This is a genomic window from Lacinutrix chionoecetis, from assembly GCF_053604665.1.
Genome location: NZ_JBSHNQ010000087.1, coordinates 1 through 57,671, shown reverse-complemented (window position 1 = coordinate 57,671; position 57,671 = coordinate 1). Strand labels below are relative to the sequence as shown.

Annotated in this window: 53 protein-coding genes and 1 tRNA gene (1 of these 54 running past the window's edge); 31 read left to right on the top strand and 23 right to left on the bottom strand. The window is 33.6% G+C overall.

Annotated features, from left to right (window positions below; all coding sequences use genetic code 11):
- The 11 genes from ACVC43_RS15135 to ACVC43_RS15085 form a co-directional block, all read left to right on the top strand.
- Nucleotides 1-598, top strand: partial view of an NAD(P)/FAD-dependent oxidoreductase gene (locus ACVC43_RS15135; protein ID WP_452225383.1) — the 3' portion only. 518 nt of this gene lie to the left of the window's left edge; only the last 598 of its 1,116 coding nucleotides appear in the window; the start codon falls outside the window, past its left edge; the stop codon is at nt 596-598.
- A gap of 3 nt (nt 599-601) precedes the next feature.
- On the top strand, nt 602-1,285 hold the full coding sequence (gene mtgA, locus ACVC43_RS15130) for a monofunctional biosynthetic peptidoglycan transglycosylase (protein ID WP_452225382.1): 684 nt from the start codon (nt 602-604) through the stop codon (nt 1,283-1,285).
- The gene (locus tag ACVC43_RS15125; RefSeq protein ID WP_452225381.1) at nt 1,282-1,731 is read left to right on the top strand and encodes a 3-oxoacyl-ACP synthase; all 450 of its coding nucleotides are present in this window, start codon (nt 1,282-1,284) and stop codon (nt 1,729-1,731) included. The genes mtgA and ACVC43_RS15125 overlap by 4 nt, the downstream gene beginning before the upstream one ends.
- A 56-nt stretch (nt 1,732-1,787) precedes the next feature.
- On the top strand, nt 1,788-2,921 hold the full coding sequence (locus tag ACVC43_RS15120) for an NAD(P)/FAD-dependent oxidoreductase (protein ID WP_452225380.1): 1,134 nt from the start codon (nt 1,788-1,790) through the stop codon (nt 2,919-2,921).
- On the top strand, nt 2,918-3,634 hold the full coding sequence (locus tag ACVC43_RS15115; RefSeq protein WP_452225379.1) for a methyltransferase domain-containing protein: 717 nt from the start codon (nt 2,918-2,920) through the stop codon (nt 3,632-3,634). The genes ACVC43_RS15120 and ACVC43_RS15115 overlap by 4 nt, the downstream gene beginning before the upstream one ends.
- Nucleotides 3,635-3,676: 42 nt before the next feature.
- Nucleotides 3,677-4,729 (top strand): type III polyketide synthase, encoded by a 1,053-nt coding sequence (locus ACVC43_RS15110; protein WP_452225378.1) that lies wholly within the window; start codon nt 3,677-3,679, stop codon nt 4,727-4,729.
- A 150-nt stretch (nt 4,730-4,879) separates the two neighbouring features.
- Entirely contained in the window at nt 4,880-5,674 is a 795-nt protein-coding gene (locus tag ACVC43_RS15105) for an SDR family oxidoreductase (RefSeq protein WP_452225377.1), read from the top strand.
- Nucleotides 5,675-5,732: 58 nt separating this feature from the next.
- Nucleotides 5,733-6,173 carry a 3-hydroxyacyl-ACP dehydratase FabZ family protein gene (locus ACVC43_RS15100; protein ID WP_452225376.1) on the top strand — a complete coding sequence of 147 codons (441 nt, stop codon included), beginning with the start codon at nt 5,733-5,735 and terminating at the stop codon, nt 6,171-6,173.
- A gap of 68 nt (nt 6,174-6,241) precedes the next feature.
- Complete coding sequence (locus ACVC43_RS15095) at nt 6,242-7,516, top strand: beta-ketoacyl-[acyl-carrier-protein] synthase family protein (RefSeq protein ID WP_452225375.1); 1,275 nt, start codon at nt 6,242-6,244, stop codon at nt 7,514-7,516.
- 163 nt (nt 7,517-7,679) lie between these two features.
- The gene (locus ACVC43_RS15090) at nt 7,680-7,934 is read left to right on the top strand and encodes an acyl carrier protein (RefSeq protein ID WP_452225374.1); all 255 of its coding nucleotides are present in this window, start codon (nt 7,680-7,682) and stop codon (nt 7,932-7,934) included.
- Nucleotides 7,931-8,503, top strand: coding sequence for a 4'-phosphopantetheinyl transferase family protein (locus ACVC43_RS15085; protein WP_452225373.1), 573 nt, complete (start codon nt 7,931-7,933; stop codon nt 8,501-8,503). The genes ACVC43_RS15090 and ACVC43_RS15085 overlap by 4 nt, the downstream gene beginning before the upstream one ends.
- Nucleotides 8,504-8,555: 52 nt before the next feature.
- On the opposite strand, the gene ACVC43_RS15080 is transcribed toward ACVC43_RS15085, so the two are convergent.
- The 6 genes from ACVC43_RS15080 to ACVC43_RS15055 all read right to left on the bottom strand — a co-directional run bounded on the left by ACVC43_RS15080 (nt 8,556) and on the right by ACVC43_RS15055 (nt 15,339).
- Nucleotides 8,556-9,467 carry an ABC transporter ATP-binding protein gene (locus tag ACVC43_RS15080; protein ID WP_452225372.1) on the bottom strand — a complete coding sequence of 304 codons (912 nt, stop codon included), beginning with the start codon at nt 9,465-9,467 and terminating at the stop codon, nt 8,556-8,558.
- Nucleotides 9,468-9,537: 70 nt separating this feature from the next.
- Complete coding sequence (locus tag ACVC43_RS15075; RefSeq protein WP_452225371.1) at nt 9,538-11,703, bottom strand: prolyl oligopeptidase family serine peptidase; 2,166 nt, start codon at nt 11,701-11,703, stop codon at nt 9,538-9,540.
- A gap of 262 nt (nt 11,704-11,965) precedes the next feature.
- A complete protein-coding gene (locus tag ACVC43_RS15070; protein ID WP_452225370.1) occupies nt 11,966-12,955 on the bottom strand; it encodes an aspartate-semialdehyde dehydrogenase in 990 nt (329 codons plus the stop codon).
- A 142-nt stretch (nt 12,956-13,097) separates the two neighbouring features.
- Nucleotides 13,098-13,499, bottom strand: coding sequence for a large conductance mechanosensitive channel protein MscL (gene mscL / locus ACVC43_RS15065; RefSeq protein WP_452225369.1), 402 nt, complete (start codon nt 13,497-13,499; stop codon nt 13,098-13,100).
- 99 nt (nt 13,500-13,598) lie between these two features.
- Nucleotides 13,599-14,705: an alanine racemase gene (gene alr / locus ACVC43_RS15060; RefSeq protein WP_452225368.1), complete on the bottom strand. Its 1,107-nt coding sequence runs from the start codon at nt 14,703-14,705 to the stop codon at nt 13,599-13,601.
- Nucleotides 14,698-15,339: a thymidine kinase gene (locus ACVC43_RS15055; RefSeq protein WP_452225367.1), complete on the bottom strand. Its 642-nt coding sequence runs from the start codon at nt 15,337-15,339 to the stop codon at nt 14,698-14,700. Before ACVC43_RS15055 ends, alr begins: the two co-directional genes overlap by 8 nt.
- Nucleotides 15,340-15,457: 118 nt before the next feature.
- Between ACVC43_RS15055 and ACVC43_RS15050 the strand changes: the two genes are divergently transcribed.
- Complete coding sequence (locus ACVC43_RS15050; protein WP_452225366.1) at nt 15,458-16,186, top strand: hypothetical protein; 729 nt, start codon at nt 15,458-15,460, stop codon at nt 16,184-16,186.
- A gap of 9 nt (nt 16,187-16,195) precedes the next feature.
- Nucleotides 16,196-16,561: a DoxX family protein gene (locus ACVC43_RS15045; protein WP_452225365.1), complete on the top strand. Its 366-nt coding sequence runs from the start codon at nt 16,196-16,198 to the stop codon at nt 16,559-16,561.
- Here ACVC43_RS15045 and ACVC43_RS15040 read toward each other — a convergent pair.
- A complete protein-coding gene (locus tag ACVC43_RS15040) occupies nt 16,551-19,961 on the bottom strand; it encodes a DUF7933 domain-containing protein (protein WP_452225364.1) in 3,411 nt (1,136 codons plus the stop codon). The genes ACVC43_RS15045 and ACVC43_RS15040 overlap by 11 nt on opposite strands.
- A 92-nt stretch (nt 19,962-20,053) precedes the next feature.
- Between ACVC43_RS15040 and rsmI the strand changes: the two genes are divergently transcribed.
- The 3 genes from rsmI to ACVC43_RS15025 all read left to right on the top strand — a co-directional run bounded on the left by rsmI (nt 20,054) and on the right by ACVC43_RS15025 (nt 22,772).
- Nucleotides 20,054-20,725 carry a 16S rRNA (cytidine(1402)-2'-O)-methyltransferase gene (gene rsmI, locus ACVC43_RS15035; protein ID WP_452225363.1) on the top strand — a complete coding sequence of 224 codons (672 nt, stop codon included), beginning with the start codon at nt 20,054-20,056 and terminating at the stop codon, nt 20,723-20,725.
- A 112-nt stretch (nt 20,726-20,837) separates the two neighbouring features.
- Nucleotides 20,838-22,199 (top strand): dihydrolipoyl dehydrogenase family protein, encoded by a 1,362-nt coding sequence (locus ACVC43_RS15030; RefSeq protein WP_452225362.1) that lies wholly within the window; start codon nt 20,838-20,840, stop codon nt 22,197-22,199.
- A 3-nt stretch (nt 22,200-22,202) separates the two neighbouring features.
- Nucleotides 22,203-22,772 carry a uracil-DNA glycosylase family protein gene (locus ACVC43_RS15025; protein WP_452225361.1) on the top strand — a complete coding sequence of 190 codons (570 nt, stop codon included), beginning with the start codon at nt 22,203-22,205 and terminating at the stop codon, nt 22,770-22,772.
- A gap of 36 nt (nt 22,773-22,808) precedes the next feature.
- On the opposite strand, the gene ACVC43_RS15020 is transcribed toward ACVC43_RS15025, so the two are convergent.
- Entirely contained in the window at nt 22,809-23,399 is a 591-nt protein-coding gene (locus ACVC43_RS15020) for a carboxymuconolactone decarboxylase family protein (RefSeq protein ID WP_452225360.1), read from the bottom strand.
- A gap of 124 nt (nt 23,400-23,523) precedes the next feature.
- On the opposite strand from ACVC43_RS15020, the gene ACVC43_RS15015 reads away from it, so the two are divergent.
- From ACVC43_RS15015 to ACVC43_RS15000, 4 genes are all read left to right on the top strand, one after another.
- Nucleotides 23,524-23,946 (top strand): OsmC family protein, encoded by a 423-nt coding sequence (locus ACVC43_RS15015; protein WP_452225359.1) that lies wholly within the window; start codon nt 23,524-23,526, stop codon nt 23,944-23,946.
- A gap of 52 nt (nt 23,947-23,998) precedes the next feature.
- A complete protein-coding gene (gene recJ, locus ACVC43_RS15010; protein ID WP_452225358.1) occupies nt 23,999-25,690 on the top strand; it encodes a single-stranded-DNA-specific exonuclease RecJ in 1,692 nt (563 codons plus the stop codon).
- 19 nt (nt 25,691-25,709) lie between these two features.
- Entirely contained in the window at nt 25,710-26,975 is a 1,266-nt protein-coding gene (locus ACVC43_RS15005) for an MFS transporter (RefSeq protein ID WP_452225357.1), read from the top strand.
- Between the two features lie 62 nt (nt 26,976-27,037).
- The gene (locus ACVC43_RS15000; RefSeq protein ID WP_452225356.1) at nt 27,038-27,697 is read left to right on the top strand and encodes a peptidoglycan-binding domain-containing protein; all 660 of its coding nucleotides are present in this window, start codon (nt 27,038-27,040) and stop codon (nt 27,695-27,697) included.
- Here the strand turns inward: ACVC43_RS15000 and ACVC43_RS14995 are convergent.
- The 3 genes from ACVC43_RS14995 to ACVC43_RS14985 all read right to left on the bottom strand — a co-directional run bounded on the left by ACVC43_RS14995 (nt 27,694) and on the right by ACVC43_RS14985 (nt 30,658).
- A complete protein-coding gene (locus ACVC43_RS14995; RefSeq protein ID WP_452225355.1) occupies nt 27,694-28,446 on the bottom strand; it encodes a UDP-2,3-diacylglucosamine diphosphatase in 753 nt (250 codons plus the stop codon). The genes ACVC43_RS15000 and ACVC43_RS14995 overlap by 4 nt on opposite strands.
- Nucleotides 28,447-28,596: 150 nt before the next feature.
- The gene (locus ACVC43_RS14990) at nt 28,597-29,049 is read right to left on the bottom strand and encodes a 6-pyruvoyl trahydropterin synthase family protein (protein WP_452225354.1); all 453 of its coding nucleotides are present in this window, start codon (nt 29,047-29,049) and stop codon (nt 28,597-28,599) included.
- Nucleotides 29,050-29,323: 274 nt separating this feature from the next.
- Nucleotides 29,324-30,658, bottom strand: a complete 1,335-nt coding sequence (locus tag ACVC43_RS14985; protein WP_452225353.1) for an MATE family efflux transporter — start codon at nt 30,656-30,658, stop codon at nt 29,324-29,326.
- A 90-nt stretch (nt 30,659-30,748) separates the two neighbouring features.
- Here ACVC43_RS14985 and ACVC43_RS14980 point away from each other — a divergent pair, with 90 nt between their 5' ends.
- The 3 genes from ACVC43_RS14980 to ACVC43_RS14970 all read left to right on the top strand — a co-directional run bounded on the left by ACVC43_RS14980 (nt 30,749) and on the right by ACVC43_RS14970 (nt 34,141).
- Complete coding sequence (locus tag ACVC43_RS14980; protein ID WP_452225352.1) at nt 30,749-31,546, top strand: universal stress protein; 798 nt, start codon at nt 30,749-30,751, stop codon at nt 31,544-31,546.
- A gap of 3 nt (nt 31,547-31,549) precedes the next feature.
- Nucleotides 31,550-31,623, top strand: a tRNA-Ala gene (locus ACVC43_RS14975).
- A 151-nt stretch (nt 31,624-31,774) separates the two neighbouring features.
- Nucleotides 31,775-34,141, top strand: coding sequence for a 7TM diverse intracellular signaling domain-containing protein (locus ACVC43_RS14970; RefSeq protein ID WP_452225351.1), 2,367 nt, complete (start codon nt 31,775-31,777; stop codon nt 34,139-34,141).
- Here ACVC43_RS14970 and ACVC43_RS14965 read toward each other — a convergent pair.
- From ACVC43_RS14965 to ACVC43_RS14945, 5 genes are all read right to left on the bottom strand, one after another.
- A complete protein-coding gene (locus ACVC43_RS14965; protein WP_452225350.1) occupies nt 34,138-34,980 on the bottom strand; it encodes an alpha/beta hydrolase family protein in 843 nt (280 codons plus the stop codon). The genes ACVC43_RS14970 and ACVC43_RS14965 overlap by 4 nt on opposite strands.
- On the bottom strand, nt 34,980-37,739 hold the full coding sequence (locus ACVC43_RS14960; RefSeq protein WP_452225349.1) for a PD-(D/E)XK nuclease family protein: 2,760 nt from the start codon (nt 37,737-37,739) through the stop codon (nt 34,980-34,982). Before ACVC43_RS14960 ends, ACVC43_RS14965 begins: the two co-directional genes overlap by 1 nt.
- A 73-nt stretch (nt 37,740-37,812) precedes the next feature.
- Nucleotides 37,813-39,219, bottom strand: a complete 1,407-nt coding sequence (locus tag ACVC43_RS14955; RefSeq protein ID WP_452225348.1) for an OmpA family protein — start codon at nt 39,217-39,219, stop codon at nt 37,813-37,815.
- A 121-nt stretch (nt 39,220-39,340) separates the two neighbouring features.
- Complete coding sequence (kbl, locus tag ACVC43_RS14950; protein WP_452225347.1) at nt 39,341-40,537, bottom strand: glycine C-acetyltransferase; 1,197 nt, start codon at nt 40,535-40,537, stop codon at nt 39,341-39,343.
- A gap of 34 nt (nt 40,538-40,571) precedes the next feature.
- Complete coding sequence (locus ACVC43_RS14945) at nt 40,572-43,730, bottom strand: UvrD-helicase domain-containing protein (RefSeq protein ID WP_452225346.1); 3,159 nt, start codon at nt 43,728-43,730, stop codon at nt 40,572-40,574.
- 202 nt (nt 43,731-43,932) lie between these two features.
- On the opposite strand from ACVC43_RS14945, the gene ACVC43_RS14940 reads away from it, so the two are divergent.
- Nucleotides 43,933-44,541 carry a superoxide dismutase gene (locus ACVC43_RS14940; protein WP_452225345.1) on the top strand — a complete coding sequence of 203 codons (609 nt, stop codon included), beginning with the start codon at nt 43,933-43,935 and terminating at the stop codon, nt 44,539-44,541.
- A 484-nt stretch (nt 44,542-45,025) separates the two neighbouring features.
- Here the strand turns inward: ACVC43_RS14940 and ACVC43_RS14935 are convergent, their stop codons facing one another.
- The 4 genes from ACVC43_RS14935 to purN all read right to left on the bottom strand — a co-directional run bounded on the left by ACVC43_RS14935 (nt 45,026) and on the right by purN (nt 49,312).
- Nucleotides 45,026-46,924 (bottom strand): amidophosphoribosyltransferase, encoded by a 1,899-nt coding sequence (locus tag ACVC43_RS14935; RefSeq protein ID WP_452225344.1) that lies wholly within the window; start codon nt 46,922-46,924, stop codon nt 45,026-45,028.
- 110 nt (nt 46,925-47,034) lie between these two features.
- Complete coding sequence (locus ACVC43_RS14930) at nt 47,035-47,961, bottom strand: PfkB family carbohydrate kinase (RefSeq protein WP_452225343.1); 927 nt, start codon at nt 47,959-47,961, stop codon at nt 47,035-47,037.
- A gap of 66 nt (nt 47,962-48,027) precedes the next feature.
- Nucleotides 48,028-48,669 carry a ribonuclease H1 domain-containing protein gene (locus ACVC43_RS14925; protein WP_452225342.1) on the bottom strand — a complete coding sequence of 214 codons (642 nt, stop codon included), beginning with the start codon at nt 48,667-48,669 and terminating at the stop codon, nt 48,028-48,030.
- A 76-nt stretch (nt 48,670-48,745) separates the two neighbouring features.
- Entirely contained in the window at nt 48,746-49,312 is a 567-nt protein-coding gene (purN, locus tag ACVC43_RS14920; RefSeq protein ID WP_452225341.1) for a phosphoribosylglycinamide formyltransferase, read from the bottom strand.
- Between the two features lie 183 nt (nt 49,313-49,495).
- Between purN and ACVC43_RS14915 the strand changes: the two genes are divergently transcribed.
- The 5 genes from ACVC43_RS14915 to pyk all read left to right on the top strand — a co-directional run bounded on the left by ACVC43_RS14915 (nt 49,496) and on the right by pyk (nt 53,888).
- Nucleotides 49,496-49,729, top strand: coding sequence for an acyl carrier protein (locus ACVC43_RS14915; RefSeq protein ID WP_013869581.1), 234 nt, complete (start codon nt 49,496-49,498; stop codon nt 49,727-49,729).
- A 12-nt stretch (nt 49,730-49,741) separates the two neighbouring features.
- A complete protein-coding gene (fabF, locus tag ACVC43_RS14910) occupies nt 49,742-50,992 on the top strand; it encodes a beta-ketoacyl-ACP synthase II (RefSeq protein ID WP_452225340.1) in 1,251 nt (416 codons plus the stop codon).
- A gap of 97 nt (nt 50,993-51,089) precedes the next feature.
- Nucleotides 51,090-51,833 (top strand): ribonuclease III, encoded by a 744-nt coding sequence (rnc, locus tag ACVC43_RS14905; protein ID WP_452225339.1) that lies wholly within the window; start codon nt 51,090-51,092, stop codon nt 51,831-51,833.
- Nucleotides 51,834-51,972: 139 nt separating this feature from the next.
- Nucleotides 51,973-52,461: an IPExxxVDY family protein gene (locus ACVC43_RS14900; protein WP_452225338.1), complete on the top strand. Its 489-nt coding sequence runs from the start codon at nt 51,973-51,975 to the stop codon at nt 52,459-52,461.
- A complete protein-coding gene (pyk, locus tag ACVC43_RS14895; RefSeq protein WP_452225337.1) occupies nt 52,461-53,888 on the top strand; it encodes a pyruvate kinase in 1,428 nt (475 codons plus the stop codon). Before ACVC43_RS14900 ends, pyk begins: the two co-directional genes overlap by 1 nt.
- A 253-nt stretch (nt 53,889-54,141) precedes the next feature.
- Here the strand turns inward: pyk and ACVC43_RS14890 are convergent, their stop codons facing one another.
- Both ACVC43_RS14890 and dinB read right to left on the bottom strand, forming a co-directional pair.
- Nucleotides 54,142-54,927: a hypothetical protein gene (locus tag ACVC43_RS14890; RefSeq protein ID WP_452225336.1), complete on the bottom strand. Its 786-nt coding sequence runs from the start codon at nt 54,925-54,927 to the stop codon at nt 54,142-54,144.
- Nucleotides 54,928-55,025: 98 nt separating this feature from the next.
- Nucleotides 55,026-56,126: a DNA polymerase IV gene (gene dinB / locus ACVC43_RS14885; RefSeq protein ID WP_452225335.1), complete on the bottom strand. Its 1,101-nt coding sequence runs from the start codon at nt 56,124-56,126 to the stop codon at nt 55,026-55,028.
- A 95-nt stretch (nt 56,127-56,221) separates the two neighbouring features.
- Here dinB and ACVC43_RS14880 point away from each other — a divergent pair, with 95 nt between their 5' ends.
- Nucleotides 56,222-56,689, top strand: coding sequence for a CYTH domain-containing protein (locus ACVC43_RS14880; protein WP_452225334.1), 468 nt, complete (start codon nt 56,222-56,224; stop codon nt 56,687-56,689).
- A gap of 12 nt (nt 56,690-56,701) precedes the next feature.
- Nucleotides 56,702-57,214, top strand: a complete 513-nt coding sequence (locus tag ACVC43_RS14875; RefSeq protein WP_452225333.1) for a YciI family protein — start codon at nt 56,702-56,704, stop codon at nt 57,212-57,214.
- Nucleotides 57,215-57,289: 75 nt separating this feature from the next.
- On the opposite strand, the gene ACVC43_RS14870 is transcribed toward ACVC43_RS14875, so the two are convergent.
- The coding region (locus tag ACVC43_RS14870) for an OmpA family protein (protein WP_452225332.1) at nt 57,290-57,671 on the bottom strand (382 nt) is incomplete at its 5' end.

Below are 57,671 nucleotides of genomic sequence, written 5' to 3'. Positions count from 1 at the left end.
TACAGGGAAAATGATGGAAGCCTTGCTACAAAAAGCACAACAAAACCATATTAAAATCTTAAATACTATTACAGTTGAGGCATTCCAAGAATTAAATTCTTCGGTTAAAATTAAAACAAATACTTTCGAATTTTCGTCTTCTAAATTATTTATTGCCACTAATGGCTTTGCTAAACTATTAATAAATGAAAAAGTAAAGCCTGCAAGAGCTCAAGTATTAATAACAAAACCAATTGAAAATTTACAAATTAAAGGCACATTTCATTTAGATAAAGGCTATTATTATTTTAGAAACATAGACAATCGTATTTTATTAGGAGGTGGTAGAAACCTTGATTTTAAAGCCGAAGAAACTACAGAAATGGCTCAAACAGATCTCATTCAAAATAAATTAGAAGAGTTACTAAAAACAACCATTTTACCCACTATACCATTTGAAATAGAACAACGTTGGAGCGGTATTATGGGTGTTGGAGAGAAAAAGAAACCCATAGTAAAACAATTGAGTACTAACGTCTTTTGCGGTGTAAGACTTGGAGGTATGGGTGTGGCGATAGGGAGTAATATAGGAAAACAATTAGCAGATTTATTAAAATAGCCTATGAAAAAAGTATTTAGATTTTTTTTAAAGTTGTTTTTTTGGAGCTTGGTATTTTCGGTAGGCATGGTTGTGTTATTTAAATTTGTACCCGTTCCAATAACGCCATTAATGGTTTTGCGCCATTTTGAAAACGCAAATAAAACAAAGAAATGGGAACACAAATGGGTACCTATCGAACAGATGTCTAAAAACGCACAACTAGCAGTCATTTGTAGTGAAGACCAGAAGTTTGCAAATCATAATGGTTTTGATATTGAAGCAATCGAGAAAGCTTACGAGCATAACAAAAAGGGAAAACGTATAAAAGGAGGCAGCTCCATTAGCCAGCAAACAGCAAAAAATGTTTTTTTATGGCCAAAACGAACTTGGTTACGCAAAGGTTTAGAAACCTATTTTACTTTTTTAATTGAAAAAATTTGGGGTAAAGAGCGCATACTCGAGGTATATTTAAACAGTATAGAAATGGGAAATGGTATTTATGGTATAGAGGCAGCTGCACAACATTGGTTTAAAAAACCAGCATCAAAATTAAATACCTACGAAGCAGCCGCAATAGCATCAATATTGCCCAACCCAAGAAAGTATAGAGCAAATCCGGCTTCTGTATATATACAAAATAGAAAGCAATGGATTGTTAATCAAATGCAATTCTTTGGTACTTTAGAACTAAATAAGCAAGAATGAAAGTAAAAGAAAAACTATATAATTTATGTTTGGAATTTATTGACAACCGAATGGTAACCGTCAAACAAACGATGGAAGAGATTCAGGAATCTTTGCTTTCAGAAACTAAAAGCAGTGCTGGAGACAAGCATGAAACAGGTCGCGCTATGCTACAATTAGAACGTGAAAAAGCGGGTAATCAATTAGCAGAAATTATTAAAATTAAAACTCAACTCTCTAAGGTAAATATCGAGGTTGTTTCTTCAAAAATTGGATTAGGAAGTCTTGTTTACACGACTCAGGCTAATTATTTCATAGCCATTAGCGCAGGTATAGCAGAAATGAATAACACGTCATTTTATGCCATTTCTCCATTAACTCCAATAGCAAAACTGCTAATAGGTAAAACAATTGGAGATATAATAATTTTTAGAGACCAAAATTTTATGATTACAGATGTTATGTAATTTTCATCACAACAAAATTCATCTTACCTTTAGTAAAAATGAATTACTATTAAAAGTTGAAAAATCCCTCAAATGTTGATGTCATAATTATTGGTGGTGGATTAGCTGGTCTGTCCAGTGCAATCCATTTGTCAAAAAAAAATTTAAATGTTTTGGTTATTGAAAAAAACGAGTACCCGAAACACAAGGTATGTGGCGAATATATTTCTAACGAAGTTTTGCCATATCTGGAATTTTTAGGTGTTGATGTTTTTAAATTAGGAGCTAAAAAAATTAATCGTTTTGAGCTTTCTACACCCAAAAATAAAGTGGTAAAAGCCAACTTACCATTAGGTGGATTTGGGATTAGTCGCTATTGTTTAGATCACGAATTAGCAAAAAAGGCTACAGAAAATAATACCACAATTGTTCAAGATACAGTTGAAGACATTCAGTTTTCAAACGATAGTTTCTCAGTTAAAACAAAATTAGGAGTGTACAACTCTAAAATAGTAATTGGCGCTTACGGTAAACGTTCTAATTTAGATATAAAACTAAACAGAGATTTTATTAAGAAGAAATCACCTTTTTTAGCCGTAAAAACACATGCAAAAGGGGATTTTCCGGATGATTTAGTAGCATTGCATAATTTTAAAGGTGGTTATTGCGGACTTTCAAAAGTAGAAAATGACAGTATTAATATATGTTATATCACAGATTTTGAAGCTTTTAAAAAGTATAAAGATATTAATGAGTTTCAGCAGAAAGTAGTTTTTAAAAACAAAGCATTAAAAGCTGTTTTTGAAAACTCAAAACCTATATTTGATGCGCCTTTAACCATTAGTCAAATTTCATTCGAAACCAAAAACCCAATTGAAAACCACATGCTTATGTGTGGTGATACAGCAGGCATGATTCATCCTTTATGCGGTAACGGCATGAGTATGGCCATTCGTAGCGCGCAAATGGCATCGCTTCTAATTATTAAGTTTTTTTATGGCGAAATAAAGGACAGGCAAGCATTAGAAAAGCAGTATCTTAGAGCATGGAATGCTGAGTTTAAATCACGTTTAAGAACAGGACATATGGTAGCAGATTTATTCAGCAGAAATCAATTAGCAGAAACCTTAATTAGAATTGTAAAATCCGTACCAAGCATTTTACCTCATATAATTAAACGTACTCACGGGAAAACAATGCAAGTTAAATGAGTTTGTTAGTCAGTACAAAATACAGAAGCGAAGCAGAAGAAATTATGGACGATTTGAATTATAATGGTCCAATTTTACATGATGCGTTAGATAAATTAGCGAAGATAAATCAATGGTTAGGTGGTAATCAAGTAACCATTAACGGATTAAAAAAAGCATTAAAAAATCACCCAAAATCTAAACCAATTACCATTATAGATTTAGGTTGTGGAAGTGGAGACATTTTAAGAAAAGTGTCACGATTTGGAGAGAAAAATAATTACCATTTTAATTTAATTGGAATTGATGCTAATCCACACACAGTTAATTATGCAAATCGTTTATCGCAAAATTACGATAATGTGTTATTTAAAACTATTGATATTTTTTCAGAAGAATTTAAAAGCTTAAAATACGATTTAGTTTTAACCACATTGTTCTTGCACCATTTTAAAGAAGAGCAATTAGTTTCTTTTTTAAAACCAGTTTTAAAAAAAGCAACATTAGGATTAGTCGTTAACGATTTACACAGGCATAAATTAGCCTATTATTTATTTAAATTGTTAAGCACAACAATTAAAAATAAAACGATTGTTGAAGACGGATTAACTTCAGTTTTAAGAGGATTTAAACGTGAAGAATTAGTAGAAATATCAAAACAATTAAATGTAAACTATCAAATACAATGGAAATGGGCTTTTCGTTTTCAGTGGATTTTGAAAAAGAAAAAATGAGTAATTAATTAAAAGAGATTCCCACTTTCGTGGGAAGTAAACATGAGCGTAAAAATAACAGCAGTAGCAAAACAATTACCAAAATACACCAGAGAAACTAAGGATATTATTCCATATTTAAAACTTTGGATGAGTGGTCAAGAGGAACGTTTTCAACGAAAAGTCATAAAGCTTTTTGAAAACGCTGGAGTCGATAGACGCTACTCTATTATGGATGCGGAGGAAGTATTTAACAACACCTCTTTTGAAGAGAAAAACGATATTTATTCGCGCGAGGTCGTCAAATTGGCTGAGCAATCTTTGGTAAAAGCATTAGATAAAGCAAAACTAAAACCAACAGATATAGATTATATTATTACCGTTAGTTGCACAGGAATTATGATTCCGTCAATGGATGCCTATTTAATTAATAATCTTAAAATGAACCAAGATATTGTACGCTTACCTGTTACCGAAATGGGTTGTGCCGCAGGCGTTTCGGGTATTATTTATGCAAAGAATTTTTTAAAAGCAAACCCAAACAAACGAGCAGCAGTTATTGCGGTAGAGTCACCAACAGCAACCTTTCAGTTAGATGATTTTTCTATGGTAAATATCGTGAGTGCTGCTATTTTTGGAGATGGTGCAGCAAGCGTAATTTTATCGTCTTACGAAGATGAACAAGGACCTAAAATAATAGACGAAGCCATGTATCATTTTTATGATGCCGAAGCCATGATGGGTTTTAAACTCGTTAATACAGGCTTACAAATGATTTTAGATAAGGCAGTGCCAGAAACCATTTCAGAGCATTTTCCTAAAATTGTACATCCTTTTTTAGAGCGAAATAATTTAACAATCGAAGACATCGATCATCTTATTTTTCATCCAGGAGGAAAAAAAATAGTACAAACCGTAGAAGATTTATTTGGCTCTTTAGGTAAGAATATAGACGATACAAAAGAAGTTTTAAGATTGTACGGAAACATGAGCAGTGCTACAGTTTTATACGTTTTAGAGCGTTTTATGGATAAACAATTACCAAAAGGAGATAGAGGTTTAATGCTAAGTTTCGGACCAGGTTTTTCAGCGCAGCGTATACTATTAGAATGGTAGTCTTCGACAAGCTCAGACTGACAAAAAATATAAATTATGTTTTAGATTTAATGAAATAAATTTTACAACTTTAGACAAAATAGAAGCCAATTGTCATGCTCAGCCTGTCGAAGCATCGAAGTGTTTTTGAATAGAATATTTTAATAAACAATGAAAGACTTTCAACATAAAAACTATTGGGCACTCATTCTTGGAGGCTCCAGCGGATTGGGTTTGGCAACAGCAAAGAAGCTTGCCAAACACGGTATGAATATTTGCATTATTCATAGAGATTCCAGAGCGCAAGAAGAAGAAATAGCTTCAGAATTTAAACTCATTAAAGCGGAAGGTATTCAGTTTAAATCCTTTAATGTCGATGCGTTTAAAGCTGAAAAACGAGAACAAATCATTTCAGAATTAAAAGACATATTAGGCTCTAATGGACAAATTAGAACCTTAGTACATAGTGTCGCCAAAGGCAATTTAAAACCAATGATTTCTGAAGATAAACCAATGTTAAAAAATGACGATTTCAATCTTACAATTAATGCCATGGCAATTAGTTTGTACGATTGGACAAAATCCATTTTTGAAGCTAAATTATTTGCTGAAGATTCAAGAATCATCAGTTTTACCAGTGAAGGAAATACCAAAGCGTGGCAGAATTATGCAGCAGTTTCGGCTGCAAAAGTCACTTTAGAAGCCATTACCAGAAACATCGCATTGGAGTTTGCTCCTTTCGGAGTTAGAGCCAATTGTATTCAAGCAGGCGTTACAGATACCGCATCGTTGCGAATGATTCCTGGCAGCGATAAAATAAAAGAACACAGTTTACGTCGTAATCCATTTAAACGATTAACACAACCAGAAGATGTGGCCAACGCAGTATATTTATTATGTAAAGATGAAGCCAATTGGATTAATGGTTGTGTAATTCCTGTGGATGGAGGCGAGCATATATCCTAATTTAAATTAGAAACTTAATGTCACCTTGAGCGCAGTCGAAAGGTCTTTTTAAACAAAAATGAATATCAAAAACATCATAAAACGTCTACCATATCAAGCACCATTCTTATTCGTGGATGAATTAACCGACATTTCTTCTGAAGGAATAACAGGAAATTACACCTTTAAAAAAGACGAATATTTTTACAAAGGACATTTTAAAAACAACCCAATCACACCAGGTGTAATTTTAACCGAATGCATGGCACAAATAGGCGTGGTGTGTTTAGGTATTTATTTGCTAAAAGATGACACTTTAGAAAAAAGCAAACCACAAATAGCCTTAACATCGAGTCAGGTAGATTTCTTTTTACCAGTATTTCCTGGAGAAATAGTAACTGTCGTTTCAGAGAAAGATGTTTTCAGATTTAATAAATTGAAATGTAAAGTGAAAATGATAAATGAAAAGGGAGAACTGGTTTGTCGCGGACAAATTTCGGGAATGATAAAAACCGAATAATGCCAATTGTTATCGATATGTCACACTGAGCTTGTCGAAGTGTTTATAAAGTTAAGAAAAATAAAAAATTGAAAAAGAACAGAGTAGTCATAACAGGTTTAGGCGTCGTTGCACCAAATGGTGTTGGCATCGACGCATTTACAAAAGCGATTAAAAATGGCGAATCTGGTATCACGTTTCACCAGCAATTAGCAGACCTTAATTTTTCATGTTGCATTGGTGGTATTCCTCAAATTTCCGAAGAAAAAAAATTAGAATATCTCACACCTTTACAGTTACGAGGCTTTAATAGTTCAGGTATTTTGTACGGATGTATGGCAGGAATAGATGCTTGGAAAGATGCAGGTTTTACAATAGATCAACAAAGTGATTTAGACTTTGATAGCGGAACCGTTTTTGGCACAGGAACCTCTGGAGTAGAAAAATTTAGAGAAGCCATATATAAATTAGATGAAGGCGAAGTAAAACGTTTAGGAAGCACAGTTGTGGTACAAACCATGGCAAGCGGTATTAGCGCTTTTTTAGGAGGCATTTTAGGTTTTGGCAATCAAGTGACTACAAATTCATCGGCTTGTACTACAGGAACCGAAGCCATTTTAATGGGTTATGAGCGTATTAAAAGCGGACAAGCAAAACGTATGTTGGTTGGTAGTTGTAGTGACGACGGACCATATATTTGGGGTGGATTTGATGCCATGCGCGTCATGACATATAAACATAATGAGTCACCAGAAGAGGGCTCAAGACCTATGAGTGCAACAGCATCTGGTTTTGTGCCAGGCGCAGGCGCAGGCGCTTTAGTTTTAGAATCTTTAGAAAGTGCTTTAGAAAGAAACGCTATTATTTATGCTGAAGTTTTAGGCGGAAATATAAACTCTGGAGGACAACGCAGTGGTGGCACAATGACTGCTCCAAATGCTGAAGCTGTGCAACGTTGTATAACAAATGCCATTAAAAATTCAGGAATTTCTGCTGAAGATATTGACACCATAAATGGCCATTTAACCGCAACATCAAAAGACAGTTTAGAAATAGAAAATTGGACCAAAGCACTAAACAGAAACGGAACAGATTTCCCATACATTAACTCTTTAAAATCTATGGTAGGCCATTGCTTGGCTGCTGCTGGAAGCATTGAAAGTGTGGCAACTATATTGCAATTAAAAGAGCAATTTTTATTTCCTAATATTAATTGTGAGGATGTACATCCAGAAATCTCAGCATTAATTTCAGAAGAAAAAATCACTAAAACCGTTATTAATAAAGCAATAAATATCGCTGTAAAAGCCAGTTTTGGTTTTGGTGATGTTAATGCTTGTGTTATCTTTAAGAAGTATAGTTAATAGAGTCTTGGATGCTTCGACTACGCTCAACACAGGCTGACTCAGACTGACATTTAGTTTCTGTTTTGTCTTGATAACTACATTGCCAATAATAAGTTCTAATGTCACACTGAGCTTGTCGAAGTGCTAAAAAAAAGTGATATTTAAAAAAGAAAAATAGTATATGAATAAAGACCAATTAATTACCAAACTAAAAACCATCGTACAACCTTACATTCAAGATGAAGAAGCGTTTAAAAATCTTAATGAGCAAACCGATTTTATCAATGATTTAAAAATAAACTCGGCGAACTTAGTCGATGTTATTTTAGATGTGGAAGATGAATTTGATATTAGAATTGAAAACGACGATATGGAAAAAATGACTTCTGTGAAAGCAGCAATGGACATTGTAAACGAAAAATTAGCTGCAAAATGATAGGCAATGATATTGTCGATTTAAAACAAGCAGCCAAAGACTCTAATTGGCAAAGACCTGGTTTTTTAAATAAAGTTTTTACTGAAAAAGAACAAGAATATATTAGCACCTCAAACAACCAACACCAAATGGTTTGGTTACTTTGGAGCATGAAAGAAGCTGCTTATAAAGTAAATGTGCAACAGTTTGGAAAGCGATTTTTTAACCCAAAACGAATAGCGTGCGAGCTTAGAACCTTAGAAAAAGGCATCGTTTCGATTGGTAATGAAACCTATTTTACAACTTCTAAAATTACTGAAGATTTTGTTTATACGGTTGCTACTTTAGAGGCTTCAAAAGATTTTAAAAGTGAGTGTTTTGAGGTTGAAAATTCAAATTATACTTTTCAAAGTAATCATTTAAAAATTAGGTTTTTAGAGATGATTTCTGAATTAAAAATGGTTTCAATTAAAAGGTTAGCGATTAAAAAGAAGGAAGCAGGAGTCCCTATGTTATCTCTCGATGGTCGACACTTAAATCATTTTTTTTCTTTAACGCATCACGGACAATTTTGCGCTTGGGTGTATTAAATAAAGAAAAACCTGTGAGGTCTGAAAAATTAAAACTGCAGAAAGAAAAGACTTATGATTGAATTGTTAAAGAAACCTCTTGATTTAATTGAAGTTCTGTTTTATTTTCAAAAAAAACGTTTTCACCATCGAAATCAGCTTCAATTAAAAAATAATGCCCTTTAAAATAAGATTGTTTTACAGTAACTACTATATCTGAATATTCTACCACTTGTAATTGATGCGCATAAATAATCTCATCATTAATAATATTAAACTCCCCAAAAAAAGAAGCTATTAATGGTGTTTTAGGGTTTTTGTACAAATTTTCCGGGCTATGGTTAGCAGCAATTTTATTCTCGTCTAAAACAATCATTCTATCTGCAAAACCCAACACATCTTCTTTGTCATGTGTGGCAACAATACAAGTAATATTATGCTCTTTTAAATACTTAAAAACGCTTCGGCGTAACGATTGCTTTTTAAAATTATCGATGTGGCTAAAAGGCTCGTCTAATAAAATTATTTCGGGCTGTTTTGCCAGTGCTCTTGCGAGGGCAACACGTTGTTTTTGTCCACCACTTAGTAGCTTCACTTTTGTGTTTGTAAAAGCTGTGAGTTCTACGACTTCCAGTAACTCTTCAACACGTTTCTTTTTTTCAGTTTTAAAAAAATTTGAAAGGTGCTCGCCAATATTTTCTGCAACTGTAATAAAAGGTTCTAATTCGAATTCTTGTGCGACATACTTCATGAAATCGTAGCCAACAACCAGATTGTGTTTTGGTCCAAGAATGGCGTTATCTTTCCAAAAAACAACACCCTTATTCAAGTCGTATTCACCACGAAGTAGTTTTAACAAGGTGCTTTTTCCAGAACCACTTTCACCAATAATTGCCATATATTCTCCAGTTTTTACTTTAAAAGTAATGTCTTTTAGAATCGGTTCTTTGTTATAGGAAAAATGGAGACTCTTAACGTTTAGCATTTTTTAAAAAATAAGACCTACAAGGTTTTCAAACTTTGCAGGCCCAAATATAAATATATGTGGTTTAAGTTTAGTCTTTAAACTCGTCTTTCATTTTACTTGGTAGCACTTCAAAACCCATGTTATATAAAGTAAACCCAAAAATATCTGCCGTTTGCTCTATCGTTTTACTTATAGGTGTTCCAGCACCATGTCCTGCATCTGTTTCTATGCGAATGAGTGTTGGGTTATTTCCAGTTTGCTTACTTTGTAATTGTGCTACAAACTTGAAACTATGGGCAGGTACAACTCTATCGTCATGATCACCAGTAGTTACTAAAGTTGCAGGATATTCTACACCAGACTTTACGTTATGTACAGGCGAATATCCTTTTAAGTATTCGAACATTTGTTTATTGTCTTCAGCAGTGCCATAATCGTAAGCCCAACCAGCGCCTGCAGTAAAAGTATGGTACCTTAACATATCTAAAACACCAACTCCTGGTAACGCCACAGCCATTAAATCTGGTCTTTGCGTCATTGTTGCTCCCACAAGTAGTCCACCATTAGATCTTCCTGATATAGCTAGTTTATCTGGAGAAGTGTATTTGTTTTCTATTAAATATTCTGCTGCAGCTATAAAATCGTCGAATACATTCTGTTTCTCCATTTTGGTCCCAGCATCATGCCAAGCTCTGCCATATTCTCCACCTCCACGAAGATTGGGAACAGCATAAATACCGCCTTGTTCCATCCAAACGGCATTTGTTATACTAAAACTTGGTGTTATGCTAATATTAAAACCACCATAACCATAAAGAATGGTTGGGTTTTTTCCGTTAAGTTTTAACCCTTTTTTATGGGTTATAATCATAGGTATTTTTGTACCATCTTTTGAAGTATAAAACACCTGCTTACTTTCGTAATCTTGAGAATTAAAATCTATTTCTGGTTTTCTATACAACTCAGACGTTCCATTTTCAATATCATATTTATAAATACTTCCTGGTGTAACGTAGTTTGTAAACGAGTAATAAAGTTCTTTTTCTTCTTTTTTAGCTCCAAAGCCACCTGCACTTCCAACTCCTGGCAGTTCTACTTCACGAACTAATTTACCGTTATAATTATATTGATAGACTTTAGAAACTGCATCGACCATATACTCTGTAAAGAAATAGCCTCCAGCCGTTGAAGGGCTTAAAACATTTTTAGTTTCAGGGATAAAATCTACCCAATTTTCTGGCGAGGGATTTGAAGCATCTACCGTTACAATTTTTTTATTTGGTGCATCTAAATTGGTTACTAAAAACAATTTAGAGCCTACGTTTTCTATAACATAGGTGTCGTTATCTGTGGTGCCAATTATTTCAATTAATGGTGCATTATTTTTAGTTAAATCTTTAATATAAAGTTTGTTGCCCGATGTTGATGTTCGTGGTGAAATGATTAAATAACGATTATCTTCTGTTACGCTACCATAGATATATCTGTGTTTTTCCTCTGGTTTTTCACCATAAATAACTTTATCCTCTTTTTGAGAGGTTCCCAATTTATGGTAGAATACTTTATGCTGATCTGTTTTTGCTGAGAGCTCGCTACCTTTAGGTTTACTGTAACTTGAATAATAGAAACCTTCGTTTTTGTACCAAGACATTCCGCTGAATTTTACATCTACAATAGTGTCCTCTACTATTTCCTTGGTTTCGGTTTTCATCACTAATATTTTTCTCCAATCGCTTCCTCCTTCAGAAATGGAATAGGCTAAAATACTTCCATCCTTAGAAAAATTTGTACCTCCTAAAGAGGTTGTACCATCCTCGCTAAATGTGTTTGGGTCTAAAAAAACAGTAGCTGTTTTTGGGTCGGCTCCTGTTTTGTATCTGTAAATAACATACTGGTTTTGGAGTCCATTATTTTTATAAAAATAAGTATAGTCTCCTTCTTTAAATGGCGCTCCTATTTTCTCGTAGTTCCATAATTTAGTTAACCTATCCTTTAATTCATTTCTAAAAGGGATATTTTCTAAGTAGCCATAAGTGGTTTTGTTTTGCTCTTTAACCCAACCCATAGTTGCTTCACTCATGTCGTCTTCAAGCCATCGGTATGGGTCCTTAACGTCAACACCAAAATAGTTGTCCACGGTATCTACAGTAGCTGTTTCTGGATAGTTTATTGTGATTTCTTTTTGTTGGCTTTTTTCTTCTTTACAAGACATTATAACGGAAAGTGTTAGTAAACAAAGTACTAATGTTTTCATGGTTGGCTGTTTTATTAGTTGGTTAAAAATAAGCAAAAAAGTGCTGACTTTATTATATAAAGATTCTTATAGATATATACAAATTAATTGTTTATTTCTAACTATAGAAAAACTTTAATCCTTGAATATATAATTTCTTCTTTTAAATTTAAAAGAATATCTACAGTATTTCTAACCGCACCTTTTAAATCTTGGTTTCTTTTCTTTTTTTAAGCCGAAAAAAATATCAAGAATAGAAATTTAAGCGCTTAAATACTTAAAATTAAAGCAAACCATTCTCAACCAAATATTCTGCAATTTGCACAGTATTTGTGGCAGCCCCTTTTCTAAGATTATCACTTACAATCCAAAGATTTAAAGAGTTGGGTTGCGAACCATCCCTACGAATACGTCCTACAAAAACGTCATCTTTTCCGTTAGCATATAATGGCATTGGATACACATTAACATCCAGGTTATCCTGAATCGTTATGCCATCAGTTTGGTTTAATAACTGTCTAACTTCCGTGAGGTCAAAATCATTTTCGAACTCTACATTTACAGCTTCACTATGACCGCCAGCTGTTGGAATTCTAACTGCTGTTGCTGTTACTGCAATGGTTTTGTCGTCTAAAATTTTCTGAGTTTCACGAACCAGCTTCATTTCTTCTTTGGTATACCCATTCTCTTCAAAAACGTCGCAATGCGGAATGGCATTTTGATGTATAGGATAATGGTAAGCCATTTCACCTTTTATACCTGCCATTTCATTTTCTAACTGTTGTACAGCTTTTACACCTGTTCCAGAAATAGATTGGTAAGTTGAAACAACAATACGTTTAATTTTATACTTTTTATGAAGCGGTGCTAAAGCCATCACCATCTGGATGGTAGAGCAATTTGGATTAGCAATTATTTTATCTTCTTTTGATAGTTGATTGGCATTGATTTCTGGAACAATTAATTTTTTTGAATGATCCATTCGCCAAGCCGAAGAATTATCGATTACCGTCGTACCAACTTCTGCAAATTTTGGAGCCCAAGCTAAAGAGGTATCACCACCTGCCGAAAATAATGCGACATCTGGTTTAAGTGCAACAGCACTATCAAGGCTTACAATAGTATATTCTTTATTCTTAAATTTAATTTTTTTACCTACAGAACGCTCTGAAGCAACTGGAATAAATTCTGTAATTTTAAAATCACGCTCTTCTAAAACTTTACGCATTACTTCGCCAACCATGCCAGTAACACCTACTATTGCTAATTTCATCTCATAAAAATTTTAAGAGTACAAAGCTATTACATTTCCCTTAGTTAGTATAAAAAAGTAGATTTTATTTTTAATAAAAAAAGGACATAAAAAAAATCGATTTCGTAAAACGAAACCGATTTTTTTATTATTTAAAAGTAGATTACTTTTTTAAAGCGTCTCTAATTTCTTTTAATAGATCTATTTCTGTTGGACCTGCTGGAGCTGGCGGTGGTGGTGGAGTTTTTGTTTTATTGTATGCTTTAACAATCATAAACAGTACAAAACCAACAATTATTAAATTAATAATTGAGTTTATCCACTTACCATACATAATTGCATTTTCTGGCTTAATTACAACGCCGTCTGCACCAATTGTTGCTGGTGAAAGCACGTATTTTAAATCGGCAAAGTCGTAACCACCTGCAAAGTTACCTACAATTGGCATCATGATATCGGTTACAAAACCGTTTACTACCATTCCTACTGCTCCTGCCAGAATAACAGCTACTGCTAAATCGATGACGTTTCCTGTCATGATAAAATCCTTAAATTCTTTAAGCATAATTTTAAGTTTTAATTTTTAGTTGATTAATTATTTAAGCCATCAATTTAGTTAAAATTTTAACAAAAGAAGACTTGGGGTGCGTAAAATCGCACTTGATTATCGATGAAATACACGTTTAACACGTTGAGATACTGCCGTAAGTATTTCGTAGGATATAGAATCTATAGATTTAGCTAAATGTTCAGCACCATGTTGTGGGCCAAAAACAATAACTTCATCTCCTTCTTGGCAAGCGATTGTTGTAACATCTACCATTATCATATCCATACAGACATTACCAATTATATAGGCCTTTTTACCATTGATAAAAACAAAACCATTATTGTTTCCATATTGTCTGCTAATACCATCGGCATGGCCAATGGGTAATGTTGCTGTTTTCGTTTTCCCACTGGCTTTAAAAGCACGGTTATAACCCAAGGTATCTCCTTTATTTACAGTATGAATCTGTGAAATTATGGTTTTAAGGGTTGCTACAGGCTTTAGGTTGTTATTAAAAATTTCATCGTTGCCATAACCATATAAACCAATGCCACACCTTACCATATCGAAATGAGCTTCGGGATAATTTAAAATGCCAGAAGTGTTACTTTGATGCATTATGGGTTGGTAACCCAATGCCTCACTCACTGTGTTTGCAATATTTTTAAAGGTATCAATCTGTTGTAACGTAAAGTTTTTTTCATTAGCGTCTTCACTTGCTGCTAAATGCGAAAAGAGCGATTTTACCTTTATTACTTTAGTAGATTTTAGTTGTTTTAATAAAGCTTCAACTTCTGTTTCAACAAAGCCCAATCTGTTTAAGCCAGAATTAAATTTAATGTGAACAGGATAGTTTTTTTGGTTATTTTCTTCAGCAACAGCTATAAATTTATTTAATACACGCTGTGAATATAAATTAGGTTCGAGACAGCGTTCTATAATTGTTTTAAAATTTCCAGTTTGTGGGTGTAGCACCAAAATGGGTGTTTTTATTCCAGCATCTCTAAGTATAACGCCTTCGTTAGTATAGGCAACAGCAAAATAATCTACTTTTAAAGTCTCAAGATGTTTTGCAATTTCAACAGCATCACTGCCGTAAGCAAACGCTTTAACAACTGCGAGAAATTTAGTATTATCCTTAAGTTTAGATTTTATAAAGGAAACATTATGTTGCAATGCCTTTAAGTCTATTTCCAGAACGGTTTCCTGAGCTTTAGGCATCTTTATTTTTAGCTTTTACCTCTTCGGCATCATTAACTTTCATGGTTCGTATTTTTTCACGCATGGTAGCTTTGTAGTAAGCAGCGCGACTTAAGGGTTCGTATTCTTCGGTTTCACCTAAGAGTACTAAATCTTCACTTTTATTTTTCCTGTAACTAAACTGTGCTAAATTCCCAGTTCGCGTACAAACGGCGTGTACTTTGGTAACGTATTCTGCAGTTGCCATTAAATTTGGCATAGGACCAAACGGATTTCCTTTAAAATCCATATCTAAACCTGCAACAATAACCCGAACACCTTTGTTGGCTAAATCGTTACAAACTCTAACAATCTCGTCATCGAAAAACTGAGCTTCGTCAATACCTACAACATCACAACCGTCTGCCAAAATAGGAATATTAGCAGCAGCAGGAACAGGAGTAGAACGAATTTCGTTAGCATCGTGAGAAACAACCATTTCGTCATCGTAACGCACGTCTATAGCTGGCTTGAAAATTTCAACTTTTTGCTTTGCAAATTGCGCACGTTTTAATCTGCGAATAAGTTCTTCTGTCTTACCAGAGAACATCGATCCGCAAATAACTTCAATCCAACCAAATTGTTCTTTTTGATTTACCGTATTTTCAAGAAACATTTCGTAATTTTAACACACCAACGAGACAAATTTCCCGTTGCTATAAAGGTGGCTCAAATTTATTAAAAAACAAAAGCCTAAATTGTATTAAATTTAAATAATTATAAAAATATTAATCATGAAGAAGAAGTTAGAATCCGAATTAATGAGTATCGCTCACAAGATTCTTAAACTAAAAGGGAAAGAAGATGTAAATAGAATGCATACCGAAGTGGCTGCGCTTTACGAAAAACTTACTGTTTTGAAATTTGCTCAAGAAAATTTTGAAGACGATTTGCCAACCATTGGAAACAACTCCTCCTTTTTTGGAATGTTAGATACCGCATTTAATAATACGGTTAGTGATAATATTGAAGTGGGTAATAAAACCTATATAAATCTCGATGAACGTGAAGACGATGGTATTTACGAACCTGTGATGGAAAAAATAAAAGACATGGTTGCGCAAATGCCTGAAGATAGTCAGGACTTAGATGCTGTTTTAGATGCAATTAAGCCTAAATATCATAAAAATGATTTTAAAGATATTACTGCCGATTTTGATAAGGTCCCAATTTTCGATAAACTAAGCGATGTTAAAGCAGCTGAAAAGAAATCTCTTAACGATAAGCTTAAATCTTCCGGATTAAACATAGGCTTAAACGATAAATTAGCATTCATCAAGCACTTATTTGATGGTAAAAATGAAGACTACGACCGTGTGATTTCACAATTAAATACTATGAGTAATTTTGATGAGGCAGATCATTTTATAAAAACAAAAGTAAAGCCAGATTATAATTTCTGGCTTGAAAAAGAAGAATACTCAGAGCGTTTTATGGAAATTATTGATGCAAAATTTAATTAAATTTCAAATATGAAAACTCAAAAAATAATCTATTGGATTGCAACAGGCTTGTTGTGTGCCATGATGCTGTATTCGGCAAGTATGTATTTTACAAAACCCGAAATGGTAAAAGGTTTTTTTGAGAACTTTAACTACCCAGCGTATCTTGTATATCCATTAGCAACACTTAAAATATTAGGCGTTATTATGATTTTATGGCGCAAGAGCAGTTGGTTGACAGAATGGGCTTACGCAGGTTTCTTTTTTGATGTCGTGCTCGCTTTTTTTGCGCATTATTTTGCAAAAGATGACGTAACTTTTACATTATTTGGGTTAATACTTATTTTAACCTCGTATTTTTTTGGAAAAACGGTTAGACCCATTATTAATAATTAAGATATAACCATCCAACAAAAGGTTTTTCTATAGTATTAATTCTTAAAAGATAATAGTAAGTACCTACAGGTAAAAGCGTGTTAGATTTCGGGACGCCTTGATTAGGAAATCCGTTCCAGTCATTTTTGTAATTAGCTGTTTCGAAAATTAAAGTCCCATACCTGTTAAATATCATAATTTGATTTTCAGGATAATCTTCTATACAATTGATTATAAAAGTATCATTATTTCCATCGTTATTTGGTGAAAACCCTTGCGATATCGATAGACAATTATTAACAAAAACCTCGGCAGAATCTTCGTTATTAGTATCGTCTCTATCAATTTGAGAGACACTTACAAGGCTTGCAGTATTTAATAAATTATTTGAAGAAGTTACTTGCGCTGTAATGGTAAGTGTTTCAATTTGATTTGGTATTAGGTCGGGAATACTCCAGTGAAACGAAACAACATCATAAGATCCATAAGTTACCGCTGCATTTAAAAAGTTATATCCAACAGGAAGACTTTCAAACAAAATAATATTCGATGCATCCGTAGTTCCAATATTTGAAGCATTTATAGTAAAAACAACGGTGTCTCCTATGGCAGCTTCAAGTGGTGTTACAGACTTTAAAACTTCTATATCTACGTTAGTATTATCTGCTATAACCTCAAGCGTTGCATTTGCCTGGGAAGTGTCTATATTATTTTGATTAGTAAAGTTTGTGCTATTATTTACATAACTTCCTTCTAAAGATGAAGTTACAGCAACAGCAAAAGTACAAGTTTCCACACCTGCAGGAAACACAAGGTTGTTAACAGTTACAGTCGTATCGCCCTGATTTCCTGTAAATGTTGCGGTGCAACCATTACTTTCAACCCAATTTATTGGTCCAGCGAGTGTTATGCCAACTGGTAGAACATCGGTGAAGTTAATATTGCTTTGAGCTGGATTACCAACTAAATTCGTGACTGTAAATTCCAAGATACTTTCCTGGCCAACTATAATTTGTGCAGGTGTAAAAGATTTTATCACCGTTGGCGCTATTACTTGAACATTACTAATTGAAATGTTGGTTTCAAGAGTTAATTCTTGATTATCATTAGCATTAGGTATCGCCTGAGCATTGTTAGTAAAAGCACCTCCAAAACCTGGTGCAGTAACCGGAATAGTAATTTGAATATTTGCGGCCGCATCCATATTTGGTATTGTTCCGGTAATGGTATTACCAGTAATTGTAAAAGTAGTACAACTTGCAGTACCACTTATAACTGTACAGGTAGGTGTACCATTAACAGTAAACTCAGTGCCTAAAATATCCTGAAAATCTATATTAATAGCGTTAGAACTTGTATTACTATTAGTAATATCTACAATCCAGTTAAAATCTTGGTTTACATTAACTTGCGTAAATTCAGGATATGTTTGTACTATTAAATCCACACAAGGAGCAAAAAATGTTTCAACTATTGCGAGATTATTAGAAGTTATATCATCCTCCAAATCTTCGACACTAATTATCCTTACAGCATTCGTTACTTTTATAGCCGAATCAGAGCACAATGGCTGCCAATCTACTATGACTTGAAAGGTAACAGAGCTTTGTGCCGGTAAAATATAATTTTCTTCTGGAAGAATAGACCAGAATACATCTTCCATTCCGCCTTGAGGCTCTCCGTCCATGACAACTCCAATGTTAGCGTTGTTAATAGTTGGGCACGTTGCATTTCCTGTTGTAGCAATACAATTTACAGAAACCAAACTAGCCGAAGCCAAGGCGTTCGCTCCTTGTGGCATAAAATCTTCAATTTCTACAACAGCGTCAGTGGTGTTGTTTGGGTTAGTAGCAGTAATCTCATAAGTTATAGGTCCCCAACCAATAGTGTTGGCGGCATTACTACCTTGAGGTAAAGCAGGCTCTATTTGTGTTTTAGTAATACTTAAGTCTACTATTTCTTCCGGATCACAAACATTTAAAGGAGGTAGTAGTACAAAATCGCTTTCGGCGTTATTTAAGGTATTACTTTCAACAATAATTGCTTCCAACAAATTTGCACCACTTCTTACATGTCCTAAAGAGTTTGTTGGTGTTCCTGTAGAGCAATTATCTGGTTCTAAAAACTTTACAACCGTTGTAAATGTTATTGTAACGTTTGCTGGAACAACAAATTCGCTGGTAGTCCAAAAAAGATCTTGATTTAATATTGTAAAATCATTACAGGTTATGCTTCCGGTTGTGGCATCGCAGGTTACAGAAATAATTTCCCAATCTATGTTTACCGATAAATTTTGAAGAAAAAAACGACCATAACCATCTAAAGGGCCATTATTACAAGCAATAGTTTCAAACGTCACGTGTTGATCCCAGTTTACAGTTTGAGTAGGTAAAGGATTAAGTTGTGTTGTTGTAATACACAAATCTGTAACCGCACAATCAGGAGCATTAACAAGTTGCGTGTTTACTAGATTAGAATTGTTAGGTGACTCGTTAGTATGGTTTATTACAATATTAATAAAACTATCAACAGCCAAAGGTGCAATATCCACACTACAATTGGGTTCTAAATATTTATATACAATTTGAAACGTTAAAGAACTATTTGCATTAAATTGAATAGGATTAGCAAACGCAAAAAGCGGAGTAAATTGAGGACTTGGCGTTAAAATTAAAGCCGTATTTGGCGGCACACCAGAAACGTCAGGACAAAAGGTTCCATTGGTACCGTTTAAACAGGAAATAGATTGAAACTCAACATTTGGAATGCCAAAATTAGTTGCATTTGCAACTTGCATTCTACCAGAAAAACTTTCTAATGGAAAAGCAATACTACTGTTATTGGTAATAGTAAACTCGTAAGTAACTGTATCGTCCCAATTTGTAATGCCTGTACCTTCAGGAGGTGTAATTTGCGAATATACCACAGAAAAATCAATAGGTAAATCGTTTACATCTATAGAAATAACAGATTGATTATTTGCAGGAATAGTATCTGTTGTTCCATCAGGAGGAAAAACAGTAACCGATGTGGCAATACCTCCAGGCACTATTGGTGCGCGAACAGTTACCAATACAGCAACACTGGAATTAGCTGGCATGTTTGCTATAGTACCAGTAAGTTCATTTCCTGAAAACATTAAATTAGAAACATCACTTGCACCTCCAGTGGCATTCTGGCTCATAGCAGTAAAGTAACTAACATTCGCATTCAAAACTTGAGAAAACGTAGCATTATTAACAGCGTTTCCAGAATTTAATATGGTTACTAAGTACTGAAAATCCTGATTAATATTAACCTGTGAAACAGGGTTATTAGAAAGGTTTTGTGCTGCTACGATAATAGATAAGTCTGTAGACTGTGCATTTATATTTAAAAAGGAAAAGCAGAAGAGTATTAGGCAAATAGCGGTTTTTTGCATAGGTCGGTTTTCTATAAGATTCTAAAATTATAAAAAGGTTGCGTTAAAAACGTATAAAAAGATTGTAAATTTGAAAATATAACTACAAGTTTATGAGTAAACTCTACATTGTTCCTACACCAATTGGTAATCTTGAAGATATGACTTTTAGAGCAATTAAAGTTCTAAATGCTGCCGATGCTATTTTAGCCGAAGACACCAGAACTTCGGGTAAATTATTAAAACATTTTGAGATTAAAACACCCATGCAAAGTCACCATATGCATAACGAGCATAAAATGGTCGAGCGTTTAGTGGAGCGCATTAAAAACGGAGAAACCATTGCACTTATAAGCGATGCTGGTACACCAGCCATTAGCGATCCTGGATTTTTGCTCACGCGAGCTTGTGTAGAAAATAATATAGAAGTAGATTGTTTACCAGGAGCAACAGCCTTTGTTCCAGCCTTGGTAAACTCTGGTTTACCAAATGATAAATTTGTATTCGAAGGCTTCTTACCAGTAAAAAAAGGCAGACAAACCCGTTTAAAATTACTTGCCGAAGAAACCCGAACCATCATTTTTTACGAAAGTCCACATAAACTTCTTAAAACACTCGGCCATTTTTGCGAGTATTTTGGAGAAGACAGGCCAGTTTCTGTATCGCGAGAACTCACCAAGATGTTCGAAGAAACTGTTAGAGGTACAGCAAAAGAAGTATTAGAACATTATACAAACAAACCACCAAAAGGTGAAATTGTAGTTGTGGTTGGCGGGAAGAAATAAAGATTTTTTTCCAAAAATCATTCTTAACTAAAACCAATAACGTTAAAATTTTAAGCTTTCCATAGTAGAAAATAAAGGTCACTTTTATAACTTCAGTTTTTAAACCAAAACTATGAAAACCAAACACTATAACGTCTTTGTTATTGGCTCTGGAATTGCAGGACAAACTGCTGCAAAAGCTTGTGCAAAAAATAACCTAACTGTTGCCATTGCAGATAATCGCGAATTTGGAGGCACTTGTGCCAACAGAGGTTGCGATCCTAAAAAGATACTCCTTCAATTTTCTGCTTTATTAGAAGAGTCTAAACGCTTAGAAAAACTAGGTGTAAAAAAATCACCTTCTGTTAACTGGGAGCAGGTGCAGCAATTTAAGTCTCAATATATTAATGCTATTCCTGAAGCCACTGAAGACAATTTAGAAAATTTAAATATTGACCTTTACCATCAATCACCTAAGTTTATTAATGAAGATACTGTGGAAGTAGAAGGGAAAACAATTTCAGCAGATTTTTTTGTAATTGCCACAGGACAAATACCACGTACTTTATCTATAAAAGGGAATAAATATATAGAGACAAGTGATGCTATTCTCAATCTCGAAAAAATACCCAAAACAGCGAGTTTTATTGGCTCTGGTTATGTAGGTATGGAATTCGCGAGTATGTTGGCTATACTAGGCACGAAGGTTACAATATTTGAGCAAACAGATAAGGCACTTTCAAATTTTGATGCTTTTTTAGTTGAAAAACTGATTTCTAAAATGAAATCTCTTGGAGTAGAATTTATTTTTAATGCCGAGGTCGCTTCAGTAGAAAAATTAAATAAAAATATTAGAATTAAATATGCGGTAAATGGAAACAAAAAACGTCACAAAAGCCGAAAAGTATTTAATACAGCAGGACGCATACCTTCAGTAAAGCAATTAAAACTTGAAAACGCAAACATCAATGCAGATGAAACAGGTGTTTTAGTAAACAATTTTATGCAAAGTAAAACTAATAAAAGAGTGTATGCCTGTGGAGATGTTTCCAGTTTATCTTTGCCATTAACGCCATTATCTGGTTTGCAAGGTTATATTGTTGGAGAGAATATTATTAATGGCAATAAAAAAGAGTTTCAATTTCCAATGGTACCATCAACAGTATTTACGCAACCCAATTTATCTGCCGTTGGTATGCAGGAAGAAGAAGCTAAAGCACGCTATAAAAATATTAAGGTTTACAAAGGTGATGCACAAAACTGGTTTAATGCAAGAAAGTCCAACCAAGACACTTATGCTTATAAAATAATTGTAAACCAAAGAACCGAAGAAATTGTAGGTGCTCATATTTTAAGCGACCAGGCGAACGAAAACATCAATATTTTTTCAATGGCTATTGCCAACAACGTAACGGTTTCAGCATTTAAAAAACTAATTTTTACCTATCCATCTTATAGTAACGATTTAAAAAGTATGATGGCAGATAAAGACTAAAAAGTGAAGCAATTACTACACGATATTAGACAATGCGAAATTTGTAAAGCATTTCTATCACTTGGACCAAGACCTGTTGTAACAGCACATAAAGCGTCTAAAATTATAATAATTGGTCAAGCACCAGGCACAAAAGTTCACGAGTCTGGCATACCATGGAACGACCAAAGTGGTAAAAAATTAAGGCAATGGCTTAATGTAAGTGATGAGGTCTTTTACAACACCAAAAATTTTGCCATTGTACCTATGGGATTTTGCTATCCAGGAAAAGCGAAAACAGGCGATTTACCACCAAGACCGGAATGTGCACCACAATGGCACAGCGTTTTGTTAAAACATATGCCTAAAGTAGAATTAATAATTTTAGTTGGTGCTTATGCTCAAAAATACTATTTAAAAGAAACTGCAAAACGGACGCTAACCGAAACCGTTGGTGAATATAAAAGCTACTTACCAACCTATTTTCCTATTCCGCATCCATCACCAACCAATAGATTTTGGAGAAGTGAAAATCCTTGGTTTGAGGAATTGGTTGTGCCAGATTTGCAGAAGAAGGTTAATAAAATTTTATAGTATTGAATAGTCAAACCACATAGTATAACGTAATAACTAAACATGTTTTCCAACCTCGAAACCATGTTTTCCAAGATATTGCTTTCCGCTAGCAATAGCATCGCCTTCTAAGGTTGTTCCCATAGAATCATTCCAACGATTTAAGTATCCAAACAACGAAATAACACCAAGCATTTCTACAATCTCGCCTTCGTCCCAATGTTTGTGTAAGCGGTTTTTTATATCCTCATCAACAGCATTAGGAACTTGAGATGCAGCCAGAGAAAAGTCTAAAGCAGCACGTTCTGCCTCATTAAACGCAGCATGTGTTCTATATTCCCAAATATTATCTAATTGTTCCTGCTCTGCACCATAACGCTCGGCAGCTCTAATGGCATGTGCCTGACAATAACGGCAACCCGTAGCATTACTACTAACCCAAGCTATCATACGCTTTAAAGCTGAAGTTACACGACCCTCATTAGCCATTACAGCTTTATTTAAATTTATAAATGCCTTAGATATTGCAGGTCTACGTTGCATGGTAAGTACAGAATTAGGGCAAAACCCTAGCGTTTCATTAAAGAATTCTGCAAGTTTCTTGGTTTCGGCATCGTGTTCTGGACCTAACGGATTTACTAATGGCATAAATTTGTTTTTTTAATGGTATTTTTGATTAAATGAGTGTCTTTAGAGAACACTATGGGTAAAAGTATTTAAAGTTAACAAGAACTTTAAGTAATTTAGACATTTTTAACTTAAAACCAATTTTATGTCGCATAAAGTAATAACACACTGGAAAGGTAATTTGCAATTTGAATCTGATAATCCTAGCGGAAAAACCGTATTAATAGATACCGCTCCAGAAAATGGAGGGCACAATTCTGGATTATCGCCTAAAGCTATGATGCTTTCTGCACTTGCTGGTTGTTCTGGATTAGATGTTGTTTCTATTTTAGATAAAATGAAAGTAAAAATTTCAGATTTTAGAATGGATACCACAGGAGAACTAACAGAGGAACATCCTAAATATTACCATACTGTTGCTGTTGCCTATCATTTTTATGGTAAAGATTTAGACGAAGCTAAAATTAAAAAAGCGGTCGATTTATCTATAGATAAATATTGCGGTGTTATGGAAATGTTTCGCAAATTTGCAACAGTCACGACAACTATTCACTTTCATGATGTCTAAATTTTGAGTGTGCAAACTATTCTCTGTTTAACCATTTACTTTTAACTTAATTATGCGCTGGACGCTTAAACCAAAACCAAACCAAAAAACCGTTCAATTCTTACAAAATGCTTTGCAAGTAATAGAACCCATTGCAGTACTCTTAGCACAAAGAGGTATAGAAACATACGAGCAAGCCAAAGATTTTTTTAGACCCTCTTTAGACCATTTACATGATCCTTTTTTAATGAAGGATATGGAAAAAGCTGTAGAACGTATAGAAAAAGCAATAAAAGACAACGAAAACATCTTAGTTTATGGCGATTACGATGTAGATGGCACTACAGCTGTATCATTAATGTCTTCTTATCTATTAAGCGAGTACCCTAATGTTGCCACCTATATTCCAGACCGCTACGATGAAGGCTACGGCATATCTTTTAAAGGGATCGATTTTGCAGAGGATAATAATTTCACCCTAATAATTGCTCTCGATTGCGGTATAAAAGCAATAGATAAAATCGCTTACGCGGAAGAAAAAAATATTGATTTTATAATTTGCGATCACCATAGACCAGGAGAAAACATACCCAATGCGGTTGCTGTATTAGATCCTAAACAAAGCGATTGTAACTATCCTTATAAAGAACTTTGTGGTTGTGGTGTTGGCTTCAAACTCATACAAGCATTAGCTTCAAAAAAAGGAAAAACAATTGAAGATTTAACACAATATCTCGATTTAGTCGCTACTGCTATTGGTGCAGATATTGTTCCTATTACTGGCGAAAACAGAATTCTGGCCTATTTTGGTTTACAGGTTATAAATGAAAATCCCAGAGCTGGTTTTAAAGCCATTATCAATCAGATAAAAAAAGAAACACTTACCATTACAGATGTTGTGTTTATTATTGCACCAAGAATTAACGCTGCGGGTAGAATGAAACACGGTCAATATGCAGTAGATTTATTAACCGAAACCAATGCAAATACAGCTGAAGTGTATGCCCAGGAAATAGAAGATTTTAATACAGATAGACGCGAAGCCGATAAGCAAATTACTGTTGAAGCGCTAAAACAAGTTGAAGATAATAATGAACAAGAACGTTTAACATCTGTCGTTTATCAAGAAGATTGGCATAAAGGCGTTATTGGTATTGTGGCTTCTCGTTTAATAGAAACACATTACAGGCCAACCTTAGTTTTTACAAAAAGTGGCGACAAATTAGCCGCATCTGCACGTTCTGTAAAAGGGTTTGATGTTTATAATGCTTTAGAAGCTTGCTCCGAACATATTGAGCAATTTGGAGGCCATAAATATGCTGCAGGTTTAACCCTTAAAGAAGAAAATTACGAAGCCTTTAAACAAAAATTTGAAGATGTAGTAGAAGCAACAATAGACAAAAGATTGCTAACACCAGAAATTAGTATTGATGGAAAGTTAGAACTAAACGAGATTGATGATAAATTAATGCGCATTATTAAACAGTTTGCACCTTTTGGTCCAGGAAATATGTCTCCTGTTTTTATTAGTGACAATTTACAAGATACTGGCTATGGCAAATGTGTTGGCGAAGACAATAAACATTTACGAATAACTGTAAAACAACCTAATAGCAACCCAATAGTATGCATTGGTTTTGGTCTTGGAGACAAACTTAATTTAATTAAAAACAACAACCGTTTTAAGGCTGTTTATTCTATAGATGAAAACGAATGGCAAGGAAATGTCTCGTTGCAATTAAAATTAAGAGATATTAAAGAATAATGTATTTTTCTTCTAATAAATGAATAAAACCAAAAACGATCCATACGCAGCATTACGTTTTAAAGAATTTAACATCTTTATATTAATGCGTTTTTTATTGGTTTTTGGCTGGTCTATGCAATTTATTGTAATTGAGTGGCAGGTGTACTCAATCACTAAAGATCCTCTGTCCCTCGGTATAATTGGTTTAATGGAATTCTTTCCAGCGTTTATTATGGCGCTATTTGCAGGGCATATTGTAGATAGAAAAGAAAAGAGAAACCTTTTAGCCTTCTGTATTGCAGCATTTTCACTTATTAGTTTTGGATTATTTCTACTCACTTGGGATAGAATTGTTGCTAACTGGGAGACTAATACTGTGTTGTACTGTATTTATGCTTTAGTGTTTTTTGGAGGCATATTACGCTCGTTTTTCGGACCAATATTATTTTCGTTAGTAGCTTTAATTGTACCACGAAAACTATATCCTAATGCTGCAACTTGGAGTAGCAGCACATGGCAAATGGCATCTATTATCGGCATCGCCTTTGCTGGATTTGCTATAAGTTGGTTTGGTGTACACTGGTCACTTTGTATTGTTTTTGCTTTTGTAATCCTGTCTTTTTTAACTGTTTTACAGATTTCTAAAAAACCAATATTAAACACAAAAATTAACGAACCCATTTTAAAAAGCTTAAGTGAAGGCCTTCGTTTTGTCTTTAAGACAAAGGCTATTTTGGGAGCCTTAACTTTAGATATGGTCTCTGTTTTATTTGGTGGTGCTGTAATGTTATTACCAATTTTTGCTCAAGACATATTAAAAGTTGGTAGCGAAGGTTTTGGTGTATTGCGCGCTGCTCCATCTGTGGGCGCCATTTTAACAATGGTTGCAACAGCTTACATTCCTATAAGTAAAAATGCTGGTATGAAATTACTGGTAGCTATTTTTGGTTTTGGAGTGTGTATTATCGTGTTTGGCTTGTCTTCTGTTTTTTGGATTTCTGTTGTTGCACTCTTCTTTAGTGGTGTAACAGATGGTGTTTCTATGGTAATTAGGCAAACCATACTCCAGTTAAAAACGCCAGATCATATGCGTGGTCGTGTAGCATCGGTTAACTCTATGTTTGTTGGGAGCTCTAACGAGTTAGGCGCTTTTGAAAGCGGTGTAACTGCAAAATTAATGGGAACGGTAACTGCTGTTGTTTTTGGTGGCACCATGACGTTAATTACCGTGGTAACCACAGGTGTAATACTACCAAGTTTTAGAAAATTAGATTTAACCAAAGATTTCGAAGCTAACGATTAAAGCTAAATTCTCTTATATTTGTCGGTAATAATCAATTACAGTTTTATAAAAACCCCTAACCAATGAAAAAAATTCTCATTTTTATTCTCGTTGTTATTGTATTAATTTTTGCTTACGGAGAATATAAAGATTACCAAAGGTTTCACCCTGAAAATGCGAATATAAAACCTGCCAAAGAGATAGACCTTAATTACTATAACAAGGAAACAGTCTATAACTATTATGAAGCTTTAGAAACCGCTAATAATTACATGCAAATGCAATGGAGTGCTAACGAAATTGATGTAAGAAGTCCTGAGGATGATGATGAAGAAACGGTATTGGCTGTTGCAGAATATGGTAAGAAATTAGCAAAGGTTAATTATTATAAATCGATTTTAGAACGTTCTCAAACTTTAAAAAATGAAGGCTTAAATAATGATGATATAAGGCTTTTTGAAACTAAAGGTCTGTCTGTTACAGCGTATAATGAAAATGAAAAGGAAACAGGACACAAACAATTAATGTTGGATATGATGCCACAAAAGGTCTTGTTTTCTGGTGAGAAAAGCGCCTTTGTTTTCGAAATGCAAAAACTTTTAGTTAAAAAAGGTTACGATATTCCTGTAGATGGTGTTTATAAAAACATTACTTCTGAAGCTTTAAAAAGTTTTGAAGAAAAAAACAATCTATTTCCAGACGGAAAAATAGACATCATGACTCTTAAAATGTTAATGGACTAATACTCCTTCAACTCCATGGTTTCGCCATCAAATACACCATAAGTATAATAACTTATCCAATCGCCAAGATTTATATATCTTGAAGTGTCGTTAAGTTTAATATCTAAAGGCAGGTGTCTATGCCCAAAAACAAAAAAATCTCTATGTTTGGTTTCCAATTTACGTTTGCAGTATTGTACTAACCACTCGTTATCTTCACCAAGAAATTTGGCGTCGTCGTCTCCGGAAATCATTTTATTTTTAACCGATAAGTATTGCGCTAATCGCATACCAAAATCTGGATGTAACCACCTGTATAACCACTTTGAAACAGGGTTGGTAAATACTTTTTTCATGCGTTTGTAACCTTTATCGCCAGGGCCTAATCCGTCCCCATGTCCAATAAAAAAAGTTTTATCGTTATAGGTAAACTCTTGTGGTTTGTGGTAAACAGGAATATTTAATTCTTCTTCAAAATAACCATCCATCCATAAGTCGTGATTACCAACAAAATAATAAATTGGAATTCCAGAATCACTTATTTCGGCAAGTTTGCCTAATGTTCTCGTAAATCCTTTTGGGATTACGGTTTTGTATTCCATCCACATATCGAACAAATCGCCAAGCAAAAAAATGGCAGCTGCATCTTCTTTAATTTCATCTAACCAAGCTACAAATTTTTTCTCACGAGGAATGGATTGCGCTTTCGTTGGCGCACCTAAGTGATTGTCTGAAGCAAAATATATTTTCTTTCTTTTTGGGATTTGCATGCTGTAAATATAATTAATTCCTACAAAGAGAGTAATCTCTTAAAAATAGACCAGAGTCTTAATTTTAGTACAAAATCTTAATAGTGTATGCGTTAGGGATTACTCGTTAATTCTTATTTTTTTACAGGTTTTGGTAACACACAAATCATTTTAATTGTTTTCGCTAGCATACCATTCGGCATACGAACTTTCTGTTTCTTGAAGTTTTAATGAGTGTAATTGAATGTTTTTTGGCAAACGTTTCTTTATTTTTTTAGCAAAATCAATAACCATCATCTCGCTTGTTGGTTGATAATTTACTAATAAAACGCTATGACCTCTGTCTTTAAGCTCTTTTGCCAACTCTACATGTGGTGTGTTTTTATTAAATACTGTGGCATGGTCGAAAACATCTACAATTTCTTCTTTTACAATTTTTTTTAAATCTGTAAAATCGATAACCATACCGAATTTTACGTTAGACGTATCGGAAATTGGTTGTCCAAAGACGGTTACAGATAGCTTATAGCTGTGTCCATGCACATTTTTACATTTGCCATCGTAGCCGTAAAGTGCGTGGCCGGTTTCAAAAGAAAAAAGCTTGGTTATACGAATGTTTCCCATTATCTGCGGTTTCTATATCTGTTAAATACGTAGATTATAATTATTAATAATGCTAAAATGGCAAAAAAACCACTGCCTCCTAAAAAGTTTAATATGTCCATTATTTATTCGATTTTTTTTTAAGATAGATAATAATAAAAACTGCTATTACCAATAGAAAAATCCAAGGAAGGGCTCTACCTATAATGTAGCCAATTGAATATCCAGCTTCGTAAGCCTTGGTATTTTGAATTATTGTTAACAGTTGCAAAGTTTTATGTTTAACGGCATAAAGTTAATCCTTTTGCGATAGTGGTAAAAATTCTTTTCTAAATTTTATGATTAATGGTATCCCTCGTGCTGCAATCCAGAAGGTAAAGGCGATAAAAACGCCTGTTAATTTTAAATTATTTTGGTCTAAAATGTATAATATAGGCAGGAAAACAACAAATGTGGATACTAATAACAGGTTTCTAAGTGCTTTCATTTTACCCATGCCTTTAAACATGCCATCGAAAATAAATGCTAATGCACATAGAGGTTGCATGGCTAAAACAATCCAGAACACTTTATAGAACTGCTCTAAAACCTCTGGCTCTTTAATAAAAATTCTGCCAATAGGATAATACAGTAAGGCACCTAATCCAGCGATTATAAGCCCAATAATAATGCCGTATTTTATGAGTTTGTTACTTAATGCAATGAGTTTGCTGTATTCTTTGCCACCTAATAATTTGCCAGATAAAATATTGCCTGCGCTTGCATAACCATCTATTAGAAAGGCACCTAAAAACCACAAGTTTATTGCTATAGTGTATGCTGCTATATATTCTTTACCGTAATTGGTTGCGTATCTTGTAGCAAAGTAGAGTGTTACATTTAGCGCTAATGTTCTTATAACGAGATTTCCAATCATTATTAAAAAACGGGATATTTCTTTGTTGAAAGGAAAACTTACAAGTAGTGGAATATCGGTTTTTTTTAATAGATATATTCCGGAGAGCAGCGCCATTAAAAATTGAGCAATAACACTGGCGTAAGCAGCACCTTGAATATGCATAGCCGGAATAAAGCCTACCACGCCATAAACCAGAAAATAATCGAATATAATGTTAGCAACTGCTCCAATTATTGCAATTACCATAGGGTAATATGTGTTTTGTAACCCTCTAAAAGCACCAAAAACAGCAATAGTAAAAAGGGTAAACGGAAAACCGAAAACGCGAATTTTATAATAGCTAACAGTATAATCTAAAATTAAATCTTTAGCATTGTAAAGCTTAAAAATATATTCGGCAAAAGGATACGTACTAATGATAATTAAGATGCTTAGCGAAGTAATTATAAAAATGGACTGAGCAGGAAGATTTTTAACTTCTTCTAATTTATTTGCGCCTAAATATTGCGATATTATTGAAGAAATAGCACTTCTTGTTTGTCCAAAAACCCAAATAAGCATCGATAAAAAAGTAGAAACGATACCAACAGCAGCCAACGATTCTGTAGCGTTTAATTCTACATTACCAACTATGGCAGCATCTGTTAAAGACAAAATAGGCTCGGCAACTCCAGCAATTAGGGCTGGTATGGCAAGTTTGTTAATATGTTTAAGGCTAATATTGGTACTCAAAATTGGTTAGCAGTTTACGTGCACAAAGGTCGGAAGTTTTAGTATAAAAAAATGTATTTTTGTAGTCTAAATACTTTTAATCACTTCAACATGAAAAATATTTTAGTTCCTGTAGGATCATCTAAAAATGCTAAAAGCCATTTACAATATGCTGTTGACTTTGCCAGAGCAACAGGAGCAAAGCTTTACGTTGTTCAAGTTTTTAATGTCTATACCAAAGCGGGAACTATGATTAAAATAGATCATATTTTAGAGCGAGAGAGTAAGGCTTTTTTAGAGCATCATGTTGCACAAATAGAACCTAAAGGTGTAGAAATTGTAACTAAAACCTTTAAAGGAAAATTGGTAGACACATTAAATTTAGTTTGCCAGTCTCTAGATATCGATTTAATTATCTTAGAACCAAGAACGAATTCTATTAAGGATGAAGTGTATTTAGGTAAAACCTCTGGAAAAATTGTAAAACAGACTAACATACCAGCATTAATAGTACCTGAAGGTTATGTTTTTAAACCAATTGTTTCAATATTACTGGCTTTAAAATCTGCAATAATAAAAAAGGAAGATGCTTTAAAGCCATTGAAACAGATTAAAGATAATTTTAAGTCTGTTGTACATTTAATTTTAGTAAAAACACCATTTCATAACGAAGGTGATTTTAATATAAATGATGAACTAAAAAATATAATAACCAACACAACAATATCTGAAAACCCAACAACCTACCAAGGTGTTTTAGAGCATTACCAGAAAAGAAATCCAGATTTATTATGCGTTGTTAGACGTAAACGTGGTTTTTTTGGTAAACTTTGGGAAAATAATGTAGTTTTAAAAAAAGAGTTTCATGTTACGGCATTTCCAGTGTTAGTACTTAGTGGACTCAAGTAAAATGGGGCATTAGCTCAGTTGGCTAGAGCGTTTGGCTGGCAGCCAAAAGGTCATCGGTTCGAATCCGATATGCTCCACGATACTTTTGTAATACACTGAAATTTAGTCTTTAATTAAATTTAAAACCTTTTTTTACTATATTGCGTATATAGAATGTTCAGCTATTAATCCCTCTACATATTAGTTGTACTTGATTTTTTTGTTTAAGAACCCAAATCAACCAAAAAAATGCGTCAAGTATTATTATTATTTATTTGCCTTTTCAGTTGTGCCTTATTTTCGCAAAATGAGGTTTATAATCCTTCACGTAGTAAAGGCCAGTTTTACGAATATGCTTTATATGCAAAATCTTTAAATTCAGATTTAAGTATTAAGGACGTTCTTGAAAACGATAGTAAGCTGGACTTTATACCACTAACTTCCGAAAACCAAAGTCTTGGTTTTACCACCGAAGATTTTTGGTTAAAATTTGAAATAGAAAACTCCACAAACCAAACAAAAACTTATTACCTTCAAACTGGACGACCAGTAACAGACGTTGCGCAATTATTTCAATTAGAGAATGATAATATAACTGAATTTAGAAGTGGAGATGCAATACCTTTTAAAGAACGCCAGGTACAACATCGCAAAACCATTTTTAGAATAGAGTTACCTAAAAATAGTACACAACAATTTTATTTGCATTTAAAAAGTGATGGTGAAACATTAAATTTACCGTTAACTTTACATACAGAGAGAGATTTTTGGAAAGAAAATTACAGCCATCAATTATTTTTAGGGTTCTTTTATGGGTTATTGTTTTTAGCCACACTCGTTTATTTATTTTTCTTTACCAGCCTATCTAATAAAACATTTCTTTATTACGCTATTTATGTATTTTCTATTGCATTATTGCAATCTGCTCTCGATGGTATCATTTTTCAATACATACTACCTTCAGGAGGGTTTTTAAATAGTAGGGCAGTATTGGTTACAGCATTATTTTCAAATTTCTTTCTACTAAAATACTGCGAGCATTTTTTGAAGGTCGAAGAAAGAACCAAACGAATAAAAATTGCTTTTAAAGTTCTTTATGGAATAATTATACTATTAGGAGTAATGTTATTTATTAATAATGAAACAAAAGCGATTGTATATCCTATAAGTAATATTAACGGCTTATTGAGTTTAATTTTAATTTTAGTAACCTTATTTTACTTTCGATATAAAAACTATAAGGTTGATGTCTTTTTCTCTATAGGAATTTTCTTTTTGGTCATTGGGTTAATGGGCTTTGTTATGAATAATTTAAGCTTGTTACCCAATAATTTTGTTACTCTTAATAGCGCAAAGTTTGGTATTACATTCGAGGTTATATTTTTATCGTTATCCATGACGAATTTAATACGAGATTTACGACTTGAAAAAGAAGAATCTCAAATGGTAGCACTTCACAAATCCGAAGAAATTAGTGAGCTTAAAAGTTACTTCATGTCTAACATTAGTCATGAGTTACGTACACCTATTAATGCCATTATGGGTATTGCAGATGATGAACTCGACAAAACATTAGATGCTGAAAGTCAGAAAAATTTTGAAGTGATAAAACATGCATCACTTAGTTTATTAAGTAATATAAACGATATTCTCGATTTCGAAAAGATTGAAAAAGGTGAATTAAAATTAAGAACGGAAATATTTAATCCTAAAGAGGTTATTGAGCAAATTAGCAGCAACTGGAAACGTATGGCAGAAAATAAAGGATTAAAATTCTCTCTTGAGATTAACACTCCCTTACCATACAATATTGAAGGTGACGCAGAGCGTTTTGCTCAAATAATAAATAATGTATTAAGTAATGCTGTTAAATTTACTAGTTTTGGTAAAATAGACTGTGTTGTTAAATCTCAAAAAAAAGCTAACGAGTTTTCACAGTTTATTATAAATATCAAAGACACAGGTGTGGGTATTAACAGCGAAAAAAAGAAGCACCTCTTTAATAGTTTTGGCCAAATGCGACTAAACGATAAACGTAGTTTTGGAGGTGTAGGATTAGGACTGAGCATAGTAAAGCACTTAATAGACCTGTTTGGAGGAACCATTAATATTGAAAGTGACGAAGGTCGAGGTACAGATGTTTCTATTGTTTTAGATTTTAAAATTGTAGAACAACTTAAACCTGAAACAAAAACAATAAATACAGAAGCAAACGAAAATAAATCTATAAAAGTTTTGGTTGTTGAGGATAACAAATTAAACCAAATGATAATGAAGAAAATGCTTACCAAATTAGCCATTACAGATTTTATGTTAGCAGAAAATGGGAAACAGGCATTAAAGCTTTTAGAAAATAATTGTTTCGATATTATTTTAATGGATTTGCAAATGCCAGTAATGGATGGTTACGAAACGACCACAATTATTAGAAACAACCCACCTTTAAGTGTCGCCAAAGACATTCCAATTATAGCAGTTACTGCAGATGCGACTGATACGGCACGACAAAAAGTAATGGCGGTAGGTATGAATGACTACATTACAAAACCCGTTAATAGAGAGCTTTTATTTAATAAAATAAATGAGCACAAGCTAAGCGTTCTAAAAATTGCTTAAGCATTAATAAAGCGAATACTCTTTTCTACAACAGCTTTTAAAGCTAATGGCATTGTAGGTTCTTCCCATGGATGCTTGGCACCAAATACATGATTACTGTGTTCTATTTGAAATAGCTCACTGTTTGGGTTCCAAGAATGGAGTGCTTCTGCCTCTTCAAACTTAACAGATGGATCATCTATAGCGTGAATTATTAAATGAGAATGGTTTAATAATTTTGCAGATTTTTTAATATTTAATCTTTTTTCATTCGCTTTAAAATCTTCATAAAACTGGTAATTGTGTGGCATTTGCTGATTTGTTCTTCCGTTTAAAACATATTTTACACCATGTTTTTGCCATTGTTCTAAATCGCCAATAGTTGCAGTTCGCTTTGCAAAATCGCAAATGCTTGCCCAGGTAATTAATTTGGTGATTCTTTTATCCTCAGCGGCTTTAATAGTAGCAATGCCTCCACCTCGCGAATGACCAATTAAGGTAATGTTTCTGGTATCTATTTCTTTTTTGTAGGTTACGCTTTTTTCTATAAAATGGTTTAAAACACAATCTAAATCGTCTAATTCTTTAGTGTAATTATTTTCGGCAAATGCTTCTAAATCTGGAAAATCTATTGGGTTTTCTACTGTACCTCCATTATGCGAGAAGTTAAATTTAACGAAAAATATCTCGGCTTTCATAAAGGCCTGACCAACCAGATTCCAGCTTCCCCAATCTTTAAAACCCTTATATCCGTGACAGAAAATAACCAAAGGTTTTGGTTTTTGCGTAGCGTTATAAAAAGTATCAAAAACAATGGGCTTTTTATTAGACCTGATTAAAACCTTATTTTTATCTATCATTATAGCTCTTTTTCTATAAAATTAATCTCTGGGTTACAAATTTCGATTATTAGTTTTTTCAGTTCTGCGAAATAAGTGTCAAGTGTGTTTTGAGTTATTAAGGTCTCTTTATTACCACGGCTTTGTTGGTCTCGTTTAGTGAATTTTAAAAATCCTGCTTTGAGATTTTTAAAGGAAATAACACCTGCTTCAATAGGAAAACGTAGTGGTTCTTGAGCATTAAGCATATAAGCATACGCTAAAATCTGGAAACTTTTACTGTATTTTTTATAATCTGTAGTTATTTCTTCCCAATCGACTATGGAGACTTGCGCTTCTTCAACTTTTCCTGTTTTGTAATCTATAATTCTATGCACTCCATTATAATTATCTATACGGTCTACAGTGCCTTTTAGATTTACTTCAAAGTTTAATTCAGGAATATCTAAAGGCACCTCAATACGCTGCTCTAAAGCCAAAATCGTGATGGTGTTGCCCTGCTTTAAATCTTCAATTTCAAGCTTTAAAAAATTTTGAACATAGCGTTTTGCGATTTCGAAAATTATGAGATTCTTACCTTTAGACATATCACCTTCAGCATAACTTTGTTTAAAATAAAAGTCAATTTTTGGAGCTATCTGAGGTGTCATTCTTTCGATGTCGCCTACGGTTAATGTTTTTCCTATATACGGTTTGTAAAGCGCTTCTAAAGTGTCGTGTACAACTGTTCCCATCGTGTTGGCAGCGATAGTCTCTTCAACTTCTTCGATGTCTTTTATGCCCAATAGCTTCTGGTAATAAAAATCTAAAGGATTGCGAATATAATTTGTAAGTGATGAGGGAGAAAATCCTTGCTTTGCTATTGTTTTTAATTGCTCTACAACCGTTTCTGTTTTTTTTATTTCTTTTAATTTTAAATTAGAAGCTGGTACTTGCGGAGTAACAATTGCATGGTTAATGTTATGGATTGCTTCTAATTCTAATTGATTAATAAAACGGCTTTTTTCTCCTCCGGTTAAGACATCTGCTTCGGTATTATAAAGAATGAAAATATTTTTGGCACGTTGTAACAGTCTGTAAAAATGATAGGTATAAACAGCATCCTTTTCTTTGTAGGTGGGAAGTTTATTTTCAATTTTAACGTCGAATGGAATAAACGAATTATTTGATTTACCTGAAGGGAGTAAACCTTCATTAACATTGGAAATGATTACAGTTTCGAAATCGAGTACACGAGACTCCAGCATACCCATAACTTGTAATCCTTCTAATGGCTCGCCTTGAAAATCTAATGTTTCGGTGGACAACAATTCTTTATAAATACTAAATAACGAAGAAATATCATTAATGTGGTGGTAGCTTTCGTTTAGTCTAAATAACTCATTAAACAACTTGTTAAACCTGAATAGATACTCTAAGGAGAGTAGGTTTTCATTCTTATTATCATTTAAATGATTTTTAATGATTGTAATTATTTTGAAGCAGTTTTCAATTGCATATGTGGCTTTGTTTTCCCAATTTGAAAATAATAAATCAAGTAAATTGGTATGCTGTGGATTATATCTTTTTATATCTGTAAGCGAAATATAAACAGTATTCTTTTTTTGGATCGTTTCAATAAGCTGGGATGCTTGATTGCCATGAGTTGTTTCAAACAGCGGTTTTATAAACTGATGAGAAAGCAAGCCAATAACATCTTTATAATAGAATGTATTAGTCACTTTTTTGTGCATACCAAATAATTGCTCGAATAAAGAAGCTAAGGGAACAGAACTTAAGGGAAAGCCCATGGTTATATTAAGCTTGTCTATGTTTTCTGGGATTGAATGTAATACAGGGATTAATAAATTTTCGTCACCAAGAACGACTGCTGTACTTTTTAAATTGGAGTTTGTATTAGCTATGGTTTTTAAAAGCGAGCCTATGGTTTTCGCTTGACCAATATTTTTTGGAACACCATATATTTGAATATTTTTATCTTTAGAATAGTGGTCGCTTATCCATTGAAACGGATGGTTTTCAAAATACTTCCAACTAGATTTATGTGCTCTGGTAAATAATCCGGCGTCGTGTATTGGATTGTTAATAAAGATGGTATCTATATCCCAGAATATTTCTGCCAAATCGTTTTTAAGCAATTCTTGAATAATGGTCTCTTCAGCAGCATTTAAGGCATTAAAACCTAAAAAAATATGTTTTTGATTGGTGGTTGAACAGTAATTTTGAATGTTTTCAACAGCCTCTCTGTAAATTAATCCTTGGTATCCAGATTCTTTTTTTACTAATGTTTCTATATAATGGTTGTAATAAATTTTTAGTTTATCCCAAAACTTAAGATAGTTTTTTACTACCTCTGTTTGATTATCTTCCTTAGACCAATGCCAGTTTTCTAATTCTTTAATAGCACCTAAATAGTCAAATATTTTATTTTGCTCAATTAAATATCTGTCAATTTCGTTAAAATCTTGCAACAACACTTGTGCCCATTTGGCAAAGGTTTCAAATGGTTCTTGTTCTTTTTTTGGTGTTAGTTCTAAATAGGTGTTATAGAACTCGAAAAGAAGTTCTGTGTTGGTTAAAGGTTTTAGTCCGGATAGATCTTCAGTAAACTCTTCAATACTTAATATTTTTGGAGAAAAAATGGTTTTATTTACAACGTTAGATAGTTCTTGCCTTAAAAATACGCCAGCGCGTTTACTAGGTAAAATAAAGTTGAGAGAAGATAAGTCTTCTCCTTTTGAATTAAGGACTTGAAGTACATCGAAAATAAAGCTGTTCATTATATAAAAATAAAAAACGCTTCGGTTAACCGAAGCGTTTTTTGTAAAACTTATTTAAAAAGTAATGAGAAACTTATTTTTTAAGTTTAATCTCAGTACGTCTGTTGTTTTTTCTACCGTTTCTTGTAGCATTCGAATCTACTGGGTAATCTTCACCAAAACCGTAAGCAGTTAACCTGTCTCTGTTAATACCGTTAGAAATTAAGTAATCTCTTACTGCATTTGCTCTTCTTTCAGATAATAACTGGTTTGAAGATTTAGAACCAACACTATCAGTGTGCCCTTCTAACGTAAAGTTAGACTCTGGGTACTCTTTTAAGATAGCTGTAATTTGTTGTAAAACTTCATAAGACTGTTTTTGGAAAGATGATTTTCCAGTATCAAATAAAATAGTTCTTGCATAGCTATTTAATTTGTCCATAATTTCTTGAGTTGGTTGAGCAACTACTTCAGGACAACCATCGTTTGCAGCAGTACCAACTTCTTTAGGACATTTGTCTAAGTTATCTGTAATGCCATCACCATCTGTATCAGGCCAAGGACATCCATTGTTTGCAGCTGGTCCAGCTTCGTTTGGACAATTATCTTTAGCATCTGTAACACCGTCACCGTCTGCATCTGGACAACCGTTTAAAGACTTAAGACCTTTAACAGTAGGACAATCGTCGCTACCATCTACAACACCGTCACCATCTGTATCTGGGCAACCGTTAAACTCAGCTAAACCAGCTTCGTTAGGACAAGAATCTTTAGAATCTTCAATGCCATCACCATCAGTATCAGGACAACCGTTGAAAGCCTCTAAACCAGGAACTTCTGGACATGCATCATTTTTATCGAATATGCCATCACCATCTGTATCTGTACCACCAAATCTTACAGTAAATCCTGCAGTATGTTGAAAGTGAGTATCTAAATAATCTTCAAAAGAATGCTTGTATTTAGATTCTACCATAACACCAAGGTTATCAGTAAACCAGTATGTTAAACCTAAAGAACCGTTTAAAGTTCCAGCACCATTATTATTGTTTCCACCTGTTCCATTAGTATTTAATGGACCTTCTTCAACCCACGTGTAACCACCACCAACACCAATTGTTGGATCTAAATTAGTAGTATTTAATAGGTTGCTAAGGTGGTATCTTACGTTACCATCAACCGCGTAGTAGTTTAAATCGTTTACTCTTACATCACCGTACTTCTCAATTTTATTAATCGATCCGCCAACTTGTAAAGAAAAGTTGTTACTTAAATACTTAGAAACGGAAACAGTTGATAAAGAAGGAAGAATGTTCCAGTGGTCTTTTGCGTTAAAGTATTCATCAAAAACGCCTGCATTAAACGAGTCTTCACCCGAGTAAAAGTCAACTGCGTTAATTCCAAAACTAATAGCCCAAGGATTGTCTTGGTCTTGTGCATTCACATTACTAAAACTTACAACAAGTACTAGAGTGAATAATAATCTGCTAAGATTTTTCATATTCAAAAAATTTAATTTTTAAGTGTTAATTAGAAGCAAAAATAAGTTGTTAAACATTATTAACAAAGACAAATATATAAAAATATTGGTTATTGTTGCAAAATGTTAAAGTTTATAGTAATTATTTAATAATATCCAACGTTTTACCAACCTTAACAAATGCTTCAATTGCCTTGTCTAAATGGGCTTTCTCATGCGCAGCTGAGAGTTGAACTCTAATTCGTGCTTTTTCCTTTGGCACCACCGGAAAAAAGAAACCAATAACATAAATACCTTCTTTTAATAACATATTCGCCATAGTTTGAGATAATTTTGCGTCATATAACATCACAGGAACGATTGCAGAGTCGCCATCAATAATGTCAAATCCTGCAGATTTCATCCCTTTTTTAAAATAATTGGTGTTATTTTCGAGTTTATCTCTCAAAGACGTATCGTTTTTTAACATATCGAATACTTTTATAGAGGCGCCAACTATTGCAGGTGCTAAAGAATTAGAAAACAAATATGGTCTTGAGCGTTGACGTAAAATATCTATGACTTCTTTTTTAGCAGTTGTATAACCACCCATAGCGCCACCCATAGCTTTTCCTAAGGTTCCTGTAATTATGTCTATTCTCCCTAAAACGCCTTTAGCCTCTAAAGTTCCTATTCCGGTTTCTCCAATAAATCCTGTGGCATGACACTCATCAATCATAACTAAGGCATCATATTTGTCGGCTAAATCACAAATCTCATCTAATGGAGCAACTAAACCATCCATAGAAAAGACACCATCTGTAACTATTATTTTATGACGAGCACCATTTTTGTTAGCATCGATAAGTTGCTTTTCTAAATCTGCCATATCGTTATTTTTGTAACGATAGCGAGCCGCTTTACATAAACGCACACCGTCTATAATGGAGGCATGGTTTAAAGAATCTGAGATAATAGCATCTTCTTTCCCTAATAAGGGTTCAAATACACCACCATTAGCATCGAAAGCTGCAGCGTATAAAATAGTATCTTCAGTGCCATAAAAATCTGCTATCTTTTGCTCAAGCTCCTTGTGGATGTCTTGCGTACCACAAATAAAACGTACAGAACTCATTCCGAAACCATGTGTATCCATAGCACATTTTGCAGCTTGAATTACATCTGGATGCGCCGATAGTCCTAAATAATTATTTGCGCAAAAATTTAAAACCGTTTCACCAGTGCTTAAGGTTATTTCCGCGCCTTGTGGCGAGGTTATTATGCGTTCTTCCTTATACAATCCGTCGTTTTTAATCTCTTGTATTTCTTTTTGTAAGTGTTCCTTAATTTTGCCGTACATATTTCGTTTTTTGTTTTTACAAATTTATAAAACATTAGTTGTAACTCTTAATTGTAATACTTTTATTAATGTATAATAGTATTTTTTGAGTTACTTTAAAATTCATTTCCTCAAGTATATCTTGATAATCTTGTAATTGGTGTTGGTATTTAGGATCGTGTAATCCTGTTTTATAATCGATTATTACAACCTCATTTTTGTCGTTTATTACTAATCTATCTGGTCTGTAAATTTTTCCAGTTTTAGAAATAATATCACGCTCATTATATACCGTAAGATTTTCTTTATAATAGTGCTTTAATTCTGGATGATGAACTATTTCAAGAATAGTTGTTTTTAAACCTTTAGCTTGTTTTTTATCTATAATTCCTGCACTTTCAAAATCGTTTAAAGCAAAGTCAATTTCACTTTCAACCCTAATGTGCTCCATAATATCGTGCACTAAATTTCCTTTTTCTATTGCATCTTGTTGTTTGGTATCCCAAAGAAAACCAGAATTTGCAATAACTTTTATGTTATGATCTTTTTTTGAAGTTGTAATAAATTCTGCCTGCTCAATCGTTTTTGTTTTATTTCTTTCGGTGTTTCTTTCTGGTTTTTCTGGGGAGCCAAAAGTATAAACGGCTTTAGTTTCTTCCCAATCGCCAGTTTTCATTAAATAATCTATTAATAATCCAGAATACGATTTTAGGTTCAACCCTTTAGAGTTAAAATCTTTTTTACCAATAATATAGAGCTGTTCTATAGGTCGTGTTAAGGCGACATATAAAAGGTTGAGGCTGTCGAGTTCTAATTCTGCCTGATGTCTTAAATGTATTACTTTGCCTTCCGTTCCATAAGACTCAAAAGCACTGCTATAATTTAGCAAAGCATAATCAAAACCGTTATAATTTTCTGGATTTAAAGCAAACCATTCCTTAGGTTCAATATCTTCGTATATATAGATGTCTGAATACGGGAAAATTACAACTGGAAACTCTAAACCTTTAGATTTATGAATTGTCATAATTTGAACTGCATCTTGTTCTTGAGGAGATACAATACTTAATCTATCTTTTTTGGCATTAAAATACTCTACAAAGGATCCTAAATCTGAAATGTTTTTTTGAGAATACTCTAAAACGGTATCTAAATAAAATTGAACAAAAGCGTTCGAAGTATCAACCAGCTTAAAACTTCTTACAACCGTTTCGGTTAAATCGTACAAGCCTTCTTGTATTAATTCGTTCGGGTTTACATTAATCCCAAATGCTTCAAAACTTTTAAAGAAAGCTTCTAATTCTAAAAATATATGATTTTTAAAAAATATATGTTTGTCTGATATCTCATGTTTTTCTGCTAAAAAATTGAGAATGTTAACCTTACATTCTGTATCGTTCGGGTTCACCAATAAGGTGAGTACATTATTAATAAACTGTACTTCTGGAGCATTATTAATTAGCATCGTTTCACTTGAAGTAATTTTAATGCCCTGGCTACTTAAAAATTGTGCAATAGCGATACCATGTTTTTTCTTTCTAACAAGAATACATACGTCTTTTAAAGCGTAACCATTACTTTGACAGGATTTAAGTGTTTCGAGTACCTGGTTGGTGTAAACCTCATCAACATTTCCATCTTCGTTTTTAAAATCGATAAAGTTTAGGTGCACATAACCTATTGTACTGTTAGATGATTTTTGGTGAGATTGTGTATATAAACTTCCATAATCTTCTATGCTAAAAGCTTGCGAAGCAATATGCTTAAAGAAGGCGTTGTTGAAATTTATTATTGTTTCCAGACTTCTATAATTAGACTCTAAATTTCTTACTTCTTGAGGAACAAAAAACGGTATCGAAGTCTTGTTAAATAAAGCCATAAACTGTTCGGCTTTGCCGCCTCGCCAGCGATAGATAGCCTGTTTAGCATCACCAACAATCATTGCTGAGCCTTTTTCTCCTTTTATATTTTCTCCAGACAGTGTATTATTTACCAACGGAATTAAATTCTCCCATTGCAATTGCGAGGTGTCTTGAAACTCATCAACAAAGTAATGCTTAAACTTTTCTCCCATACGTTCATATATAAATGGTGTGGGCTGGTTTTTTATTTCTTTACTAATAATAGCGTTAAATTCGCTAATAAGCATTTTGTTTTCTTCCTCTTTTATCGCAGTTAATTCTTTATTAATTGCTGTTAATACAGATAAAGGCGTGAGATTTTTATAAATGGCAATTGGTAATAAATAGCGCTCTGGTAATGATTGAGAAGCATAAAATAAAGCTTTTAGTTCTTCTATAATATGGTCAATATGTTGTTTGGTTTCGGTTGTGGCTTTGCCACCGTAATATTTTTCCTTTTCAATATTTTGTGCCAGCCTGCCTTCAAAATTTAAATCTTTAATTTTTAAGGCTTTCATTTTTAAAAAATGATTTGGCAAATCTGAATAACTAAAATGATTATAAGGTATATTACTACTTTCAATTAAACTCAAAGCTTTATCTGCAATGGCAATGCACTCGTCTTCTACCTGCTTTATTCTATTTTGTAAGGTTGATTTTATTTTTTTAAAATCCTCGAGCGATTTATTTTCTAAAGTTTTTACAAATTTTAAATCGGTTTCTTTGGTTAATAGTTTTGCAATCTTATTAAAATCCAGAGCAACATCCCAGCTTTTATCATCATCGGCTTTTTCTATGGCAAAATCAACAAGCACCTTTGTTAGTTCTCTATTGGTTCCTGCTTTTGAGATTAGCCTATCTACAGCTTCGCTTAACAAGGCATCTGTATCTAATTCTACTTCAAAATTTAGGGGTAATTTTAAATCGTGAGCAAAAGTTCTAATTAATCTGTGATTAAAACCATCAATGGTCGAAATATCGAACGCAGCATAATTGTGCATGATGGTATTTAAAATGGCTTTAGATTTTTTCTGAAGTACTTCGGGTTTCAAATTTAATTCATCAAGAATGTCTGTAAACATTGGGTGCTGATTTTCTAAATTTTCTTCCTCCGAAAAGGTCTTGAGCATTTCTAAAATACGCGCTTTCATTTCGCCAACGGCTTTGTTAGTAAATGTGATGGCTAAAATGTTTTTAAATTGATAATTACTTGATGCCGAAAAGAGAATTTTAAGATATTCTTTAACCAAGGTAAAGGTTTTACCACTACCAGCAGAAGCATTGTAAACCTTAAAAGAAGTGTTTGTAGACATAGTATAATTTGTGTACAAGATAAAAACAAATCTTTTTAAGACTATTTAAATTTTGGTTTTTTAGCAAGAAAATAAATCATTTCTACACTTCGATGTTAAAGTATTATTAAAACAGCAGACATAACATTGTTTTAATTTTTAATTGAAATGTTAAAGTGTTAAATTTACGTTCATAGAATTATTAACTAAAAACACAAAAATTATGGCTTTCGAATTACCGAAATTAAAATATGCATACGACGCTTTAGAACCAAATATAGATGCGCGTACCATGGAAATACACCACACAAAACACCATCAAGGTTATACAGATAAATTAAATGCTGCTATTGAAGGCACAGATTTAGAGGGAAAAACAATAGAAAATATCCTTGTAAATCTTGACAAGGATAATAAAGCAGTTAGAAACAATGGTGGAGGGTTTTACAATCACTCACTATTTTGGGAGGTAATGAATCCAGAAGATAAAGGGCGTTTATCTGGAGAATTAAAAGATGCTATCGAAGAAGAGTTTAAATCTGTTGACGCTTTTAAAGATGCTTTTAGCAAAGCTGCTGCTACACAATTTGGCTCTGGTTGGGCATGGTTGTGTGTACACAAAGGCGGAAAAGTAGAGGTATGCTCTACACCAAATCAAGACAATCCATTAATGCCTAAAGTAGGCTGTGGAGGAACTCCAATTTTAGGGTTAGACGTTTGGGAACATGCTTATTATTTAAAATATCAAAACAAAAGACCAGATTATATAGACGCTTTCTTTAAAGTGATAAACTGGAACGAAGTAGAGAGACGTTACGCAGAAGCGAAATAATTTATAACTTTTATAAATTACAAAAGCAGATTCGAAAGAATCTGTTTTTTTTATGCTTAAAAATGAAATTTTATAATCGAAATCTCAATTTTGGGCAAATAAAAAAGGTGAACGAGAGTTCACCTTTTTTGCCCCAAATCTACCATGAACTTAACCTACTTATGTTATGGTAAGTTCAAATATAACGAAGACTTTTTTAATATTATTGTTTTTTTAGATAAATGGTAAAAATATCTGATTAAATGCATTTTGTCGATAACGCCGAATAGGTTATAACTCAATTAGTTAAAATGCAGCTTTAAATATCGTTATAAAAAAAACTTAAAAAATAAAAAAGCCGGACGAGAGTCCGGCTTTTTTGCCCCAAATCTACCATGAACTTAACCTACTTATGTTATGGTGAGTTAAAAGTATAGTAAACTTATCTTCCATGGAAATGTTTTAGACAAAAAGCATCAATTTCTGTTTAACTGATAAACATCTGTTAATAAGCACGTTCCTTATTCCCTTCGAAGAAATTAATAAAAGCTCTGTTAACCACTCTATTACCACCAACAGTAGGATAGTTTCCTGTAAAATACCAGTCGCCTAAATTTTTAGGACAGGCTTTATGTAAATTTTCTACAGGTTGAAAAATGATTTCAACTTCGGCATTTACAGAATCATCACTTAAAAGTTGTGATATTTTAGCCGAAATCTCTTCAGCTGTAAATTGATCGTAGATTTCATTAACAAAGTTTTTAACGTCTTTATCGTTCAGGTTTTCTTGTGCTTTGCATTTAAGGTAAACCTCCTCAACTAAATCATATTTATCGTTTTCCTTTAATAGCTCTAAAGCAGCATTAAAAGCCACAAGCGTTTCTAAATTTGCCATATCTATACCATAGCAATCTGGAAAACGAATTTGTGGTGCTGAGGAAACGACGACAATCTTTTTAGGGTGCAATCTATCCATCATCTTAATAATACTTTTCTTTAGCGTTGTACCACGAACTATGCTATCGTCTATTATAACAAGATTATCTGTTGGTTTTATTACACCATAAGTCACATCGTAAACGTGAGCAACCAAATCATCACGACTACTATCTTCAGTTATAAAAGTTCTAAGTTTAACATCTTTAATTGCTATTTTCTCGATGCGAGGTCTTTCTTTTAAAATTTCAATAACCTTTTCTTTAGATAGTTTTCCTCCTCCAGCTAAAATAGCTTGAGTTTTACGCTCGTTAAGATGCTCTTCAACAGTTTCAATCATACCATAGAAAGAAGTTTCTGCTGTATTTGGAATATAAGAAAATACAGAGTTAGCGGTATCATTACCAATCGCTTTTAAAACTTCTGGCATTAAGAGTCTTCCAAGCATTTTACGTTCTTGGTAAATTTCGGCATCACTTCCTCGCGAAAAATAGATACGCTCAAAGGAGCATGCTTTACGTTCTAATGGTTCTAAGATTTGCTTAATAGAAACATCTCCAGATTTCTTTGTAATAATTGCATGACCAGGATCTAATTCTTTTACATCCTCAAACTCTACATTAAAAACAGTTTGTATTACTGGGCGTTCTGATGCTACCACGACAATTTCATCGTCTTTATAGTAATAAGCAGGGCGTATTCCAGCTGGATCTCTCAATACAAAACTATCTCCATGTCCTAATAAACCTGCCATAGCATAACCACCATCCCAGTTTTTAGCGGCTTTTCTAAGAATTTTAGCAATATTTAAACGCTCGGCAATTAATGGAGAGCATTCACTTTTTTTATAGCCTTCCTTTTTTAATTTTTTATAAATTTTACCAACGGCATCATCAAGAAAATGGCCTATTTTCTCCATAATGGTAATGGTGTCTGTGTACTCTTTTGGGTGTTGGCCAAGCTCAACCAGATTTCCAAAAAGCTCTTTAACATTAGTCATATTAAAGTTTCCAGCCAAAATTAAATTTCTATGTTGCCAGTTATTTTGACGTAGAAAAGGATGTACACTCTCAACACTGTTTTTACCAAAAGTGCCATAACGTACATGTCCTAAAAGGACTTCGCCAATATATGGTAATTTGCTTTTTTGAAGCGCTACGCTTTCATTATATTCGGGATGTGCTTCCAATTCGGTATTAATACGATCATTAATTTGAGCAAAAATATCTTGAATAGGTTGTTGTGCAATAGAGCGCACTCTACTTATGTAACGTTCTCCAGGTTTAGTATCTAATTTAATACTGGCAAAACCTGCACCATCTTGTCCGCGATTGTGCTGTTTTTCCATCATTAAATACATTTTATTAACACCATAAAAGGCGCTTCCGTATTTTTTTTTGTAAAATTCTAACGGTTTTAAAAGCCTTATGTGTGCAATTCCGCACTCGTGTTTTAAAGCATCACTCATTGTTGTTGTGTTGTTGAGAGTTGTTTATTAAATAACAAAAATATTATAAATAATAGAATTGACTATATGTTCTAATTAAAAAACGCGCTCAAATTTTGAGCGCGTTTTTTTTATTTTAATTCAATTTCAAATTGTGTTAAATCCTTAAATTGCTGCAAGCGTTTGTGTACTTCGCTTTTCGTTAAAGTTAACATGCGCTCTGTACCAAATTTCTCGACGCAAAAAGACGCTAAGGTACTACCGTATATTACAGCGTTTTTCATATTTTCGAAAGAGGTATCCCCTGTTTTAGCAAGATAACCCGCAAAACCACCAGCAAAAGTGTCTCCAGCTCCTGTTGGGTCAAACACTTCTTCTAAGGGTAAAGCTGGTGCGTAAAACACATTATCATCATGAAACAACAATGCGCCATGTTCCCCTTTTTTTATCACTACGTATTTTGGACCCATTTCGTGAATTTTCCTTGCTGCAACTACTAGGGAATATTCTCCTGTAAGTTGTCTTGCTTCTTCATCGTTAATGGTAATAACATCTACATTTTTTATTACTGCTTTTAAATCGTCTAAAGCAATATCCATCCAAAAATTCATGGTATCTAAAATGGCTAATTTTGGTTTCTTAGTCATTTGGTCTAATACACCTTGTTGTACCAAAGGATGTAAATTACCCAACATTACAATTTCTGCATCTTTATAAGCTTCGGGAACTACTGGGTTAAAATGTTCTAAAACATTTAACTCGGTAACCAAAGTGTCGCGAGAATTCATATCGTTATGGTATTTACCACTCCAAAAGAAAGTTTTACCTTCTTTTACAATTTCGATACCTTCAATATCTATGTTTCTATCTTTTAAAAGATTTAAATACTCCTGTGGAAAATCGCCACCAACAACAGAAACTGCAGCAGCATCAACATTAAAATTTGCAGCAGATAATCCAATATAGGTTGCTGCTCCACCAAGAATTTTATCGGTTTTACCAAAGGGCGTTTCAATAGCATCAAAAGCTACGGTACCAACTATTACTAATTTGCTCATGTAAGCGATTTGTTTTAAGCGGCAAATATACGATTTTTATGGAGTATGAAATTAAATACCTAACTGTTATTTTCTTCCAAAATCTGCAGGTATTTCTCCCCAAGCTTTAGTTTCCCATTTTACAATGGTGGTTTTGTAATCATTTTCTTGAAGCCAGGCTATAGCACGATCGACCAAATTGTAAACAGGTTTGTTTTTTGCGTTACGTTTTAATTTACTATTACAGGTTTTTTTACGCACCCAACTCATGGCAGTTTTCGAGTCTGTGTAAATAATACGATCACTGTCGTGTTTTTTTAAGAAACTTAAACCGTGAACTAAGGCTAAAAACTCTCCTATATTATTAGTGCCTTCTGCAAATGGACCTTGAATAAACAGTTGTTTTTTTGTTTTAGTATCTACGCCACGATATTCCATAATACCAGGATTGCCACTCGAAGCGGCATCAACGGCAATAGAATTATAATTAGGCTTGCCTATTTTTTTAAGTTGCTCGGCAGATAACTCGCTTTTAAACGTTTTGTTTTTTCCTATGTAGTCGAAATAATTACCTTTTAAAGCTGCTTTTGCAGCATCGAAGGTGGCAAACGATTTGTATTGCGCACCTTCAAAATCCTTTATTTGTGCTTTACAATCGTCCCATTTTTCAAAAACGCCTGTGCGGTGCCCTTTCCAAACGGTGTAGTATTTTTTCTTTGTTTTACTCATCCTTACTTCCCGTATAAACGGGAATCTTTTTTATCATTCCTGCGAAGGCAGGAGTCCCTTGAATTTGTCTGTTTATTTAATCTTCCAGCAACTTTTTAACCACCTTTGGAAAATGTTCCATCTCCAACTTATGAATTTTTGCAGCCACATCCTCAGCAGAATCTGTAGCTAAAACCTCACATTTTGTCTGAAAAATAATGGCTCCTTCATCATAATTCTCATTTACATAGTGAATCGTGATACCAGTTTCAGTTTCTTTATTAGCAATTACAGCTTGATGAACAAAGTGACCATACATGCCTTTTCCTCCAAATTTTGGTAGCAAAGCAGGATGTACATTTATTACTTTATTAGGGAAATGTTTCAAGATTGTATCTGGAAATTTCCATAGAAAACCAGCTAATACAATTAAATCTGGATTGGAAGATTTCAATATATTTAATACATCTTCGGTCTCTGTAAAAGCAACTTTATTAAATGATAACGCACTAACTTTCAGTTTTTTACATCGCTCTAATACTTTGGCATGAGGATTGTTAGTTAGTACCTGAATAACAGACGCATTGTCGCTATTTTGAAAAAACCTTATTAAATTTTCAGCATTACTTCCGCTACCGGACGCAAAAATTACTACACGTTTCATTTTCTAGTATTCAATGTTAAATCTTCAAACAAAAAAAAGAATAATTATTAACAATTATAGGCTAAAACAGAATTTCTTCGATTTAAATTATTAACTTTCGAAGTCTTTTTTAATAGAAAGATGTGTTTTAAAATAAAGTTTTTTATTTTTGCCTCTTAATTAAAACTAAAAAAAATTAAAATTATGTCAGACATTGCATCAAGAGTAAAAGCGATAATCGTAGACAAATTAGGTGTTGACGAAAACGAAGTTGTAACAGAAGCGAGCTTCACAAACGACTTAGGAGCAGATTCGTTAGACACTGTTGAATTAATTATGGAATTTGAAAAAGAATTCGATATCCAAATTCCAGACGACCAAGCAGAAAACATTGCAACAGTTGGTCAAGCTGTATCATATATTGAAGCTGCAAAATAAGCACTAATATTTATGGAACTTAAGCGAGTTGTAGTTACAGGTCTTGGCGCACTTACACCTATTGGTAACACCAAAGATGAATATTGGGATGCCTTAGTGAATGGTAAAAGTGGTGCTGCGCCTATAACTTATTTTGATACTGAAAAGTTTAAAACAAAATTCGCTTGTGAGTTAAAAAACTTTGTCGCAACCGATTTTCTTGATAGAAAAGAGGCGCGAAAAATGGACAGGTTTACGCAGTACGCAATGGTCGCATCTGATGAGGCTATTGCGGACGCGAACCTAAATTTAGATACCATCAACAAACTAAGAGTTGGTGTTATTTGGGGAGCAGGAATTGGAGGGCTTGAAACATTCCAGAACGAAGTATTAAACTTTGCAGAAGGAGATGGTACACCAAGATTTAATCCGTTCTTTATCCCAAAAATGATTGCAGATATTGCACCAGGAAACATATCTATTAAAAATGGATTTATGGGACCTAATTATACTACGGTGTCTGCCTGTGCATCATCAGCCAATGCGATGATTGATGCATTAAATTATATTCGTTTAGGACATTGCGATGTTATTGTTACAGGAGGAAGTGAAGCCGCTGTAACTCTTGCTGGAATGGGCGGATTTAATGCTATGCACGCACTTTCTACAAGAAATGAAAGCCCGGAAACAGCCTCTAGACCTTTCGATGCTACAAGAGATGGTTTTGTATTAGGAGAAGGAGCAGGAGCTATAATTCTTGAGGAATATGAGCATGCAAAAGCAAGAGGAGCCAAAATTTATGCTGAGCTTGTAGGTGGCGGAATGTCATCAGATGCTTACCACATGACCGCTCCACACCCAGATGGTATAGGCGTAATGGCAGTAATGAGAAACTGTTTAGAAAACGCTGGATTAAAACCAGAAGATGTAGACCATATTAATACACATGGCACATCGACACCCTTAGGTGATGTTGCCGAACTTAAGGCTATTACCGAAGTTTTTGGCGAGCACGCTAAAAACATCAACATTAATTCTACAAAGTCAATGACGGGTCATTTACTTGGTGCTGCAGGTGCTGTGGAGTCTATTGCTTCTATTTTAGCAATGGAACATGGAATTGTACCACCAACAATAAACCACGAAAATGTTGACGAAAATATAGATTCTAACTTAAACTTAACGCTTAACAAACCACAAAAACGCGATATTAAAGTTGCAATGAGCAATACATTTGGTTTTGGCGGACACAATGCTTGCGTACTATTTAAAAAATTAGATTAAAATTTGAATGAAATAAACCATGACAAAAAATTCAATTATCGAAATTATTGTTAAGTTTATTCCCTTTCATCTATTTAAGGTAATATCTAATTAACAGATGAATAGCATTAGAAACATATTTTCAAAATCTAAAAAAGATAAAGGAAAATTCTTCACCACTATTACAAAAATTATAGGTTATAAGCCAAAAACGATAAAACACTTTAAGACAGCGTTTACGCATCGTTCTATGAATATTAAAAATAATAAAGGTCATATTGTAAATTATGAGCGTTTAGAGTTTTTAGGCGATGCTATGTTAAGTGCTGTAATTGCTCATCATTTATACGAAGAAGTCCCAAGTGGAGACGAAGGTTATTTAACAAAAATGCGCTCTAAAGTAGTGAGCCGCGAGCATTTAAACGAGCTCGGTCGTGATCTTAAGTTAATAGAGCTGGTAGAAAGTAAAATCCCCAAAGGACAATTTGGAGATAATATTCACGGTAATTTATTCGAATCTTTAGTTGGAGCAATTTATCTGGATGGAGGCTACAAGTGCTGCGAAAAATTTATTTACAAACGTGTTATTACGCCTTTTGTAGATATAGAACAATTAGAAGGCAAAGTAATAAGCTACAAAAGCCTGTTGATTGAATGGTGCCAAAAAGAAAAGAAAACTTTCGATTTCAATGTTTATGAAGATACTGGTAACGATAACATGCGTCACTTTTCAGTTAAATTATCTATAGACGATAAAATTGTTTCCAAAGGAAGAGCCACCTCTAAAAAGAAAGCAGAAGAAAAAGCCTCAAAGCGTGCTTTCTTTGTTTTTCAAAACCAAATTTCTAAAGCGTTGTTGTAAACCAACACGCATTTTACACTTCTCTCAAAATCTTTATAAAACTACAACGTTTTCGTTAACTTAAGGTGTTAAGATTCCCTAAAATTAGGCGCTTCGAACCATTTTAAATACTATATTTACATTTCACTTAGTATCGAATATGGCTATTAAAAAACTCGTTTTAAATGATTTTTTTGAAGAAGAAAGCTTCTCGCTCATTGGCATTCATTGTAACATTGAAGATTATAGATTGGCCTTTTTGCTTAATAGAGCATTAGGTTTAAAGCTTAATAGACAAACTAAGGATATAGATAATAACAATCACAAAACAACTTTCTCTATTTTCGAATGGGAAGACAATACACAACTTAGAATCTGGAATTTAGTTTCTAATGTTTGTAAAGTAACCTCTAACGTATTAAATGAGGAAATAGATTCACTATTTAATTCAAACCAAACAGTGACTAAAACCCACCATTTGGTTCCAGAATTTGGTAAAGCCAATTATCTATTAAAAATTAATAGTGAGGTGAACACTAATAAGGAAAAACTCATTTTAGAAAAAATACTAAAAATAGATCAGGTAATTACAGCATACAACATTGCTTCAGAGCGCTTGAAATCTAAAGATCAACTAATATTTAACTAATGTTAAAAAGAAAAAAAACTAAAATTGTTGCCACCTTAGGGCCCGCAACAAGTTCAAAAGAAGTATTAAAAGCAATGTTAGACGAAGGTGCTAATGTGTTTAGAATAAATTTTTCGCATGCCGATTACGACGATGTAAAAGAACGTGTACAGATGATTCGCGAACTTAACGAGGAGTTTGGCTACAATGCTTCCATACTGGCAGATTTACAAGGACCTAAGTTGCGCGTTGGCGTTATGCAAGGAGAGGTTTATGTGCAACCAGGTGACGAAATTATCTTTGCAACAGGAAAACGCTTTACAGGCACTAAAAAGCGTGTGTATATGACCTACGATAATTTTCCACAAGACGCTAAAAAAGGAGAACGCATACTTTTAGACGATGGAAAATTAATTTTCGAGGTGGTTTCTACAGATAAAAAATCTGAAGTTAAAGCTAAAGTCATTCAAGGTGGACCATTACGCTCTAAAAAAGGAGTAAACTTGCCAAATACCAATATCTCGCAACCAGCATTAACCGAAAAAGATATAAAAGACGCCAAATTTGCTTGCGAATTAAAAGTAGATTGGATGGCATTATCATTTGTACGTCATGCCGAAGATTTAATGGTACTTCAAGAACTTATAAAAGAGCATAGCGACCATAAAATACCAATTATAGCCAAAATTGAAAAACCCGAAGGTGTTGCAAATATCGATAAAATTGTTGCGTATTGCGATGGCTTGATGGTAGCACGTGGTGATTTAGGAGTAGAAATTCCGGCCGAAGAAGTGCCATTAGTGCAAAAAAAATTAGTGCTTCGTGCTAAAAAAGCAAGAATACCTGTAATAATTGCGACACAAATGATGGAAACCATGATCGATAGTCTCACGCCAACACGTGCAGAGGTTAATGATGTGGCTAACTCGGTAATGGATGGTGCAGATGCTGTTATGCTCTCTGGAGAAACCAGTGTTGGTAAATATCCAGTACAAGTGATCCAGCAAATGTCTAATATTATTCGTAGTGTGGAAGACAGCGATTTAATTAATGTCCCTCACGAGCCACCAACCATTCGTACAAAAAGATACATTACCAAATCTATTTGTTATCATGCGGCACACATGGCAAACGAGATTGACGCCAAAGGCATTTCAACTTTAACAAATAGTGGCTACACAGCCTTTCAAATTTCCGCTTGGCGACCAAAATCGCATATTTTAGTGTTTACCTCCAATAAGCGTATTTTAACACAATTAAATCTACTTTGGGGCGTAAAAGCTTTCTTTTACGATAAGTTTGTAAGTACAGACGAAACCATAGAAGATGTAAATAAAATGGCTCAAGAAATGGGTTATTTGGAAAAAGGAGACATGCTTGTAAGTCTTGCAGCCATGCCAATTCAGGAAAAAGGGATGGTAAACACACTTAGGGTTACAGAGATTTAAACGCATTTATGGCGTTATCTTCCCGATAAAAATCGGGAGGTCGCGCTTTCCACTATATCTTTTTGCAGAAAAAGCAAAAAGGATGCCGCTTTAATCGCTAACGCGAGCCAAGGACAGTGATTATAAATTAGGACCAGTTATAATTTTATAGTTGGTTTTTTTGTTTGAAAAGTTAATGTTATGTTGTTAGCAAATAATTACTGTACAGAAAATTATTGAGTATTCCCGTAAATAGGTCAGAGCTTGTCATAAATTATTCCAATTCAAGTTTTATTTTATCTATTGGAATTTTGTGTTCTAATAATTTGATAATTAGTTGTAATGATTTCAAAGATTCAAACCGGTCATCTACAGAATTCATTAATCTTAATAGTCCATAATATTCAACATTTTTGTAGTCAATATAAAAAGAATCTAAATGATTATTTTTTAATAATGTATCAATTATAAAATTTTTATCTTTCTCCTCATATCTAAAAGAGATTCCAGTGCCATATCCCCAAATGTTGTCATCTGTTCTATTTTTTGAGTCCGTTATTAAAAAATGACTATCTAGTATTCTTGTTTTCCCGTCAATTGAACAAATAAAAAGTTCCGCAATATCTATAGATTCTTGAACTTCTTCTTTTGATGGTAATTTGTAATAGTGTTCTAATTTATTTCTAAGAGTTCTAGCTTTTGCAACAATGTATGCAGGTGCCAAATTTAAAGCTTGGATCAGTTTTAGCTTATATGGCAAATCTTTATTAATTTTTGTTAGAGAAACGATGTTCTCACTCTGTTTCGGAATTTCTTGAAAATCAATACCTAAAATAGTAAGTGTGTCGTCAATTTGACAATCAATTGCTCTTTTAGCATTTGTAAGTGAATTTATTAGACCTTGACTGTTCTTAGAATGAAAATCTAACTTAGAGAATCTAAGAAATTCTTTAGGTGAAATTTCAAAATTAGATTTTTCTCTTCCTGTACCGCCATTTGGTATTAAAATAAGATCGGTTAAATTCAGTTTTGTTAAGTTAAATGATTCTTTTAAGTTCATTGGTTATAATTTGGTATAATGTCTCCGTTAATAAACTGTGTTATTTTTTTATCAATCTTCAAACTAAGTTCGGCTATTATTTTTAGAAAGTCAAATAATCAAAACCCAAACTTCAACTGTACACTAACACTCTTTTTATCTACTTTTTTAGCCTTCTTTTCGGTATTTAAATTAGAAAGCGAAATACCAAGTAAGCGTACTGAGTTATTCATTTTTTCTTGGTATAATAAATCTTTGGCAGTTTCAAGAATAACGTCTTTATCACTAATAAAATAAGGCAACGTTTTACTACGTGTTTGTAAGGTGAAATCGCTGTATTTTATCTTTAGTGTAATGGTTTTACCAGCAACTTTACTACTTTTTAAGCGCTTGGAAACCTCTTCGGCAATGTGCTCCAGCTTCTCTAGCATAAAAATTTCAGAAGACAAATTTTCATTGAAAGTACGCTCGGCAGCCAAGCTTTTTCTAATGCGATTGGGTTTCACCTCGCTGTTATGTATACCTCTAACAATGTAATAGTATGATTTGCCAGATTTCCCAAAGTTATCTTCTAAATAATTTAGTGTTTTAGATTTTAAATCTTTTCCTGTAAATATGCCTTTTTGGTACATTTTTTCGGCTGTAACTTTCCCAATACCATAAAATTTTCTAATATCTAATGCTTCTAAAAAAGTTAAAACTTCTTCTGGATTTACTGTTTTTTGCCCGTTAGGTTTGTTGTAATCACTGGCAACTTTAGCCACAAATTTATTTACCGATATTCCTGCAGAAGCGGTTATTCCAACCTCATTAAAAATGCGGGTTCTTATTTCTTCAGCAATAAGCGAGGCGCTAGGATTGCCTTTTTTGTTTTCTGTAACATCTAAATAGGCTTCGTCAAGTGAAAGCGGTTCAACTAAATCGGTATAGTCATAAAATATAGCTCTAATTTTTGCAGAAATTTCTTTATACCGATCAAATCTTGGCTTTACAAAAATTAAATCTGGACACAAACGTCTTGCTTTTACACCACTCATGGCACTTTTTACTCCAAATTTTCTAGCCTCATAACTTGCGGCACTAACAACGCCTCTTTGGCTACTACCGCCAACCGCCAATGGTTTTCCAATAAGTTCTGGATTATCCATTTGCTCAACAGACGCGTAAAATGCATCCATATCTACGTGAATAATCTTTCTTATTGGTAAGTTTTCAGACATAACACAAATTTATTAATTCTTGAGTTAGAAGCTATTGCTAATTTTGTAATTTAGAATAAAATTAATAAGATTAAATTCTTTAGTGGACGTAAAATATGGTTGAAATCGAACGTAAATTCTTAGTGAAATCAGATGCCTTTAAGCAGGAAGCACACAAGCAATCGAGAATCACACAAGGTTTTTTAAGCACAGATAAAAAACGAACCGTTCGTGTTAGATTGAATGGAGATAAAGGGTTTTTAACTATAAAAGGACAATCGTCTAAAAACGGATTGTCTCGTTTTGAATGGGAAAAAGAAATTACCAAAATGGAAGCAGAAGCCCTTTTACAGCTTTGTAAAAAGGGAATGATAGATAAAATACGATACGAAGTTAAGTTTGGTAGTCATATTTTTGAAATCGATGAATTTTTAAAAAAGAATAGTGGTTTGATAGTTGCCGAAGTTGAGCTAAAAACGGAAGAGGAAACCTTTAAAAAACCAGAGTGGTTAGGAGAAGAAGTAACAGGAGATAGTAAATATTATAATTCACAATTAAGTAAAACACCATTTAGTAAATGGTAAAACATTAATATTATGAAACAGTTATTATTAATTTTATTGGTCGTTGTTTTTGCATGTAAATCTGAAACCAAAGACCCTACGGTTGATGTTTTAGAAAAAGTAGAAACTAAACCTATTGAAGAGGTAGAAACAAAACAAACCTCAAAAGTGCTACTTGAAGATTTAAAAGCAAAAGGGTTTGAGACCTTTAACTATGTCGATGAAAAAACAAAAGATACAACCATAATGCAAAAGTATTTTATCGCTTTTTTAAAATCTGGAGCGATAAGAACTCAAAATGAAGAAGAAGCAGCACGATTACAGAAAGAACATTTAGCGCATTTGGGTAGAATGTATGATTTGGGTTATGCCGATATTTCAGGTCCTTTTGGAGACGATGGAGATATTAGAGGGATTACAATTTACAATGTGCCAACCTTAAAAATGGCAGATAGTTTAGCCAATTTAGACCCGATGGTTAAAGCTGGACGCTTAGAAATTGAAATACATCCATGGTGGGCAGCAAAAGGATTTGGATTGAGATAACTAATATTATTATTAAAAAGAGCCGCAACATATGTTGCGGCTCTTTTTGGTTATAGTTGGTTAGTTAAACGGTATTTAATTATTAACATTAGGACCCCCACTTGTAATTATAAATTCCGAGCGACGGTTGAGTTGGTGTTGTTCGTCTGTACAATTATTACCACAATCTACAGCTAATTCTCTTTCACCTTTTCCTGCACCAGAAATACGTGAGGCATCAATACCTTTAGAGATGACGTATTGTACTGTGGTTTTCGCTCTACGGTCTGATAAGCGGTCGTTGTAGCTGTCTGAGCCTCTTATATCTGTATGTGATGTGGCGTAAATAACCATGTTTGGATACTTGTTCATTACCTGTACCAGATTGTCCAGCTCAAAGGCTGCTGGTGCGGTTATGTTAGATTTATCGAAATCGAAATAAATAGGCTTAAGTACTACTCGTTCCTGCTCAATAATT

What these genes read in the sequence shown, in the direction of transcription:
- mtgA (WP_452225382.1), top strand. Translation starts at nt 602, where the DNA reads ATGAAAAAAGTATTTAGATTTTTTTTAAAGTTGTTTTTTTGGAGCTTG.
- ACVC43_RS15125 (WP_452225381.1), top strand. Translation starts at nt 1,282, where the DNA reads ATGAAAGTAAAAGAAAAACTATATAATTTATGTTTGGAATTTATTGAC.
- ACVC43_RS15115 (WP_452225379.1), top strand. Translation starts at nt 2,918, where the DNA reads ATGAGTTTGTTAGTCAGTACAAAATACAGAAGCGAAGCAGAAGAAATT.
- ACVC43_RS15110 (WP_452225378.1), top strand. Translation starts at nt 3,677, where the DNA reads ATGAGCGTAAAAATAACAGCAGTAGCAAAACAATTACCAAAATACACC.
- ACVC43_RS15105 (WP_452225377.1), top strand. Translation starts at nt 4,880, where the DNA reads ATGAAAGACTTTCAACATAAAAACTATTGGGCACTCATTCTTGGAGGC.
- ACVC43_RS15100 (WP_452225376.1), top strand. Translation starts at nt 5,733, where the DNA reads ATGAATATCAAAAACATCATAAAACGTCTACCATATCAAGCACCATTC.
- ACVC43_RS15090 (WP_452225374.1), top strand. Translation starts at nt 7,680, where the DNA reads ATGAATAAAGACCAATTAATTACCAAACTAAAAACCATCGTACAACCT.
- ACVC43_RS15085 (WP_452225373.1), top strand. Translation starts at nt 7,931, where the DNA reads ATGATAGGCAATGATATTGTCGATTTAAAACAAGCAGCCAAAGACTCT.
- ACVC43_RS15080 (WP_452225372.1), bottom strand. Translation starts at nt 9,467, where the DNA reads ATGCTAAACGTTAAGAGTCTCCATTTTTCCTATAACAAAGAACCGATT.
- ACVC43_RS15075 (WP_452225371.1), bottom strand. Translation starts at nt 11,703, where the DNA reads ATGAAAACATTAGTACTTTGTTTACTAACACTTTCCGTTATAATGTCT.
- ACVC43_RS15070 (WP_452225370.1), bottom strand. Translation starts at nt 12,955, where the DNA reads ATGAAATTAGCAATAGTAGGTGTTACTGGCATGGTTGGCGAAGTAATG.
- mscL (WP_452225369.1), bottom strand. Translation starts at nt 13,499, where the DNA reads ATGCTTAAAGAATTTAAGGATTTTATCATGACAGGAAACGTCATCGAT.
- alr (WP_452225368.1), bottom strand. Translation starts at nt 14,705, where the DNA reads ATGCCTAAAGCTCAGGAAACCGTTCTGGAAATAGACTTAAAGGCATTG.
- ACVC43_RS15055 (WP_452225367.1), bottom strand. Translation starts at nt 15,339, where the DNA reads ATGTTTCTTGAAAATACGGTAAATCAAAAAGAACAATTTGGTTGGATT.
- ACVC43_RS15050 (WP_452225366.1), top strand. Translation starts at nt 15,458, where the DNA reads ATGAAGAAGAAGTTAGAATCCGAATTAATGAGTATCGCTCACAAGATT.
- ACVC43_RS15045 (WP_452225365.1), top strand. Translation starts at nt 16,196, where the DNA reads ATGAAAACTCAAAAAATAATCTATTGGATTGCAACAGGCTTGTTGTGT.
- ACVC43_RS15040 (WP_452225364.1), bottom strand. Translation starts at nt 19,961, where the DNA reads ATGCAAAAAACCGCTATTTGCCTAATACTCTTCTGCTTTTCCTTTTTA.
- rsmI (WP_452225363.1), top strand. Translation starts at nt 20,054, where the DNA reads ATGAGTAAACTCTACATTGTTCCTACACCAATTGGTAATCTTGAAGAT.
- ACVC43_RS15030 (WP_452225362.1), top strand. Translation starts at nt 20,838, where the DNA reads ATGAAAACCAAACACTATAACGTCTTTGTTATTGGCTCTGGAATTGCA.
- ACVC43_RS15020 (WP_452225360.1), bottom strand. Translation starts at nt 23,399, where the DNA reads ATGCCATTAGTAAATCCGTTAGGTCCAGAACACGATGCCGAAACCAAG.
- ACVC43_RS15015 (WP_452225359.1), top strand. Translation starts at nt 23,524, where the DNA reads ATGTCGCATAAAGTAATAACACACTGGAAAGGTAATTTGCAATTTGAA.
- recJ (WP_452225358.1), top strand. Translation starts at nt 23,999, where the DNA reads ATGCGCTGGACGCTTAAACCAAAACCAAACCAAAAAACCGTTCAATTC.
- ACVC43_RS15005 (WP_452225357.1), top strand. Translation starts at nt 25,710, where the DNA reads ATGAATAAAACCAAAAACGATCCATACGCAGCATTACGTTTTAAAGAA.
- ACVC43_RS15000 (WP_452225356.1), top strand. Translation starts at nt 27,038, where the DNA reads ATGAAAAAAATTCTCATTTTTATTCTCGTTGTTATTGTATTAATTTTT.
- ACVC43_RS14995 (WP_452225355.1), bottom strand. Translation starts at nt 28,446, where the DNA reads ATGCAAATCCCAAAAAGAAAGAAAATATATTTTGCTTCAGACAATCAC.
- ACVC43_RS14990 (WP_452225354.1), bottom strand. Translation starts at nt 29,049, where the DNA reads ATGGGAAACATTCGTATAACCAAGCTTTTTTCTTTTGAAACCGGCCAC.
- ACVC43_RS14980 (WP_452225352.1), top strand. Translation starts at nt 30,749, where the DNA reads ATGAAAAATATTTTAGTTCCTGTAGGATCATCTAAAAATGCTAAAAGC.
- ACVC43_RS14970 (WP_452225351.1), top strand. Translation starts at nt 31,775, where the DNA reads ATGCGTCAAGTATTATTATTATTTATTTGCCTTTTCAGTTGTGCCTTA.
- ACVC43_RS14965 (WP_452225350.1), bottom strand. Translation starts at nt 34,980, where the DNA reads ATGATAGATAAAAATAAGGTTTTAATCAGGTCTAATAAAAAGCCCATT.
- ACVC43_RS14960 (WP_452225349.1), bottom strand. Translation starts at nt 37,739, where the DNA reads ATGAACAGCTTTATTTTCGATGTACTTCAAGTCCTTAATTCAAAAGGA.
- ACVC43_RS14955 (WP_452225348.1), bottom strand. Translation starts at nt 39,219, where the DNA reads ATGAAAAATCTTAGCAGATTATTATTCACTCTAGTACTTGTTGTAAGT.
- kbl (WP_452225347.1), bottom strand. Translation starts at nt 40,537, where the DNA reads ATGTACGGCAAAATTAAGGAACACTTACAAAAAGAAATACAAGAGATT.
- ACVC43_RS14945 (WP_452225346.1), bottom strand. Translation starts at nt 43,730, where the DNA reads ATGTCTACAAACACTTCTTTTAAGGTTTACAATGCTTCTGCTGGTAGT.
- ACVC43_RS14940 (WP_452225345.1), top strand. Translation starts at nt 43,933, where the DNA reads ATGGCTTTCGAATTACCGAAATTAAAATATGCATACGACGCTTTAGAA.
- ACVC43_RS14935 (WP_452225344.1), bottom strand. Translation starts at nt 46,924, where the DNA reads ATGAGTGATGCTTTAAAACACGAGTGCGGAATTGCACACATAAGGCTT.
- ACVC43_RS14930 (WP_452225343.1), bottom strand. Translation starts at nt 47,961, where the DNA reads ATGAGCAAATTAGTAATAGTTGGTACCGTAGCTTTTGATGCTATTGAA.
- ACVC43_RS14925 (WP_452225342.1), bottom strand. Translation starts at nt 48,669, where the DNA reads ATGAGTAAAACAAAGAAAAAATACTACACCGTTTGGAAAGGGCACCGC.
- purN (WP_452225341.1), bottom strand. Translation starts at nt 49,312, where the DNA reads ATGAAACGTGTAGTAATTTTTGCGTCCGGTAGCGGAAGTAATGCTGAA.
- ACVC43_RS14915 (WP_013869581.1), top strand. Translation starts at nt 49,496, where the DNA reads ATGTCAGACATTGCATCAAGAGTAAAAGCGATAATCGTAGACAAATTA.
- fabF (WP_452225340.1), top strand. Translation starts at nt 49,742, where the DNA reads ATGGAACTTAAGCGAGTTGTAGTTACAGGTCTTGGCGCACTTACACCT.
- rnc (WP_452225339.1), top strand. Translation starts at nt 51,090, where the DNA reads ATGAATAGCATTAGAAACATATTTTCAAAATCTAAAAAAGATAAAGGA.
- ACVC43_RS14900 (WP_452225338.1), top strand. Translation starts at nt 51,973, where the DNA reads ATGGCTATTAAAAAACTCGTTTTAAATGATTTTTTTGAAGAAGAAAGC.
- pyk (WP_452225337.1), top strand. Translation starts at nt 52,461, where the DNA reads ATGTTAAAAAGAAAAAAAACTAAAATTGTTGCCACCTTAGGGCCCGCA.
- ACVC43_RS14890 (WP_452225336.1), bottom strand. Translation starts at nt 54,927, where the DNA reads ATGAACTTAAAAGAATCATTTAACTTAACAAAACTGAATTTAACCGAT.
- dinB (WP_452225335.1), bottom strand. Translation starts at nt 56,126, where the DNA reads ATGTCTGAAAACTTACCAATAAGAAAGATTATTCACGTAGATATGGAT.
- ACVC43_RS14880 (WP_452225334.1), top strand. Translation starts at nt 56,222, where the DNA reads ATGGTTGAAATCGAACGTAAATTCTTAGTGAAATCAGATGCCTTTAAG.
- ACVC43_RS14875 (WP_452225333.1), top strand. Translation starts at nt 56,702, where the DNA reads ATGAAACAGTTATTATTAATTTTATTGGTCGTTGTTTTTGCATGTAAA.